General features: G+C 68.9%; 60 protein-coding genes (1 of these 60 running past the window's edge). 29 read left to right on the top strand and 31 right to left on the bottom strand.

Annotated elements, in window-relative coordinates; translation table 11 throughout:
- The 3 genes from E3T22_RS01910 to E3T22_RS01900 all read right to left on the bottom strand — a co-directional run.
- On the bottom strand, window positions 1-211 hold the 5' portion of the coding sequence (locus E3T22_RS01910) for a tautomerase family protein (RefSeq protein ID WP_103460201.1). Its footprint begins 23 nt before the window's first position; only the first 211 of its 234 coding nucleotides appear in the window; it begins with the start codon at window positions 209-211; its stop codon lies off the left edge, out of view.
- A gap of 56 nt (window positions 212-267) precedes the next feature.
- Window positions 268-999: a fumarylacetoacetate hydrolase family protein gene (locus E3T22_RS01905; RefSeq protein WP_088457699.1), complete on the bottom strand. Its 732-nt coding sequence runs from the start codon at window positions 997-999 to the stop codon at window positions 268-270.
- 79 nt (window positions 1000-1078) lie between these two features.
- Window positions 1079-2539 carry a glycoside-pentoside-hexuronide (GPH):cation symporter gene (locus E3T22_RS01900; protein WP_088457700.1) on the bottom strand — a complete coding sequence of 487 codons (1461 nt, stop codon included), beginning with the start codon at window positions 2537-2539 and terminating at the stop codon, window positions 1079-1081.
- A 430-nt stretch (window positions 2540-2969) separates the two neighbouring features.
- Between E3T22_RS01900 and kduI the strand changes: the two genes are divergently transcribed.
- Window positions 2970-3800 carry a 5-dehydro-4-deoxy-D-glucuronate isomerase gene (kduI, locus tag E3T22_RS01895; protein ID WP_088457701.1) on the top strand — a complete coding sequence of 277 codons (831 nt, stop codon included), beginning with the start codon at window positions 2970-2972 and terminating at the stop codon, window positions 3798-3800.
- A gap of 4 nt (window positions 3801-3804) precedes the next feature.
- Here the strand turns inward: kduI and E3T22_RS01890 are convergent, their stop codons facing one another.
- The 3 genes from E3T22_RS01890 to E3T22_RS01880 form a co-directional block, all read right to left on the bottom strand.
- A complete protein-coding gene (locus E3T22_RS01890; protein WP_240632305.1) occupies window positions 3805-5043 on the bottom strand; it encodes an LCP family protein in 1239 nt (412 codons plus the stop codon).
- A gap of 125 nt (window positions 5044-5168) precedes the next feature.
- A complete protein-coding gene (locus E3T22_RS01885) occupies window positions 5169-5624 on the bottom strand; it encodes an SRPBCC family protein (RefSeq protein WP_088458170.1) in 456 nt (151 codons plus the stop codon).
- A 202-nt stretch (window positions 5625-5826) separates the two neighbouring features.
- Window positions 5827-6321, bottom strand: a complete 495-nt coding sequence (locus E3T22_RS01880) for a Dps family protein (RefSeq protein ID WP_088457703.1) — start codon at window positions 6319-6321, stop codon at window positions 5827-5829.
- A 340-nt stretch (window positions 6322-6661) separates the two neighbouring features.
- Here E3T22_RS01880 and E3T22_RS01875 point away from each other — a divergent pair, with 340 nt between their 5' ends.
- Complete coding sequence (locus E3T22_RS01875; RefSeq protein WP_088457704.1) at window positions 6662-7171, top strand: septum formation family protein; 510 nt, start codon at window positions 6662-6664, stop codon at window positions 7169-7171.
- A 223-nt stretch (window positions 7172-7394) separates the two neighbouring features.
- Here the strand turns inward: E3T22_RS01875 and E3T22_RS01870 are convergent, their stop codons facing one another.
- The gene (locus tag E3T22_RS01870; RefSeq protein WP_134480965.1) at window positions 7395-7781 is read right to left on the bottom strand and encodes a hypothetical protein; all 387 of its coding nucleotides are present in this window, start codon (window positions 7779-7781) and stop codon (window positions 7395-7397) included.
- A 300-nt stretch (window positions 7782-8081) separates the two neighbouring features.
- On the opposite strand from E3T22_RS01870, the gene kdpF reads away from it, so the two are divergent.
- The 7 genes from kdpF (at window position 8082) to E3T22_RS01830 (ending at window position 17354) form a co-directional block, all read left to right on the top strand.
- Entirely contained in the window at window positions 8082-8171 is a 90-nt protein-coding gene (kdpF, locus tag E3T22_RS01860; RefSeq protein ID WP_103430925.1) for a K(+)-transporting ATPase subunit F, read from the top strand.
- Entirely contained in the window at window positions 8171-9844 is a 1674-nt protein-coding gene (kdpA, locus tag E3T22_RS01855) for a potassium-transporting ATPase subunit KdpA (protein WP_134480966.1), read from the top strand. The genes kdpF and kdpA overlap by 1 nt, the downstream gene beginning before the upstream one ends.
- 3 nt (window positions 9845-9847) lie before the next feature.
- Entirely contained in the window at window positions 9848-12031 is a 2184-nt protein-coding gene (gene kdpB / locus E3T22_RS01850) for a potassium-transporting ATPase subunit KdpB (protein ID WP_134480967.1), read from the top strand.
- 49 nt (window positions 12032-12080) lie between these two features.
- On the top strand, window positions 12081-12713 hold the full coding sequence (kdpC, locus tag E3T22_RS01845; protein WP_134480968.1) for a potassium-transporting ATPase subunit KdpC: 633 nt from the start codon (window positions 12081-12083) through the stop codon (window positions 12711-12713).
- Between the two features lie 8 nt (window positions 12714-12721).
- Window positions 12722-15259 (top strand): ATP-binding protein, encoded by a 2538-nt coding sequence (locus tag E3T22_RS01840; protein WP_134480969.1) that lies wholly within the window; start codon window positions 12722-12724, stop codon window positions 15257-15259.
- Window positions 15256-15957, top strand: coding sequence for a response regulator (locus E3T22_RS01835; protein ID WP_103460188.1), 702 nt, complete (start codon window positions 15256-15258; stop codon window positions 15955-15957). Before E3T22_RS01840 ends, E3T22_RS01835 begins: the two co-directional genes overlap by 4 nt.
- A gap of 104 nt (window positions 15958-16061) precedes the next feature.
- A complete protein-coding gene (locus tag E3T22_RS01830) occupies window positions 16062-17354 on the top strand; it encodes an EAL domain-containing protein (protein WP_166789249.1) in 1293 nt (430 codons plus the stop codon).
- Here the strand turns inward: E3T22_RS01830 and pepE are convergent.
- A complete protein-coding gene (pepE, locus tag E3T22_RS01825) occupies window positions 17293-18060 on the bottom strand; it encodes a dipeptidase PepE (protein WP_134480971.1) in 768 nt (255 codons plus the stop codon). The two genes, E3T22_RS01830 and pepE, sit on opposite strands and share 62 nt — an antisense overlap.
- Window positions 18061-18219: 159 nt before the next feature.
- Between pepE and E3T22_RS01820 the strand changes: the two genes are divergently transcribed.
- The 3 genes from E3T22_RS01820 (at window position 18220) to E3T22_RS01810 (ending at window position 20989) form a co-directional block, all read left to right on the top strand.
- Window positions 18220-19110: a D-hexose-6-phosphate mutarotase gene (locus tag E3T22_RS01820; RefSeq protein WP_166788990.1), complete on the top strand. Its 891-nt coding sequence runs from the start codon at window positions 18220-18222 to the stop codon at window positions 19108-19110.
- Window positions 19111-19450: 340 nt separating this feature from the next.
- Window positions 19451-20584, top strand: a complete 1134-nt coding sequence (locus E3T22_RS01815) for an SDR family oxidoreductase (protein ID WP_134480973.1) — start codon at window positions 19451-19453, stop codon at window positions 20582-20584.
- 39 nt (window positions 20585-20623) lie between these two features.
- Window positions 20624-20989, top strand: a complete 366-nt coding sequence (locus E3T22_RS01810; RefSeq protein ID WP_134408615.1) for an SdpI family protein — start codon at window positions 20624-20626, stop codon at window positions 20987-20989.
- 4 nt (window positions 20990-20993) lie between these two features.
- Here E3T22_RS01810 and E3T22_RS01805 read toward each other — a convergent pair whose 3' ends face one another.
- Window positions 20994-21290, bottom strand: coding sequence for a helix-turn-helix transcriptional regulator (locus tag E3T22_RS01805; RefSeq protein WP_134480974.1), 297 nt, complete (start codon window positions 21288-21290; stop codon window positions 20994-20996).
- 63 nt (window positions 21291-21353) lie between these two features.
- Between E3T22_RS01805 and map the strand changes: the two genes are divergently transcribed.
- A complete protein-coding gene (gene map, locus E3T22_RS01800) occupies window positions 21354-22154 on the top strand; it encodes a type I methionyl aminopeptidase (protein WP_088457718.1) in 801 nt (266 codons plus the stop codon).
- Window positions 22155-22245: 91 nt separating this feature from the next.
- Window positions 22246-23613 (top strand): Na+/H+ antiporter NhaA, encoded by a 1368-nt coding sequence (gene nhaA / locus E3T22_RS01795; protein WP_103460181.1) that lies wholly within the window; start codon window positions 22246-22248, stop codon window positions 23611-23613.
- A 39-nt stretch (window positions 23614-23652) separates the two neighbouring features.
- Here nhaA and E3T22_RS01790 read toward each other — a convergent pair whose 3' ends face one another.
- From E3T22_RS01790 to E3T22_RS01780, 3 genes are all read right to left on the bottom strand, one after another.
- On the bottom strand, window positions 23653-24003 hold the full coding sequence (locus E3T22_RS01790) for a VOC family protein (protein WP_088457720.1): 351 nt from the start codon (window positions 24001-24003) through the stop codon (window positions 23653-23655).
- Window positions 24004-24092: 89 nt separating this feature from the next.
- Complete coding sequence (locus E3T22_RS01785) at window positions 24093-25391, bottom strand: ABC transporter permease (protein ID WP_134480975.1); 1299 nt, start codon at window positions 25389-25391, stop codon at window positions 24093-24095.
- Window positions 25388-26125 carry an ABC transporter ATP-binding protein gene (locus E3T22_RS01780; RefSeq protein ID WP_134480976.1) on the bottom strand — a complete coding sequence of 246 codons (738 nt, stop codon included), beginning with the start codon at window positions 26123-26125 and terminating at the stop codon, window positions 25388-25390. The genes E3T22_RS01785 and E3T22_RS01780 overlap by 4 nt, the downstream gene beginning before the upstream one ends.
- A gap of 320 nt (window positions 26126-26445) precedes the next feature.
- Here E3T22_RS01780 and E3T22_RS01775 point away from each other — a divergent pair, with 320 nt between their 5' ends.
- Both E3T22_RS01775 and E3T22_RS01770 read left to right on the top strand, forming a co-directional pair.
- Window positions 26446-27783 (top strand): sensor histidine kinase, encoded by a 1338-nt coding sequence (locus E3T22_RS01775; RefSeq protein WP_134480977.1) that lies wholly within the window; start codon window positions 26446-26448, stop codon window positions 27781-27783.
- Complete coding sequence (locus tag E3T22_RS01770; RefSeq protein WP_088457724.1) at window positions 27780-28451, top strand: response regulator transcription factor; 672 nt, start codon at window positions 27780-27782, stop codon at window positions 28449-28451. The genes E3T22_RS01775 and E3T22_RS01770 overlap by 4 nt, the downstream gene beginning before the upstream one ends.
- Window positions 28452-28472: 21 nt before the next feature.
- On the opposite strand, the gene E3T22_RS01765 is transcribed toward E3T22_RS01770, so the two are convergent.
- Window positions 28473-29045, bottom strand: coding sequence for a YdeI family protein (locus tag E3T22_RS01765; protein ID WP_103460177.1), 573 nt, complete (start codon window positions 29043-29045; stop codon window positions 28473-28475).
- Window positions 29046-29184: 139 nt separating this feature from the next.
- On the opposite strand from E3T22_RS01765, the gene E3T22_RS01760 reads away from it, so the two are divergent.
- On the top strand, window positions 29185-29607 hold the full coding sequence (locus E3T22_RS01760) for an aldehyde dehydrogenase (protein ID WP_134480978.1): 423 nt from the start codon (window positions 29185-29187) through the stop codon (window positions 29605-29607).
- 62 nt (window positions 29608-29669) lie between these two features.
- Here the strand turns inward: E3T22_RS01760 and E3T22_RS01755 are convergent, their stop codons facing one another.
- Window positions 29670-30017, bottom strand: a complete 348-nt coding sequence (locus E3T22_RS01755) for a hypothetical protein (protein ID WP_088457726.1) — start codon at window positions 30015-30017, stop codon at window positions 29670-29672.
- A gap of 90 nt (window positions 30018-30107) precedes the next feature.
- On the bottom strand, window positions 30108-31100 hold the full coding sequence (locus E3T22_RS01750) for a bile acid:sodium symporter (RefSeq protein WP_134480979.1): 993 nt from the start codon (window positions 31098-31100) through the stop codon (window positions 30108-30110).
- 96 nt (window positions 31101-31196) lie between these two features.
- On the opposite strand from E3T22_RS01750, the gene E3T22_RS18950 reads away from it, so the two are divergent.
- Together E3T22_RS18950 and E3T22_RS01745 are read left to right on the top strand one after the other, a co-directional pair.
- Window positions 31197-31355, top strand: coding sequence for a hypothetical protein (locus E3T22_RS18950; RefSeq protein WP_165788003.1), 159 nt, complete (start codon window positions 31197-31199; stop codon window positions 31353-31355).
- 101 nt (window positions 31356-31456) lie between these two features.
- Window positions 31457-32878, top strand: coding sequence for a GH1 family beta-glucosidase (locus tag E3T22_RS01745; RefSeq protein ID WP_134480980.1), 1422 nt, complete (start codon window positions 31457-31459; stop codon window positions 32876-32878).
- Here the strand turns inward: E3T22_RS01745 and E3T22_RS01740 are convergent.
- Both E3T22_RS01740 and E3T22_RS01735 read right to left on the bottom strand, forming a co-directional pair.
- Window positions 32875-33480, bottom strand: coding sequence for an Asp23/Gls24 family envelope stress response protein (locus E3T22_RS01740; protein WP_166789248.1), 606 nt, complete (start codon window positions 33478-33480; stop codon window positions 32875-32877). The genes E3T22_RS01745 and E3T22_RS01740 overlap by 4 nt on opposite strands.
- Window positions 33477-34031 carry an RNA polymerase sigma factor gene (locus E3T22_RS01735; RefSeq protein ID WP_088457730.1) on the bottom strand — a complete coding sequence of 185 codons (555 nt, stop codon included), beginning with the start codon at window positions 34029-34031 and terminating at the stop codon, window positions 33477-33479. Before E3T22_RS01735 ends, E3T22_RS01740 begins: the two co-directional genes overlap by 4 nt.
- A 227-nt stretch (window positions 34032-34258) precedes the next feature.
- Here E3T22_RS01735 and E3T22_RS01730 point away from each other — a divergent pair, with 227 nt between their 5' ends.
- Genes E3T22_RS01730 through E3T22_RS01715 form a run of 4 tightly spaced genes read left to right on the top strand, consistent with a single transcriptional unit; the run spans window position 34259 to window position 35774 of the window.
- Complete coding sequence (locus E3T22_RS01730; RefSeq protein ID WP_088457731.1) at window positions 34259-34690, top strand: Asp23/Gls24 family envelope stress response protein; 432 nt, start codon at window positions 34259-34261, stop codon at window positions 34688-34690.
- Window positions 34687-35043, top strand: coding sequence for a hypothetical protein (locus tag E3T22_RS01725; protein ID WP_088457732.1), 357 nt, complete (start codon window positions 34687-34689; stop codon window positions 35041-35043). The genes E3T22_RS01730 and E3T22_RS01725 overlap by 4 nt, the downstream gene beginning before the upstream one ends.
- A gap of 46 nt (window positions 35044-35089) precedes the next feature.
- Entirely contained in the window at window positions 35090-35542 is a 453-nt protein-coding gene (locus E3T22_RS01720) for a hypothetical protein (protein WP_088457733.1), read from the top strand.
- 58 nt (window positions 35543-35600) lie between these two features.
- Complete coding sequence (locus E3T22_RS01715; protein WP_088457734.1) at window positions 35601-35774, top strand: CsbD family protein; 174 nt, start codon at window positions 35601-35603, stop codon at window positions 35772-35774.
- A gap of 11 nt (window positions 35775-35785) precedes the next feature.
- Here E3T22_RS01715 and E3T22_RS01710 read toward each other — a convergent pair whose 3' ends face one another.
- Window positions 35786-37123: a serine hydrolase gene (locus E3T22_RS01710; protein ID WP_134480981.1), complete on the bottom strand. Its 1338-nt coding sequence runs from the start codon at window positions 37121-37123 to the stop codon at window positions 35786-35788.
- A 271-nt stretch (window positions 37124-37394) separates the two neighbouring features.
- Here E3T22_RS01710 and E3T22_RS01705 point away from each other — a divergent pair, with 271 nt between their 5' ends.
- Both E3T22_RS01705 and E3T22_RS01700 read left to right on the top strand, forming a co-directional pair.
- Window positions 37395-38093, top strand: coding sequence for a DUF4232 domain-containing protein (locus E3T22_RS01705; RefSeq protein ID WP_166789247.1), 699 nt, complete (start codon window positions 37395-37397; stop codon window positions 38091-38093).
- A 150-nt stretch (window positions 38094-38243) separates the two neighbouring features.
- The gene (locus E3T22_RS01700) at window positions 38244-39836 is read left to right on the top strand and encodes an HNH endonuclease signature motif containing protein (protein WP_134480983.1); all 1593 of its coding nucleotides are present in this window, start codon (window positions 38244-38246) and stop codon (window positions 39834-39836) included.
- 35 nt (window positions 39837-39871) lie between these two features.
- Here the strand turns inward: E3T22_RS01700 and E3T22_RS01695 are convergent, their stop codons facing one another.
- Window positions 39872-41185 (bottom strand): ATP-dependent RecD-like DNA helicase, encoded by a 1314-nt coding sequence (locus E3T22_RS01695; protein ID WP_240632306.1) that lies wholly within the window; start codon window positions 41183-41185, stop codon window positions 39872-39874.
- 215 nt (window positions 41186-41400) lie between these two features.
- On the opposite strand from E3T22_RS01695, the gene E3T22_RS01690 reads away from it, so the two are divergent.
- Entirely contained in the window at window positions 41401-42471 is a 1071-nt protein-coding gene (locus E3T22_RS01690) for a hypothetical protein (RefSeq protein WP_088457737.1), read from the top strand.
- Between the two features lie 32 nt (window positions 42472-42503).
- Here the strand turns inward: E3T22_RS01690 and E3T22_RS01685 are convergent, their stop codons facing one another.
- From E3T22_RS01685 to E3T22_RS01635, 11 genes are all read right to left on the bottom strand, one after another.
- The gene (locus tag E3T22_RS01685; protein ID WP_174776271.1) at window positions 42504-44480 is read right to left on the bottom strand and encodes a cytochrome c oxidase assembly protein; all 1977 of its coding nucleotides are present in this window, start codon (window positions 44478-44480) and stop codon (window positions 42504-42506) included.
- Between the two features lie 139 nt (window positions 44481-44619).
- Window positions 44620-44907 (bottom strand): HU family DNA-binding protein, encoded by a 288-nt coding sequence (locus E3T22_RS01680; RefSeq protein ID WP_066598601.1) that lies wholly within the window; start codon window positions 44905-44907, stop codon window positions 44620-44622.
- Between the two features lie 314 nt (window positions 44908-45221).
- On the bottom strand, window positions 45222-45527 hold the full coding sequence (gene rpsN / locus E3T22_RS01675) for a 30S ribosomal protein S14 (protein ID WP_035835254.1): 306 nt from the start codon (window positions 45525-45527) through the stop codon (window positions 45222-45224).
- 2 nt (window positions 45528-45529) lie between these two features.
- On the bottom strand, window positions 45530-45697 hold the full coding sequence (gene rpmG, locus E3T22_RS01670) for a 50S ribosomal protein L33 (protein WP_066598602.1): 168 nt from the start codon (window positions 45695-45697) through the stop codon (window positions 45530-45532).
- A complete protein-coding gene (gene rpmB / locus E3T22_RS01665) occupies window positions 45697-45933 on the bottom strand; it encodes a 50S ribosomal protein L28 (protein WP_066598603.1) in 237 nt (78 codons plus the stop codon). The genes rpmG and rpmB overlap by 1 nt, the downstream gene beginning before the upstream one ends.
- A 176-nt stretch (window positions 45934-46109) precedes the next feature.
- The gene (locus tag E3T22_RS01660) at window positions 46110-46520 is read right to left on the bottom strand and encodes a Fur family transcriptional regulator (RefSeq protein ID WP_134408628.1); all 411 of its coding nucleotides are present in this window, start codon (window positions 46518-46520) and stop codon (window positions 46110-46112) included.
- Complete coding sequence (locus tag E3T22_RS01655) at window positions 46514-47350, bottom strand: metal ABC transporter permease (protein WP_134408629.1); 837 nt, start codon at window positions 47348-47350, stop codon at window positions 46514-46516. Before E3T22_RS01655 ends, E3T22_RS01660 begins: the two co-directional genes overlap by 7 nt.
- A complete protein-coding gene (locus E3T22_RS01650; protein ID WP_088457740.1) occupies window positions 47350-48246 on the bottom strand; it encodes a metal ABC transporter permease in 897 nt (298 codons plus the stop codon). The genes E3T22_RS01655 and E3T22_RS01650 overlap by 1 nt, the downstream gene beginning before the upstream one ends.
- The gene (locus E3T22_RS01645) at window positions 48247-49038 is read right to left on the bottom strand and encodes a metal ABC transporter ATP-binding protein (protein ID WP_241983567.1); all 792 of its coding nucleotides are present in this window, start codon (window positions 49036-49038) and stop codon (window positions 48247-48249) included.
- A gap of 7 nt (window positions 49039-49045) precedes the next feature.
- Window positions 49046-50107, bottom strand: a complete 1062-nt coding sequence (locus tag E3T22_RS01640) for a metal ABC transporter substrate-binding protein (RefSeq protein ID WP_241983566.1) — start codon at window positions 50105-50107, stop codon at window positions 49046-49048.
- A 61-nt stretch (window positions 50108-50168) separates the two neighbouring features.
- Entirely contained in the window at window positions 50169-50888 is a 720-nt protein-coding gene (locus tag E3T22_RS01635) for an AAA family ATPase (protein ID WP_088457743.1), read from the bottom strand.
- 222 nt (window positions 50889-51110) lie between these two features.
- On the opposite strand from E3T22_RS01635, the gene E3T22_RS01630 reads away from it, so the two are divergent.
- From E3T22_RS01630 to E3T22_RS01620, 3 genes are read left to right on the top strand one after another with little or no spacing between them, the layout of a single operon-like run.
- Window positions 51111-51764 carry a GNAT family N-acetyltransferase gene (locus tag E3T22_RS01630; protein WP_241980095.1) on the top strand — a complete coding sequence of 218 codons (654 nt, stop codon included), beginning with the start codon at window positions 51111-51113 and terminating at the stop codon, window positions 51762-51764.
- A gap of 9 nt (window positions 51765-51773) precedes the next feature.
- Window positions 51774-52559: a tyrosine-protein phosphatase gene (locus tag E3T22_RS01625; RefSeq protein WP_088457745.1), complete on the top strand. Its 786-nt coding sequence runs from the start codon at window positions 51774-51776 to the stop codon at window positions 52557-52559.
- A gap of 6 nt (window positions 52560-52565) precedes the next feature.
- Window positions 52566-53351, top strand: coding sequence for a putative protein N(5)-glutamine methyltransferase (locus E3T22_RS01620; protein WP_134480985.1), 786 nt, complete (start codon window positions 52566-52568; stop codon window positions 53349-53351).
- A gap of 40 nt (window positions 53352-53391) precedes the next feature.
- On the opposite strand, the gene E3T22_RS01615 is transcribed toward E3T22_RS01620, so the two are convergent.
- The coding region (locus E3T22_RS01615) for a dihydrolipoamide acetyltransferase family protein (RefSeq protein WP_241983565.1) at window positions 53392-54374 on the bottom strand (983 nt) is incomplete at its 5' end.

Here is a 54374-nt window from a genome sequence, read left to right as displayed (position 1 = left end):
AACGACTGACGACCTCTGCGCGGCTTTCGTCTTCGCTGGCGAAGACTCCACCGTTCGCGACGATGTCCGGCGTGATCTCCTCGAAAACGATCCGGACGTCGTCGCGACGTGCGCCCAGGGTCAGAACGGCACTGTTTGTGACGTCTTGAACAAAAGCCCGGCGCTGGTTGATGTCGCGGCCCGCGAGTAGTTGAACGGTGATATTGGGCATGTGTGCTCCTTATTGTTGTCGCCCGCTGAATCGGCAGGCAAGTTGGGTTTTTTGGCTCAGGCGATGGTGTTGCTCAGGGTGCCGATGCCGGCGAGGGTGATGTCGACGGTGTCGCCCGGTTGCACGGGGAGGTCGGTGCCGGGGGCTCCGGTGAGCACCACGTCGCCGGGCTCGAGGGTGAGCCACTTCGTCACGTAGACGAGAGTGGCAGCGACCGAGGAGGGTAGGTTGAACGAGCCCGAGTTGGCCACGACGGCTCCGTTGATGACCACCTCGGTGGCGACGTTCTCCGGGTCGGCCAGTTCGGTTTCGATCCACGGGCCGAGCGGGGTGTAGTTCTTGCCGCTCTTGCCCTGAAAGTTGCGCTGGTCGATCGGGCACTGATCCACGTTGGTGACGTCATTGGCCACCGTGTAGCCGAGTACGGCCTCGAAGGCATTCTCGAGAGTGAGGTTCGTGGCCGAGGTGCCGATCACGACGGCGAGCTCGCCCTCGATGTTCACGGTGCCCACGTCGCGCACCGCGTAGATGTCGTCGCCGGAGCCGGCGACGGAGTGCACCGACTTGTGCCAGGCCTGCATGGGCAGGGGGTGGCCCGGCTGGTTGTGGCCGATGCCGACCACCACGCGCGGGTCGACGGATGCGAGGAGCACAGCTTCGTCGGCCGGGATCGAGTCCCCGGTGTAGACCAGGGGCGCGGCGAATGGGCTGGCGATCACGTGCCAGCGGTCACCCAGGGCGACTGCGTGACGGGGGCCGGTGGGAGTGTCAAGCCTGGCGATGCGCATGAGCTGCTTTCCGAAAGAGGAGTGAAAAGACGAACAGGGCGCCGTGCGTGCACACGGCGCCCCTCCTATGGGTGCTGGGTTACTTCGTGGCGAGCGTGGCGCGGGTGCTCTCGCCGATGATGCCGTGTTCCCAACGACCCTCGTTCAGGTCCTTGGCGATGCGACGGTACTTGTCATCGCTCACGTTGTAGACGAAGTAGACGATGACGGCGGCGATGGTGAGAGCGACCGCCGGGTACAGCGTCATCACGGCCTTGATGCCGAGCAGTGTCTCCTCCGACTGGCTGGTGGCCTGGGCGACATAGCCCGAGACGGCCAGCATGCCGGCTCCCACCAGTGCGGCGAGGGACTGCGAGACCTTGCGCGAGAAGCTGAAGGCGGCGTAGGTCATGCCTTCGCGGCGCACGCCGGTGTGCCACTCGCCGTAGTCGATGGTGTCGGAGACGAAGGCCCAGGTGATGCCGTTCGGGATCGACAGTGCGACGTACCCGATGGTGACGAGGATCATGAACGTCCACAGGTTGGTCGGGAGGATGAAGTTCAAACCGTTGGCGACAACCGCGACGGCGAAGCTCACCATGACGGTGCGCTTCTTGCCGAAGCGCACGACCAGCTTGGGGATGAACATGATGCCCACAATGGAGGCACCGATCATGACGAAGTTGAGCACGGCCATCAGGGCGATGTTGCCCAGGTTGAACTCGGCGAAGAAGATCATCATCATGTTGTTCACGTTCATCGAGGAGATGGTGAACAGGCTCATCAGCACGAGACCGAGCAGCGGGCGGTTGGTGAGCACGGCGCGGCCGTAGTCCTTGAGGCTGGTCTTCTCTTTATTGGCTTCCCGGTTCACGACGACGTGTTCCTTGGTGCCCTTGTAGCAGATCCAGAAGCAGATGATGCCGAGCACGGCCATGACGACGGCGGCCCACATGTAGTTCCGGGAGGTCATGCCACCGAGCATCATCATGATCGGGATGAAGGCGATGCCGCAGATCCACTGGGCGCCGAGCGAACCGGCCTGGCGGGAGGTGGCGAGCTGGGCGCGTTCCTTGATGTTGCGGGTCATCACCGAGGCGAGTGAACCGTACGGTCCGTTGGCGAAGGAGAAAGTAGCGCCCCAGATGGCGTAGGAACCGGCGGCGAAGGCGATCTTCCAGCCCATCGCCACGTCGGGCATGGTGAAAGTGACCACGGTCATCACGGCGAGGATGCAGGCGGAGACCATCATGACCGGGCGGAACTTGCCGCGCTTGCCGACCTTGCGGCCGTCGATGAAGAGCGCCGCGACAGTGTCCATCACGGCGTCGAAGAGCTTGACCAGAACAAAGATCAGCGCCACCACTGCCGGGCCGATGCCGGCCGTGTCGATCCAGAACTTGGTCAGGTAGACCTGGCCGAGGTCGAACATGAACCCGTTACCGAGGTCACCGACGCCGTAGGCGACCTTCTCCTTCCCGGTCAGGGTTCCTTCAGCCTCATCGGCTGTGACGACGGGCGCTGCGTCCGGGACGACGTCAATGTTGTCTTGGATACTCATGGGGCGCTATCACTCTTTCCGTTGCAATCAGTGGGTAGTGCGGGCGACGTTGCCGTGAGCGGCAGGCCGGAAGGGTTCCAGGCGCGGCCGCCGGCGTGGCCGGGGCAGCAGGGAGGACGTGGTCAGCCGAAGCTGGTGCGGGCGCCGAGCGCCGGCGAGGTGGGCGTGGATGCGTGCGCGTTCACTGGTTCCTCCTCGTTGAGCTTCAGTGCCAAGAAGCGGATTCCGCTGGGCGGAACGCATGGCCGTGGTACAGACTTAGAGTAAGTGTGCCACGCCCGATCTAAACGGGACTAAAGTCCTATTTTCGCAAAAAGAGTTCCGCTCCCCGGTTAATTACTGGTAGGTTGTTCCGCGAGACGGAACGTCAGGGTCTGCCGCGGCATCCGCCAGCAGATGACCCACACCTCCAGAGGAAATGAGAAAAACAATGCAGTTGCGTCATTCCACCAATCCCGCCCAAATCCGCAGTTTCGATACCGCGGCCCTGCGCGAGAACTACCTCGTCGACGACCTCTTCGCCGATGACGAGTTCCGCGCCACCTACACCCACGAAGATCGCATCGTGCTCGGCGGCGCCCGCCCGGTGACCGGCCCGATCACGCTCGGAAGATACGACGTGCTCCGCACTGACACGTTCTTCGAAAACCGCGAGGCGGGCATCGTCAACGTCGGCGGCGCCGGCACCATCTCGGTCGACGGCATCGCCTACGACCTCGAGCCGGGAGCGTGCCTCTATATCGGGCGCGGAGTGAGGGATGTGGTCTTCGCCAGCGCCGACGGGGCCGCACCGGCCGCGTTCTACCTGTTCTCCGCCACCGCCCACACCGCGTACCCGACCACGCTGGTCGGCAAGGGCCAGGGCACCGTGCGCGAGCTGGGCGACGCCACCACCTCCAACGAGCGCACCATCAACCAGTACATCCACGCCAATGGCGTGCAGAGCTGCCAGGTTGTGATGGGCGTCACGGTGCTGAGCACCGGCAGCATGTGGAACACCATGCCGGCCCACACCCACGACCGTCGCACCGAGTGCTACCTGTACTTCGACCTCGCTCCGGAGCACCGCGTGATCCACCTGATGGGCGAACCGACCGAAAGCCGTCACCTGGTCGTGGCCAACAACGAGGCGATCATCTCCCCGAGCTGGTCACTGCACAGCGGATTCGGCACCGGCAGTTACTCATTCGTCTGGGCGATGGCAGGCGAGAACAAGGCCTTCGACGACATGGACCACGTGCAGCCGGCCGAACTGAGGTAGTCGCTCAGCCGCCGTTCACCTCTGCGCAGGACTCGTCGTCGGCCGTGCGCCCGGTGAGACCGTCCAACGCCACGGGGGTCGGTGTCGGTGTCGCGGGCGGCGCCGCGGCATCCGTTTCGCCGGGGGCCTCTGGGGTCTCGGCCGGCGGTCCGAGGACGAGCGGTTCGTCGGTGGGCGGGGCCGCACCGAGGGTGAACGGCTCGTCGGCGGCGATCTTGGCGAACATCGTGTCGGCGAGGCCCTGCAGCGGAACCACCTTGCCGGGGAAGGCCGGATCCTCCGTGGTGCCCGGATACTGCACGAAGACCAGCCTGTCCAGGTCGATGTCCGCCAACGCCAGCGCCATCGACACCATGGTGTCGGTGTGGGCGAGGCTCGTGGAGAGACTGATATTGCCGGCCGCCGCATTGGCCAGGGCGTACAGCCTGGGCAGATCGGTCAAGGTGCCGTCGCCCCGCACCGTGCGCATGAGCGAGGCCAGGTACAGCTGCTGCGACGAGATACGGGCCAGGTCGCTGCCGTCGCCGACGCCGTAACGGCTGCGCAGGAAGGCCAGGGCGGTATCGCCGGACACGACACTGGTGCCGGCGGGCAGGGAGAGGCCGGCCTTCGGGTCGTCGACGGGTTCGGACAGGCAGATCGGCACGCCGCCGACGGCATCGCTGAGCCGAACCACACCGGCGAATGAGGTCAGTCCCGCATAGGGGATCTCCAGCCCGGTGAGTTCTTCCACGGTGCTGACCACGCAGGGCAGACCGCCGCGGCCCATCGCCTCGTTCACCGGGGCGGCGGCCAGTTCGCCGACCACCGCGCCGGTGGCGCTATCGATACATTCGGGATGCGCCACCACGAGATCTCTGGGGATGCTCACGACCACGGCGGTGCTGTGGTCCGCTGACACGTGCACCAGGATGTTCACGTCGTTGAGGGTGGTCTCCCGCACGCCGTACGTCGCGCCCTGGGCCGAGTCGTTGTCGACACCGACGATGAGCAGGTTGAAACCGTTCTCGTAGCTGCCGATCCCCGGGGCCGGATCGGCGTCGGCGGCGGGTCCGTCGATGTCGATCGAATTGGCGACCACCGCACTGCGGAACTGCCAGAGCGCGAACGCCGTGACGGCCCCGCCGCTGACGAGGAGCACGGCCAGGCCCAGGGCCACCGCGCTCAGCACCCCCGTCACGGCGTGGGACCTCTTCAGTCGTCCATGCCGGGCAATGCCCGTCGTGTGCTGCAGTTCGGTCACCGGTCGGCCCATCCGTTGCACGGCTCGAGACGGAATCTAGCTTGATGCTAGGCCTCTCGCACGGAGCATAGTCTGGCGGGGGAACCGCGGCCAGAGGGTCGACGATGGAGCGAACCGCGGGTGGGTCAGACGGAAACGTCTCCGCGCCAGCCGCCGGCCTGGTTGGCCGGGTTCTCCACGAAGGTCTTGAACTGCTTGAGGTCCTTGCGGATCACGTGGTCGTCGACGCCGAACACGGCACCGACCTTCTCGAGGAAGCCTGCGGCCTCCCAGTCCAGCTGCACGGTGACCCTGGACGTCGTGTCGCTCAGTCGGTGGAAGGTGACCACGCCGGCGTGCTTCTCGTCACCGGAGATGCTCTTCCAGGCGACGCGCTCGTCGGGGTGCTGCTCGGTGATCTCAGCATCGAACTCACGTTCGGCTCCACCGATCTTCACCTTCCAGTGCGTGTGGGTGTCGTCCTGTTGCGTGATGCTCTCGACGAAGTCGAGGAAGTGCGGGAAAGACTCGAACTGGGTCCACTGGTTGTACGCGGTCCGCACGGGAACGTCTACGTCGATTGTCTCGATTACCTGGGTCACGGGATTCATCCTCTATTCCTTGAGCGGGCGCCCCGTCTTACCGATCACGACTCAGTCTCGCCGATCAGGTCTGGCGGACGGGTCACAGCCGGGTGGGCGGACTGGGTAGTGCGATGTGTTCGTCTTACCTATGACGCATTCACGCGCCCATTCGTCACGGCGGCGGCCGAATTCTTAGCCGAATCCGGCCGCCGGAGGCAATTTACGCCTTGCCGACCGGGCGGGTCGAGTCCTTCGCGGTGGGCTTCCGGGGCTTCCGGTCCTCCGCGCTGACCATCCAGATATACTGCTCGAGCTTCAGAATGAAGCCGTTCAGGATATCGGCGCTGGCCGGGTCTTCTTCATCGACAGCCTCGTGAATTTCACGGATGTTGTCGACGGTAGCGGTGAGCAGCGCCGTGACCAGGCCCACGGTTTCGGTGGTGTCGACCTCGCCGGCGGGGAACTTGGGCAGGTGCGTGGTCTTGGTGACGGTTTCCGTGCGGCCGTCGGGCAGGGCGTCGAGGGCGCGCATCCGCTCGGCCAGCTCATCGGTGAAGATTCGGGCGTCGTCGATGATCTCGTCGAGCTGCAGGTGCAGGTCGCGGAAGTTCTTTCCCACGACGCTCCAGTGCGCCTGCTTGCCCTGGACGTGCAGTTCGATCAGGTCGACCAGGACCGACTGCAGGTTGCTGCCGAGTTCTGCGGATGCCTTCATGGAATTCCCTTCGTCACCGGCGGGAATGGATTTCGGCCGAATGGTCGGCCGATGCCCCGCCTGTTCTGAGAGCACACACTAGCAGCGGTCGCCGACAAAACCGCGACTCAGGACACCCTCGGTTCCGGCCTGGGTTTTCGGGGCTTTTGCGGCTACACCTTCGGCGATTCCTGCGAGTGAGCGACGCGGGTGTGGCTTGCGCTGGTGTTTCGGCGTCGGCCAAGATGGAGGCGCCACCAGTGCCAATTTTCTTGGGGTTCGTGCATCGGGTGGCATTTTCTGACTGTGTGCGCACACCGCCCTGCGCTCTGGACCCCAGCATCGGTTGAAAGGCACCACTATGTCCCGCACCACCGCACGCCTGCGCACCGGTTTGCTCATCGCCGCTTTCTCGGTCGGCGCGCTGACCCTCTCCGGGTGCACCGCGATCAGCGACCTGTTTCCCCAGCAAGCGGCACGGGATGCCGAGACTCAGGAGATCAGCGAGGCCGGTGAGGCCGATGTCTTCTCGCTGGCGGTCGGCGACTGCTTCAATGACCAGGACGCCGACGCGGTCGAGAGCGTCACGGCCATTCCGTGTGCGGATGCCCATGACTACGAGGCCTACTTCGCCTTCGACGTGAGCGAGGATGGCGCCTTCCCCGGTGACGAGGCCCTCGCCCAGATCGCGGAGGAACGCTGTGTCGCCGAGTTCGCCACCTTTATCGGCAAGTCCTACGAAGAATCCACCCTGGACTTCAACTACCTCTCCCCCAGCGAGGGCAGCTGGGACAGCGGAGACCGAGAAATTCTCTGCCTCGCCATGGCTGAGAACAAGACCACCGGCTCACTCGCCGGCACCGGCATTTAGCCCCACCCGACCGGGGAACACCGCCGGAGCAGTGCCGCCCACGGCCGGCACATAGAAAACTCTAAGGCGGCGTGCATCGCACATTCAGCCCACAGGGCGTACGGTTACACCTGGAGTTCCCCCACTCCAACGATTGGCCCCGGTGCCAGCTCCCTTTCCCCCAAAGCGTGAGCGGTGCCGGGGCTTTTTTACGCCCGGGCGCTTCCGCCCGCCAGGCAGGGGCTCAGAGCGCGGGGAGAACCGCGGTTTCCGACTCGCTGCAGCGGATGGTGATCTCCCCGGTCGGGTCCAGCCCGGCCGGTGTCGTGAGCACGTGAGTGCGCAGCTTCAGGTCGGCCGTGCAGGCCGGGCCGTCGCCCTGCCCGATCTCGATGCTCAGGGTGCGATTGTCGTCGACGACCATCGACACCGGGCAGCTGGGGCAGCTCGAGCTGCCACTCAGGACGATCGCGAACTGGTCGCCGCCATCGAGCCAACCCGCGGTGGGGAACGGTTCCAGCAGGTTGGCCTCCTCATCTACCGGCGCGGGCGTCGTGATCGCCTCGTCGGGCAGCATCCCGTCGTACGCGGACGCGGCGATCGAACGGCCTGCACGGCCCGGCCGGGGCAATCCATCAGGAGTTATGCCCGATGCCGGGCCGGCGTCGGGTGAACGGTCAGGACGAGGCCGGGCCGCGCAAACCGGCCGGTGTCGGCCGGATGCAGGCCGGGCGTTAGGGGTTCGTTAGGAAACCGTGGGGCGGCACGGCACGGGTGTTTACTCGGTTCGTGCTCGTGCGGAGCACGGATGCCGACCGGTACACCGGCGGCCTACGGATGGAGAGAATCGCATGCTCGACCTTGTCTACGTGCTCGGCGTGATCGCCGTGTTCGCACTGATCGGCCTTGTGGCCTGGGGGGTGGCGAAACTGTGATCGTGTTCGACATCGTGGCCGCCGTACTCGCTGTGGGCGCCATCGGCTACCTGGTCTTCGCCCTCGTGAAACCGGAGCGGTTCTAATGGCTCTCTGGCTGGGCATCCTGCAGGCCCTCACCCTCGTGGCCGTTCTCGTGGTGCTGCACCGCCCGCTCGGCGACTACATGGCCACCATCTACACCTCACACAAGGATCTCGCCGTCGAGCGCGGTTTCTACCGGCTGATCGGGGTGGATGCGCGCGGCCAGCAGACCTGGTCGGCGTACCTGCGCGGAGTGCTCGCGTTCTCGCTGGTGGGAATGCTGTTCGTCTACGCGCTCCAGCGCGCCCAGGCCGTGCTGCCCTATTCGCTGGGCTTCGACGCGGTGCCGGAAGGCCTCTCGTTCAACACCGCGGTGTCGTTCGTGACCAACACCAACTGGCAGTCCTACTCCCCCGACGTCACCCTGGGCTACACCGTGCAGCTGGCCGGCCTGGCGGTGCAGAACTTCGTCTCCTCCGCCGTGGGCCTGGCCGTGGCGATCGCCCTGGTGCGGGGCCTGATGCTGCGCCGCTCGGGCACCATCGGCAACTTCTGGGTGGACCTCACCCGCGGGGTGCTGCGGCTGCTGCTGCCGCTGGCGGTGATCGGCGCAATCGTGCTGCTTTTCGGCGGCGTCATCCAGAACCTCACCGGATTCACCGATGTCACGACACTGACCGGGGCCACCCAGTCGATCCCCGGCGGCCCGGTGGCCTCCCAGGAGGCGATCAAGGAGCTCGGCACCAACGGCGGTGGCTTCTTCAACGCCAACTCGGCGCATCCGTTCGAGAACCCGAACGGCTTCACCAACCTGTTCGAGATCGTGCTGATGCTCGCCATCCCGTTCAGCCTGCCGCGCACCTTCGGCACCATGGTGGGCGACAAGAAGCAGGGCTACACCATCCTGGCCACCATGGCCACGATCTTCGTGGTCTCGCTCACCGCCCTCACCCTGTTCGAACTGAACGGCGCCGGCACCGCCCCCGGGCTGGCCGGGGGTGCGATGGAGGGCAAGGAGACCCGATTCGGCATTCTCGGTTCCACCCTGTTCGCCACCTCGACGACCCTCACCTCCACGGGTGCGGTCAACTCGATGCACGACTCATACACGGCGCTCGGCGGCATGATGCCGATGCTCAACATGATGCTCGGCGAGGTCGCCCCCGGCGGCACCGGCTCCGGCCTCTACGGCATGCTCATCCTCGCCGTGATCGCGGTGTTCGTGGCCGGCCTGCTCGTGGGGCGCACCCCGGAGTACCTGGGCAAGAAGATCGGCCCGCGGGAGATCAAACTGGCCAGCCTGTACATCCTGATCACGCCGACCCTGGTACTCGCCGGCACCGCGCTGTCCTTTGCGATCCCCGCCGTGCGAGCGGATGTGGAGGCCACGTCGATCTGGAATCCCGGCCTGCACGGGCTCTCCGAGGTGCTCTACGCCTTCACCTCTGCGGCCAATAACAACGGCTCCGCGTTCGCCGGCCTCACCGCGAACACGCCCTGGTTCAACACCGCGCTGGGCGTGGCCATGCTGCTCGGCCGGTTCCTGCCGATGGTGTTCGTGCTGGCCCTGGCCGGCTCGTTCGCCGCGCAGGATCGGGTGCCGGCCACCGCGGGCACCCTGCCCACCAACCGGCCCCTGTTCGTGGGCCTGCTCCTCGGCGTGACGATCATCATCACCGCTCTCACCTATTTCCCCGTACTCGCGCTGGGTCCCCTGGCGGAAGGGCTGCAGTAAGCCATGACCACTCTCATAGACACCCCCACTCAGCCGTCGCACAAGCCGGCACCGAAGAAGGCGATCAGCTCCGGCCAGCTCGTGGCCGCGCTGCCCGGCGCGGTGCGAAAGCTCGATCCGCGCCTGATGTGGCGGAACCCGGTGATGTTCATCGTCGAGATCGGCGCGGTGCTCACCACCGTTCTCGCGGTGGCCGAACCGTTCCTCGGCGGCCCGGGCGACTCCGGCGGCTCCGCCGTGCCCGGTTCGTTCACCGTGGGCATCGCCTTCTGGCTCTGGCTCACCGTGATCTTCGCCAACCTGGCCGAGTCCGTGGCCGAGGGCCGCGGCAAGGCCCAGGCCGACAGTCTGCGGCAGACCCGCACCAGCACAAACGCCACCCAGGTGCTCGACTACCAGCCCGACACCAACCCCGGCGCCGAGGGTGCCAGGGTGCAGACGGTCTCCTCGGCCGACCTCGGCCTCGGCGACACCGTAATCGTCACCGCGGGTGAACTCGTGCCCGGCGACGGCGACATCGTCTGGGGCATCGCCTCCATCGACGAATCCGCGATCACCGGCGAATCCGCCCCCGTGGTGCGGGAATCCGGCGGCGACCGCAGCGCCGTCACCGGCGGCACCCGAGTGCTCTCCGACCGGATCGTGGTGCGCATCACCAGCAAGCCCGGCGAGACCTTCGTCGACCGCATGATCGCCCTCGTCGAGGGTGCGGCCCGGCAGAAGACCCCCAACGAGATGGCGCTGAACATCCTGCTGGCCAGTCTGTCCATCGTGTTCCTGGTCGTGGTGCTCACCCTCAATCCGATCGCGAGCTACTCCGCCGCCACCGTGAGCCTGCCCGTGCTCATCGCCCTGCTGGTCTGCCTGATTCCCACCACCATCGGCGCCCTGCTCTCGGCGATCGGCATCGCCGGCATGGACCGGCTCGTGCAGCGGAACGTCCTGGCCATGTCGGGCCGGGCCGTCGAAGCGGCCGGCGACGTCACCATCCTGCTGCTCGACAAGACCGGCACCATCACCTACGGCAACCGGCAGGCCCGCGAGTTCGCGCCGTTGACCGGCGTGACCGAGGCCGAGCTGGTGCGGGCCGCCGCGCTCTCCTCGCTGAGCGACCCCACCCCGGAGGGCAAGTCGATCGTGGACCTCGCCGCCGAACGGGGCTTCCACCGGCCGGAGAGCCTGGCCGGCGACATCGTGCCGTTCACCGCGCAGACCCGCATGAGCGGCATCGACCTCGCTGTCATCGGCGCCGGCGACGGCGCTGGTGGCGGGCAGATCCGTAAGGGCGCCGGCTCCGCCGTGCTGGCCTGGGTGGGCGAGGCCGGCCCGGTGCCGGAGAACGTGAGAGCCGAGCTGACCCTCGAGGTGGAGCGCATTTCCCGGCTGGGCGGCACCCCGCTCGTGGTCGCCACCGGCGCATCAGAAACCGCCGCAGTGTCCGGCGAGCGCACCGTGCTCGGCGTGATCTACCTCAAGGACATCGTCAAGGAGGGCATCAAGGAGCGCTTCGCGGAGCTTCGCTCGATGGGCATCCGCACCGTCATGGTCACCGGCGACAACGCCCTCACCGCCACCACCATCGCGGCCGAGGCCGGCGTCGACGACTTCCTCGCCGAGGCCACCCCGGAGGACAAGCTCGCCCTGATCCGCCGGGAGCAGGAGGGCGGCAACCTCGTGGCGATGACCGGCGACGGCACCAACGACGCGCCCGCGCTGGCTCAGGCCGACGTGGGGGTGGCGATGAACACCGGCACCTCCGCCGCGAAGGAGGCCGGCAACATGGTCGACCTCGACTCTGACCCCACCAAACTGATCGACATCGTGCGGATCGGCAAGCAGTTGCTGATCACCCGCGGGGCGCTGACCACCTTCTCGATCGCCAACGACCTCGCCAAGTACTTCGCGATCATCCCGGCCATGTTCACCGGGGTGTTCCCGGGCCTGGCTGTGCTCAACATCATGCAGCTGAGTTCACCGGCCTCGGCGATCCTGTCGGCGATCATCTTCAACGCGATCATCATCGTCGTGCTGATCCCGCTGGCGCTCCGCGGCGTGACGTACCGGGCGGCGAGCGCGTCGAGCGTTCTCGGCCGCAACCTGCTGATCTACGGACTCGGCGGTGTGATCGCCCCGTTCGTGGGCATCAAGCTGATCGACCTCGTCGTGTCGCTGCTGCCGGGTTTCTGATCACCATGCTCCTGTTCTCATTGCCATACCAACCGAAACGGATCACCTCATGAGCGCCTCCCGCCCCCGCACCGGCCCCCTGGCCCGGCCCTACTGGGTGGCCCTGCGGGCCATGCTCGTCTTCACGGTCGTGCTCGGCGTGGCCTACCCGCTGAGCATCACCCTGGTCGGCCGGCTGGGCGTGCCCGGGCAGGCCAACGGCTCGCTCGTCTCGGCCGGCGACGGGTCACCCGTGGTCGGCTCCAGCCTGATCGGGCAGTCCTTCACGGATGCCGACGGCGCGGCCCTGCCCGAGTGGTTCCAGTCCCGCCCGTCCGCGGCCGGAGACGGCTACGACGCGAGCGCCTCCAGCGGCAGCAACTGGGGGCCGGAGAACCCCGACCTGATCCAGGCGATCGGCGACCGGCAGGCCGCCATCGAAGACCTCGACGGGGTGCCGGCCGACGAGATCCCCGCGGATGCCGTCACCGCGTCCGCGTCCGGCCTGGACCCGCACATCAGCCCGGCCTACGCCCTGCTGCAGGTGCCCAGGGTCGCGGCGGCCCGCGACCTGCCGGAGGCCGAGGTGCGCGCCCTGGTCGAAGCCGTCGAACAGGGCCGTGACCTCGGCTATCTCGGCGAACCGACCGTGAATGTGCTCAACTTGAACCTCGAGCTCGCAACGCTCGATTCCGGTAGGTGAGGTAACCCATGAAACGCGGTCGATTGCGCGTGCTGCTCGGCGCCGCCCCCGGCGTCGGCAAGACCTACAGCATGCTCGAAGAAGGCCGCCGACTGCAGGGCGAGGGCGGGGACGTGGTCGTGGCGATCGTGGAAACCCACGGCCGCGCGGCCACCGCGCTCCTGGCTGAGGGACTCGAGGTGGTGCCGCGGATGCTCGTGCAGCACCGCGGAATCCAGCTGAGCGAACTCGACCTGGCGGCCGTGCTCGCCCGCCGGCCCGAGATCGCCCTGGTCGACGAGCTCGCGCACACCAACGCGCCCGGCTCGGTCAACCCCAAACGTTACCTGGACGTGGAGGCGATGCTGGCGGCGGGCATCGACGTGATCTCGACCGTCAACATCCAGCACATCGAATCGCTCAACGACGTGGTGCAGCAGATCACCGGGGTGCCGCAGCGCGAAACCCTGCCGGATGCGGTGCTGCGCGCCGCCGACCAGGTGGAGGTCGTCGACCTGGCCCCGCAGGCGCTGCGCGACAGGCTCGCCGAGGGCAATGTGTACCCGGCGGCCCGCATCGACGCGGCCCTGTCGAACTATTTCCGGCTCGGCAACCTCACCGCCCTGCGTGAGCTGGCGCTGCTCTGGCTGGCCGACGAGGTCGACACCGCCCTGCAGAGCTACCGGGCAGAGCACGGTATCTCGACCAAGTGGGAGGCCCGCGAACGCGTGGTCGTTGCGCTCACCGGGGGGCCGGAGGGCGACACCCTCATCCGCCGGGGCGCCCGCATCGCGGCCCGCTCGGCCGGCGGTGAGCTCGTCGCCGCGCACGTGATCAGCCAGGACGGCCTGGCCGCGGCGCATCCGGGCGCGCTCGCGACACAGCGGGCGCTGGTGGAGGAGCTCGGCGGCAGTTACCACCAGGTCGTCGGCGACGACATCCCCCGGGCGCTGGTGGAGTTCGCCCGCGCCGCCAATGCCACCCAGCTCGTGATCGGCGTGAGCCGGCGCAACCGGCTCACCGCGGCGCTGTCCGGGCCGGGCATCGGCAGCACCATCACCCGCGAATCGGGCGATATCGACGTGCACATCGTCACCCACTCCGCGGCCGGCGGGAAGTTCGTGCTGCCCAGGCTCGGCGGGTCGCTCACCGTGCGGCGGCGCCTGGCCGGCTTCGCCCTGGCCCTGATCGGCGGGCCGCTGCTGACCTGGCTGCTGGTCAGTTTCCGCAGCGAGGAGTCGATCACCAGCGACGTGCTCAGCTACCAGCTGCTCGTGGTGGTCGTCGCGCTTGTCGGCGGGCTCTGGCCGGCCCTGTTCGCGGCCCTGCTGTCCGGCCTCACCCTGGACTACTTCCTGGTGCAACCGCTGTACACGGTCACCGTGGCCGAACCGCTGCACCTCTTCGCCCTCTCGCTGTACCTCGTCAACGCCCTGCTGGTGAGTTGCGTCGTCGACCAGGCGGCCCGGCGCACCCGTACGGCCCGACGGGCGGCGGCCGAATCCGAGCTGCTGGCCACCGTGGCCGGCAGTGTGCTGCGCGGGGAGGACGCCCTGCAGGCGTTGGTCACCCGCACCCGGGAGGCGTTCGGCCTCGACAGAGTGCGGCTGCTCGCCGGCGGCGCGGTGCTGGTCGAGGCGAGCGCGGCGGATGCGGCGGCGCCGGGCGCTTCGGACGTTCCGGCACCCCCGGCCACGATGGTGCCCATCGGCAGCCGGGCCACCCTGGAGCTCTCCGGACCCGACCTCGCCGCATCCGAACGCCGGCTGCTCAGCGTGATCGCGAGCCAGATCGATGCAGCCCTCGAGCACCGCGATCTCGCCCAGACGGCCAGCGAACTCGGCCCGCTCGAAGAGGCCGACCGGATGCGCAGCGCCCTGCTCGCCGCCGTCGGTCACGACTTGCGCCGGCCCCTCGCCGCCGCGACCACGGCCATCAGCGGGCTCAGGGCCACCGACATCACCCTCACCGACAGCGACCGCACCGAGCTTCTCGCCACGGCCGGCGAAAGCCTGGACACCCTCGCCTCGCTGGTGACCAACCTGCTCGACGTGAGCCGGTTGCAGGCCGGGGCGCTGGCCGTGTCGCTGGGGCCCGTCGACCTCGCCGACGTGGTGCTGCCGGCCCTCGACGAGCTCGGCCTCGGGCCGGACACCGTGCAGCTGGACCTGCCGGTCGAGACCGCTCCGGTGCTCGCAGACCCCGGCCTGCTGCAACGCGCGGTGGTGAACCTGCTCACCAATGCCATCCGCTTCTCGCCGGCCGGCACACCCGCCAGGGTGTCGGCCAGCCGGTTCGCCGACACCGTGCAGTTGCGCATCATGGACCAGGGACCCGGCATCCCGGCCGACCGGCGGGGCGACGTGTTCGTGCCGTTCCAGCGGCTCGGTGACACCGACAACGCCACCGGCCTGGGTCTCGGCCTGGCCCTGTCTAAGGGATTCGTCGAGGGCATGGGCGGCACCCTCGAAGCCGATGACACCCCCGGCGGCGGGCTCACCATGGTGATCACCCTGCCGGCCGTCACGTCCACCGCAGTCCCGGCCAGCAACGAGGTCAGCCCATGAAGATCCTGATCGCCGACGATGACCCGCAGATCCTGCGGGCCCTGCGCATCACTCTCGGCGCCCGCGGTTACGAGATCGTCACCGCACACGACGGTCGTACCGCGCTGGCCGCGATCGTGGAGCAGCACCCCGATCTGGTGATGCTCGACCTCGGCATGCCCAACCTCGACGGGCTCGCTGTGATCGACTCTGTCCGCGCCTGGAACAGCGTGCCGATCCTGGTGGTGAGCGGCCGCAGCGGTGCCTCCGACAAAGTGGAGGCCCTGGACCGGGGCGCCGACGACTACGTCACCAAGCCGTTCTCGATCGACGAGCTGCTGGCGCGCATCCGGGCCCTCACCCGCCGGATGCCCACCAGCGGCGACGAACCGGTGGTCACCTTCGGTGACATCACGGTGGACCTGCCGGCCAAGACCATCACGAGAGCCACGGCCGCCGGGCCGGAACACGTGCGGCTGACCCCCACCGAGTGGCAGATCCTCGAACTGTTGCTGCGCACACCGGGCAAACTGGTGAGCCGGCAGGCGCTCTACGCCGAGGTCTGGGGCCAGCACAAGATGACCGACACCGGCTACCTGCGGCTCTACCTCGCCCAGCTGCGGAAGAAGCTCGAGCCCGACCCATCCCGGCCCCGCTACCTGCTCACCGAGGCCGGTATGGGCTACCGTTTCGCGCCCGACGCGCCGCCACCCGCCTGAGCCGAGCGGATGCCGGCGGCGGCGATCTGCGGGTCAGGGCGCCTGGGGCTCAGCGCGTCGGTAGACTGCCAGAACGATGCGCCCCGGCGCTGATGGGGGGCGCTGTGGGCACGACGACGAGCGAGCGCGAGTCCGACGCCCTGTTTAGCGAGATTCTCGCCGACAGGCTGATCAGCAGCAGGTTCCAACCCATTGTCGAGCTCGACTCCGGCACCGTCGTCGCCTATGAGGCCCTCAGCCGGGGTCCTGTCGACACCGTGTTCCACAATCCGGCCGCGCTCTTCGACCGCGCCCACGAGCTGGGCCGGGTCGGCGATCTCGACCTGGCCTGCTGGCTGTCGAGCGTGCACACCGCCACCGAACAGGGCTTCACCACTCCGCACACGCTCTTCGTCAATGTGGAGCCGGGATCGCTGCGCCGTGCCGACCTCACCACTGCACCGCATCCGCCGGCGCCCGCTGTGCTCGAGGTCACCGAACGCGCACTGATGAACGACCCGGCCGGACTGTTCTACGCCATCGACCGGGCCCGGGCGATGGGTTACCGCATCGCCGTGGACGACCTCGGCGCCGATCCGGCCTCGCTCGCCCTGCTGCCGCTGCTGGCGCCCGACCTGATCAAGCTCGACATGGCGCTCATCCGTGAGCGCCCCGACCAGGACGCCGCCCGGGTGATGAGCGCCGTCGCCGCGCACGCCGAACGCACCGGGGCCGTGGTGCTTGCCGAGGGCATCGAGACCGAGGAACACCGGGTGACCGCTCGCGCGCTCGGAGCCACCTACGGGCAGGGCTGGCTCTTCGGCCGCCCGGTGGCCGAGGTCCCGAACGCCGCCGCACTCGCCGGGATCAGCTTCCCCGGTGACCCCTCGGCGTCGCTGCCGACCAGCGGCACCCCGTACAGTGTGGTGGCTCCGCTGCGCACCTCCCGGTCGTCCAACCGGGCGTTGCTGGTGCAGATGAGTATCTTCCTGGAATCGCGGGCACTGGCCAGCGGCGACTCGGCCGTGGTGCTCTCGACGTTCCAGCACCACCCCAACCTCACCCCCGCCACCCGGCGACGCTACGAGACACTCGCCGGGACGGCCGGCTTGGTGGCGGTCTACGTCGCCGGGGATGCCGGCCTCGACGGGACCAACGGCATCCGCGTGGCCCAGATCGACCCGACCGACCCGTTGCTCGACGAGTGGGACATCGTGGTGCTCACCGCGGATTTCGCCGCCGTCCTGGCCGCCCGCGAGGTCGATCCCGACAACCACGGCGAGGGCGCGTACGAGTTCGTGCTGACCCACGACCGTGACCTCGCCACCGCCGCCGCCCTCACCCTGATCAGCCGGCTCAGCTCACCGCCGTCGCCAGCGGGCGGTCGTACCGGGGGCGCCGCACCAACAGCGGGCTGACGTCGCCGGCGACGTTGTGCGGCGCGCGTCCTCGTTCGAACACGATGCCCGGCTCGGTGGAGAGCAGGCCGGCCGGGCCGCCGCCGACCACGGCGAGGGCGCAGGCGAGGGTCGACGTCACACTGAGGTGGGTGCCCTCGCGCAGGCCCAGCACCGGCACGTCGTTCTCGTCGAGGAACTCGGTCAGGCGGGTTTCCCGGGAGTCTCCGGCGTGGGCCCCGACCAGGTCGGCGTCCACGTAGTGCGGGTTGATCTGGAACGGCACCAGGCCGAGCGCCTCGAACGACTCCGGCTGCACGATGGGCATGTCGTTGGTGGTGCGGATGCTGGGCGCGGTGATGGTGGCGCCGGCGCTGGATCCCAGGTAGGGCAGACCGTTCTGCACCCGCGCGCGGATGACCGGTATCAGTCCGAGTCGCTGCAGGGCGGCGAGCAGGCGGAAGGTGTTGCCGCCGCCGACGAAGAGCGCCTGCGCTGACGCGACAGCGGCGACAGGGTCGGCGGCCTCGTGCAGGCTGCGCACCCCGATGCCGTGCGGCTCGAATGCGGCCCGCACGGTCGCCGTGTACGCTTCGTGGTCACCGCCGGCGAAGGGCACGAAGGTGATCTCGGTCACCCCGTTCAGGAAGGCGAGGATCTCGGGCAGCGCGTGCTCGAGGTAACCGTGGCCGGGGCTGGTGCAGTTGGCGAGGAGGAGCAGTTGCATGGGATCCTTCCGATCGGGATGATTCTCCGGCGCGCCCGTCGTGAGACCCGATACGGCCCATTCCGTCGCTCGAAAGGTGATCCTACCTTCCTCCGCAAGGGGCCCAAAGAGGTCCAGGTTCCTAGGATGGGATCACGCCCATCGACCACGGAGGTCATCATGTCTGCCATCGACTCGCAACTGCCCGAACTGCCGTCATCCGTCGAACTGGGGATGGGTCAGGGCGGCCTCGCCGTGGCCCGCGTGTTCGCCCGCGCCGGCACCGCCGAGATCTACCTCCGCGGCGCACATGTGAGCGCCTGGGCGCCCACCGGCGGCAGCCCGGTGATCTGGATGAGCGAGCAGAGCGAATACGCGCCGGGGGTGCCGCTACGCGGCGGGGTACCGATCTGCTTCCCCTGGTTCGGTGCGCACCCCACGGATGCCACTGCCCCGTCGCACGGGTTCGCCCGACTGGCCGACTGGCGGCTCGCCGAGGCGCGCGAAGCCGGCGATGACGTGGTGCTGGTCTTTGTGCTCACCGACACGGAGGCCACCCGGGCGTCGGCCTGGCCACACCGGTTCGAGGCGCGTTACACGGTCACCGTCGGTGCCCAGCTGGCGCTCTCGCTGCAGGTCACCAACCTCGACACGGCGCAGCTGAGCTACGAGGAGGCCCTGCACACCTACCTCGCCGTCGCCGACATCCGCCAGACCGAGGTGTCGGGTCTGGAGGGCGCCCCGTTCACCGACCGCCTCACCGGCCCGCGCCCCGCCGAGAGCGAGCCGGTGCGCTTCGATGCCGAAACCGACCGGATCTACCTGGACAGCACGGCCGCCACGACGGTGACGGATACCGCAACCGGCCGGCAGATCACCATCACGAAGCAGGGCTCGGCGAGCACCGTCGTGTGGAACCCGTGGATCGACAAGGCCGCCGCGATGGCCGACTTCGGCGACAACGAGTACACCGGCATGGTGTGCGTGGAGACCTGCAACATCCGCGACAACGCGATCACCCTGGCGCCGGGTGCCGGCCACGAGATGAGCGTGCGGTACTCGGTGGCCTGAGCCGGGCGGCGGATGCGGCGCGACTCGGCCCGGCTCGGCCCGGCCCGGCCCGGCCCGCCTGCAGTATGCGGGGTAGGCGCCGTTATGCGGGTGGCGCGCCGCCCGCATAACGGCGCGTGGCCCGCACAACGAGGAACATCACGCCGCGGCAGGCGCCGCGTGGCGCCCCGGCCGACGTCGCACACGGTAGGCGCGCTCCCCCTCTCCGGCAAGGTGCCGGCCGGAGCTGACCCGCCCGCCGCACCACACCACACGGCACGGCACCGCACCGCACGGCACGGCACCGCACCGCACGGCACCGCACGGAATTCCCCGACCGGTCGGGACGTTGCCTCCTGTGATGCCTATTTCCAGCGAAGCCCTGCCCGTTCCAGATCCCGACACCGCCGGCCCCACCGGCACCCCGAGCCAGCCCGGTCGCACCGCCCTCGTCGCGGGCGCAAGCGGCATCGCCGGATCGGCGCTGGTGGACCTGCTCACAGCCGAGGGCTGGAGCGTCATCGCCCTCTCCCGCACCCCCGTCGCCGCGCGGCCCGGCGTGATCCCGGTCAGCGCCGACCTCCGCAGTGTCGACTCGCTGCGCACCGCCCTGGCCCCACACTCGCCCACCCACGTGTTCTTCACCGCGTGGCTCCGACAGGACACCGAGGCGGAGAACATCGTCGTCAACTCCGCCATGGTGCGCGACCTGCTCAGCGCCCTGGCTGACGCACCGGTGCAGCACGTGGCCCTGATGACCGGGCTCAAGCAGTACCTCGGCCCGTTCGAGGCCTATGGCCAGGGCGAGGTTCCCGACACCCCGTTCCACGAAGACGAACCGCGCCTGTCGGTGGAGAACTTCTACTACGCGCAGGAGGACGAGCTCTGGGCCGCCGCCCGGGCGCGCGGCTTCACCTGGTCGGTGCACCGCGCCCACACCGTGATCGGCCGCGCCGTCGGCAACGCCATGAACATGGGCTCCACGCTGGCCGTCTACGCCGCCATCTGCAAGGAACTGGATCGCCCGTTCATCTTCCCGGGGTCCGAGACCCAGTGGAACGGCGTCACCGACATGACCGACGCCGGCCTGCTCGCCGACCAGATGGTCTGGGCCGCCACCACCCCGGCCGCCGCGGACACCGCCTTCAACATCGTCAACGGCGACACCTTCCGCTGGCGCTGGCTCTGGCCGCGCCTGGCCGCTCACTTCGGCGTCGTGCCGGAGGGCTTCGCCGGCGCCCCGCGGCCGCTCGAGACGCAGATGACGGATGCCCAGCCGGTCTGGGACCGCATCGTGGCCGGCCACGGCCTCGTCGAGTCCGACCTGACCCGGCTGGCGTCCTGGTGGCACACCGACGCCGACCTCGGTCGCACCATGGAGGTGTTCGCCGACATGGGCCGCAGCCGGGCGGCCGGCTTCACCGGTTACCGCAACACCGAGCAGGCGTTCCTGGACCTGTTCGCCAGGTACCGCGCCGAGCGTCTCATTCCCTAGGCGGAGCCGCCGGAGCGAGCCGGCCGATAGTCTCCAGGCATGATCGTTTCGGGAATCGTCCTCATGCTCGGCGGCATCCTGGTGGCGGCGGTCAGCGAGGCCGCCGCTCGCGGGCGACTCGGGGTCAACTCGGTGGCGGGCATCCGCACGCGCGCCCTGATGATGTCCGAGGCGGCCTGGATCGCCGGCCACCGGGCCGCCCGGATCCCGGTGGGCCTGGCCGGACTGGTCATGTTCCTCACCGGCGCCGCCGTCCTCGCGCTGCGTCCGGACGAGGACACGACCGGACCCCTCGTGCTCGCGGCCGCGGCCGTGGCGGTGGTCCTCGTCCTGATCGGTGCGGCCGTGGCAACCCCGGCCGCGCACCGCGCGTTTGAGCTCGTCGACGAGGACGAGCAGCACTAGCGGCTCAGGACGCCAATCGCTCGGAGGCGCCGGCGCCGACTCTGTCAGCGGCACGTCCGGGCTCGCTGATCTCCGCCCACACCGCATCCAGCGAGAGCCCGAGGACCTCGGCGATCGCCGCGATGGTCGGGAACGCCGGAGTCGCGATTCGGCCGGACTCGATCTTCCGAAGGGTCTCCGGCGAGACGCCGGCAGCCAGCGCGGTGTGCAGCATCGAACTCTCCCCCCTGGCCGAACGCAGGAGGGCGCCGAGGCGCGCTCCACGGTCGAGCTCTGCGGGTGTGAGCGGCAATCTGACCATGACACCGATTCTACCGGGATAATATGGCCGGTATAGTTATTGGTTTCCCGCGAAAGGTGCCACATGATCGAGATCCTGACCCCCACCGAACTGACCCGAGCGCGAGAGTCGGGCGCCCTGGTCGCCGACATCCTGCACACGCTCAAGCGCCGCAGCACGGTGGGGACCAACCTCCTGGACCTCGACAGGTGGGCGCAGGCCATGATCGTCGAGGCCGGCGCATCGTCCTGTTACGTCGACTACGCGCCATCCTTCGGCCGCGGGCCGTTCGGCCACTACATCTGCACGTCAGTCAACGACGCGGTGCTGCACGGGCTGCCCCACGACTACGCCCTGGCCGACGGGGACCTGCTCACTCTCGACCTCGCCGTGTCCACCAACGGGATCGCCGCGGACTCGGCCATCAGCTTTCTCGTGGGCGACTCGAAGCCCACTGAGAGCGTCACGATGATCGACGCGACCGAACGAGCCCTGGCCGCCGGGATCGCCGCCGCCGCGCCAGGAGCGCAGATCGGGGATATCTCCGCCGCCATCGGCTCCGTCCTCAGCGCGGCGGGCTACCCGATCAACCTGGAATTCGGCGGTCACGGCATCGGATCGACCATGCACCAGGACCCGCACGTGTCGAACGATGGGCGACCCGGCCGCGGCTACCGACTGCGCCCCGGCCTGCTGCTGGCCCTGGAACCGTGGGTCATGGTGGACACGGCTGCGCTGATCACCGACGCCGACGGCTGGACCCTGCGCAGCGCGACGGGCTGCCGCACGGCACACAGCGAGCATACGATCGCGATCACCGAGGACGGCGCCGAGATCCTCACCCTGCCGACACGGACGAACTCGAGAGGCCCCGCGTTTACATGAGGTGATCAGGAGACTTCGGTAAACTACCCTGAGGTGAGCTGGGAAGTCTGGTCAGCATTCGCATGACCGACCCCAAACCCTCTGGAGTGCCTTGCCACACGACACCCCCATTCCTTCCGCCCCGCAGACGGTTCCCTCGCGCGGCAGCTACCGCGAGAAGCTCCGCATCGGCGCGATCCTGCGCAAGGAGACCGTCGGCGGTTTCCTGCTGGTCTTCGCGGCCGCCGTCGCGTTGATCTGGGCCAACTCGCCCGCCGCAGACAGCTACTTCGCCCTGCGCGATTTCCGCATCGGCTATGAGCCGTGGCACCTGGAGCTGAGCCTGGGCGCCTGGGCGGCCGACGGGCTGCTGGCGATCTTCTTCTTCCTGGTGGGCCTGGAGCTCAAGAAGGAGTTCGTGGCCGGTGACCTGCGCTCCCCGTCCCGGGCGATCGTGCCCGTCGCCGCCGCGATGGGCGGCGTGGCCGTGCCCGCGCTGTTCTATGCCGGCGTCAACCTGGTCAGCCCGGAGACCCTGCAGGGCTGGGCTATCCCCACGGCCACCGACATCGCCTTCGCGGTGGCGGTCCTGGCCATCGTGGGCTCGCACCTGCCCAGCGCCCTGCGCATCTTCCTGCTCACCCTGGCCGTGGTCGACGACCTGCTGGCCATCTCGATCATCGCCGTGTTCTACTCCGACGACGTGCAGGTCGGCCCGCTGCTGCTCGCCCTGATCCCGCTGGCCCTGTACACCTTCCTGGCACAGAAGTACCGGCGCTTCTTCGCCGATCGGGCCTGGGCGGCCTGGTTGATCCTGCTGCCGTTGGGCTTCGCCACCTGGGCACTCGTCCACGCCGGTGGCATCCACGCCACCGTGGCCGGTGTGCTTCTCGGCTTCGCCGTGCCGGTCATCCACCGCCGCACCCGCCCGGGCGTGGCCGCCGAGGAGGGGCCCGGCCTGTCGGAGACCTTCGAACACCGGTTCCGCCCACTCTCGGCCGGTTTCGCCGTGCCGGTTTTCGCGTTCTTCTCCGCCGGCGTCACCGTGGGCGGCTGGGACGGCCTGGTGGGCGCCCTCACCGACCCCGTCGCGATCGGCATCATCGTGGGCCTCGTGCTCGGCAAGCCCGTGGGCATCGTGGGCACCACCTGGCTGATGACCAGGCTCACCCCGGTGAAACTCGATCCGGCGCTCCGCTGGATCGACCTGATCGGCGTGGCGGTTCTGGCGGGCATCGGCTTCACGGTGTCGCTGCTCATCGCCGACCTGAGCTTCGGTGCCGGCTCTCTCACCAACGACCACGCCAAGGTAGGTATCCTCGTGGCGTCGATCACCGCCGCCCTGCTCGCCTCGGTGATCCTGCGTGCCCGCAATCGCCTCTACCGCCGCATCGAACAGGCCGACGCGGTGGATGCCGACGGTGACGGCATCCCGGATGCCTACCAGCAGGGCGAACCCGACCGCACCCCGGCCGACTGACGCCGACGGGCCGGCGCCAACGGGCCGGCGCCGGCCGGGTCAGGCGTTCAGGGAGTACATGCTGAGCGCGTTGCCGTCCGGATCGGTGAAGTCGAAGTAGTCCACGGCCCCCGGCACGTGCTCGAGAGTGCCGAGAATCACGCCCAGCCCGGTGAGGCGTTCGTACTCGGCGGAGGCGTCCGGCACGCCCAGCCGCAGGGTGACCTGGGCGCCCGAGCGCTTCGGCGGCTCCTCGCTGAGTTGCAGGTCGATGGGACCGACCACAAATTCGATCACCCCTGGGGCCGGTTCCACCGACGGAGTGGACACCTCGAACACCCGCCGGTACCAACGCTCGGCGGCCGGCAGATCGCGAACGGGCAGGCCTACGGTTACGCTCGTCACCTTCATACCGGCCATCTCAGCGCGTGGCCGGCGCGCGCGCAAGGGCCCGCACCCGCGTGAGCGGATGCGGGCCCCGAGCGCTGCCGACTCCGCGGCTACTCGTAGCGGAGCGACTCGATGGGGTCCTGACGAGCGGCACGGAGCGCCGGGATGGTGCCGGCCAGGAACGCCAGGCCCATGACCACCAGGACGATCGTGGCGAGCGCCGCCGGGTCGAACGCCACCAGAGTGAGCCCGGGCAGGTCGGCCAGCAGGGTGTCGGCCAGCAGCGCGTTGGCGCCGGTGCCGGCCAGCATGCCCACGGCGACGCCGAGCGCGCTGCCCATCAGGCCGATGAACACGGCCTCCAGGCTGAACAGGCCGAAGATCTTGCCGCCGCCCAGGCCCATGGCCTTCATCAGGCCGATCTCCCGGGTGCGCTCCTGCACGCTCATCAGCAGCGTGTTGACGATGCCGAAGCCGGCGGCCAGCAGGGCGATCACGGCGAAGGCGTTGAGCACCAGCACGATGCCGTCGATGACGGCCTTGAAGGAGCCGATCTGGTCTTCCACCGTGGTGCCGGTGTAGCCCAGGTCGGTCAGGTCGGCCTTGAGCGCGGCCAGGTCGGCCTCGCTACCGGTCGGATCGAACCGGACGACGGCCTGCGCGTAGCTGTCCTTACTGGTCTCGGACAGGCCAACACTCTGGGCGTCGTAGAGCGCCTCGGTGAGCACCTCGTTGGCCGTGAACGCCGTCGAGCCCGTCAGGCCTTCCTCTGAGACGCCGACGATGGTGGCGGTCAGCTCGGACTGGGTTCCCGTGACATCGGTGATGGCCAGGGTGAGCGTGGCGCCCAGGGCGTCGGCGTCATCCGCGAAGCCCAGGGGCGCGACGAACGAGACCGGGATGGCGACCTGGTAGTCGCTGCTTTCCGCGTCGGGTTCTGCGCCCACGGCGAGGTCCAGCGCCATGCCGGGGATGAAGCTCCCCACGTTGGCCTCGTAGGCGGTGCCGTCGGCCACCTGGACGAAGTCGGGCCTCACGCTGAGCTGCGGCTGGACGGAGAGGACGCCGTCAACGGCGCCGATCGTGTCGAGGTCGTCGGAGGTGAGTGCGATCAGGCTGGATCCCGGAGCGCCGGGTGGCGAGTTCGGGGAATCGATGGCGACCGCGGAGGGATCGTACTCGACCGGACCATCCGTGCTGTCTTCGGCCGCCTTGGTGACCGTGATGACGTCGTCGGCGCCGATCGAGGCGACAGTCGTGTCGATGTACTGGTTGATTCCCGTGCCGACCCCGCTGGTGAGGGTGAGGGTGAACGCGCCGATGAAGATCGAGAGCACCGTGAGGGTGGTGCGGGTCTTGCTGCGCAGGCTGTTCCTGACGGCCGAGCGGATCAGGTCGAAGGCGTTCATGCGCACACCTCCCCGGTGCTCGTGGCCGAGGCCGGGGTGGCGGGCACCGCGTGCAGGCTATCGACGATGAGGCCGTCGCGGATGTACACCCGACGGTCGCAACGCGCCGCGAGGTCTTCGTCGTGGGTCACGATGATCAGGGTGATGCCGTTGTCCTTCTGCAGCGAGAACAGGATGTCCTCCACGACCTTGCCGGTGGCGGAGTCGAGGTTGCCGGTGGGTTCGTCGGCGAAGATCACGCTGGGATTGTTCACCAGCGCCCGGGCGATCACCACCCGCTGCTTCTGGCCGCCGGAGAGGTCGGTGGCCTTGTTCTTGGCCTTGTCGGCCAGTTCCAGCTGCTCCAGGGCCGCCATCCCGCGGCGTTTGCGTTCGGCGCCGCCGATGCCGGCGATCTGCAGCGGCAGTGTCACGTTGTCGAGCACGCTGGTGCTGGGGGTGAGGAAGAACTGCTGGAACACAAAACCGAAGGTCTCGTTGCGGGTCTGGTTGACGACCTTGCCGCTCAGCGCGCTGGCATCGCGGCCGCTGAGCTCGACAGCACCGGAGCTGGGGTTGTCGAGCAGCGCCAGCAGGTGCATCAGGGTGGACTTGCCCGACCCGCTCTTACCGACGATGGCGATGGACTCGCCCTGGTGGATGTCGAGCGAGACCCCCTTGAGGGCGTCGAACCGGGTGGCGCCGCGGCCATACGACTTGTGTATGTCGCGGGCGGCGAGAATGGGCACGGTCATGGCTGGGCTCTCCTGTGGATGCGGCGGGTGCCGCTGTGTTGTGCGGGCTGCGCGTCGGCGGGCAGCGGGGGTTGGCGTGCCGTTCAACCGGCCACTTCGCGACCGGCCCAACGACACGACTCCAGTCTTCCGAACGTGTCCAGGCCCCGGCGTCCTCCGGCCGTAGGAACCTGCCGGTACCGCCGCTGACACGGTTTCTGCCGGTGCCGGCCCCGGCGTACCACCAACGCAGTACGCCGGGCACCCGCGCCAGCGGGCTGCCTCCGCCCGGATCGATTGACAGAATGGGTCTGACCCGATCCGCGGGCGGGAGGAACAGTATGCCGAGCCAGCGCACGCGTGCATCCGAGACCGGCCCCGGCCTGCCGCTCCCCCGCCGCGGCAGTGCCGATCCGGCCCCTGGCACCTTTTCGCCGTTGTCGCGGCTGCCGTTCTGGCTGCGCGACCTGCTCGCGGTTCTGCTCGTACTCGGCCCCGGTTTCGCGGGCACCGACTTCAGCGGCACCGTGTTCTCGAGCCCCGCCGCCGCTGTGCTGGTGGCTGCCTCGGCCGGGTCGATGTTGTTGCGCCGGCGAGCACCGCTGGTCGGCGCATCCGTGGCCGTGGTGGCCTGCGTGCTCGGCCTGGCGGTGGATGGGCCGATCGTGTCGTATCTGCTGGCCGTTCTGGTCGGGGTGTTCTCCGTGGCCGCGCGGATGCCCCGGCGCACCTCGCTGCTCTTCTCCGGCTGCACCGTGGTGCTCCTGGCCGCCGCCACCCTCGCCTTCCTCGACTCGTCCTGGCACGACGCCCGCGCGATGCTGCAGCTGGCGGCGTTCGTGGGGTTCGCCACCGCCGCCGGCGATGCAAACCGGTCGCACGCCGCCTATATCCGGGGCATCACCGAGCGGGCCCGCCGTGCCGAGGAGACCAAGGAGTCCGAGGCCCTGCGCCGGGTGGCGGAGGAGCGCCTGCGCATCGCCCGCGACCTGCACGACCTGCTCGCGCACCAGATCGCGGTGATCAACCTGCACTCCAGCGTCGCCTCCCAGGCGCTGCCCGACCGGCCGGACGACGCCGAGACGTCGCTGGCCACCATCCGTGCGGCCGCCCGCACCGTACTCGGCGAGATCGGCAGCCTGCTCAACGTGCTGCGCGCCACGGATGCTGGCGGCACCGGCCTGGCGTCGGCTCCCGTCGCCGGGCTCGCCGACCTGGAACCGCTGTTGATCGACTTCGAACGCAGCGGGCTGCGCGTGGAGCACCGGCTGGCCGGCACCCCGAGACCGCTCCCCGGCGCCGTCGACATGGTGGCGTTCCGGGTGGTGCAGGAGGCGCTGACGAATGCGCACAAACACGGCGCCGACCACACCGCGTTGCTGCACCTGGACTACCGGCCGGCGGGCCTGGAGATCACGGTGACCAATACCGTGGCCGCGCAACCCCGCGTCGGATCGGCGGCGGCGGACACCGCGGCCGGCGCCGGGCACGGTCTGCTCGGCGCCAGGGAACGAGTGGGGTCGGTGGCCGGCCGGCTCACCGCCACCAGGGGCCCCGGCCCGGTCTTCAGGTTCACCGCCTGGCTGCCCACCGATCCCGCCGACATCATGACACCGGCCGGTGCCGACGCACCTGTTCCGAGAGAACCCGCAGACCCCCGACCGAATGGTGCCTCATGATCTCCGTGGTTCTCGCCGACGACCAGTCCCTGATCCGCACAGCCGTGGCCGAGCTCGTGTCGCACGAGCCCGGCTTCAGCGTGGCCGGGCAGGCCGGCAACGGGCGCGAAGCCGTGGATCTGGTGCGGGCGCTGCGCCCGGACATCGTGCTGATGGACATCCGGATGCCCGTGATGGACGGCATCCAGGCGACCGCGGCGATCTGCGCCGACCCGGAGCTGGCCGGCACCCGCATCATCGTGCTCACCACCTTCGAGGAAGACGAGTACGTGCTGCAGGCCCTGCGCGCGGGCGCCAGCGGATTCGTCGGCAAGGGAACCGAGGCGCCCGACCTGATGAACGCCATCCGCACGGTGCACGGCGGCGACGCCCTGCTCTCGCCGCGCGCCACGAAGGCCCTGATCGACAGGTACACGGCGCCCGTCGAGCCGGCCGCGCTCTCGGTTCCGCCGGCACTGGCACTGCTCACCGAGCGGGAGCGGGAGATCCTGCTGCTCGTGGGCCGCGGCCACGCCAACAGCGCGATCGCCGAGGAGCTGGTGATCTCCCCGCACACCGCCAAGACCCACGTGAACCGCATGATGACCAAGCTCGGCGCGCACGACCGTGCCCAGCTGGTGATCGTCGCCTACGAGTCGGGCCTGCTCGTGCCCGGCGGGACGGCGTAGCCACCCGCGGGCAACTCGCCGTCAGCGGTAGTGCTGTTCGCCGCGGGCGGCCTTCTCGACCACGTCCCGGATACGTGCGGCCCGCACCGCGGGGGTTTTGATGTTGGCCAGCCGGAAGTAGATCCGGAACCGGTCCACCTTCGTCAGCGAGGCCAGGTACGCGGCCGCCGCCGGGTCGGCGTCCAGGGCCGCCTGCAGGTCCGGCGGGGCGACGGCATCCCGTTGCCGGTAGGCGGCGTCCCACCGGCCATCCGCCTGGGCCCGCTCGATCTCCGCGATCCCGGCCGGCCGCATCCGCCCCTCGTCGATGAGCCGCGCCACGTGCTCCCGGTTGATCTGCGACCACGGGCTGTTCTTGCGTCGCGGTGAGAAGCCGGTGAGAGTGTAGTCGTCATCGAGCCGGTTGGTCTGACCGTCGATCCAGCCGTAGCAGAGCGCCACGTCCAGGGCCTCCGACCAGGTCATTCCCGAAGCTTTCGAGTTCTTCTTACGCAGCTTCAGGCGCACGCCGCCGTCATCGGGCTCGCCGGCCAGGTAGGCCTCCCATTCCTGAACGGTGACGTCGAGGATGACTCGGTCCTGCATTCCCACCATGCGCTTATTTTACGGATGCTCGCGCAGTGCATTTCTCCTGACTTCGCGGCGCCCGCGGCGTAGCATCGGCCGTGGCGGGCACCGCTGACGGCATCGGGATGGGCCCGGGCCCGGTCTCCCGCGAAGGAATGGTGTGACGATGACGAACACGACCATGCAGATGATGGAAATGCACATGAAGGACATGCCCATGCAGGGGATGGACATGATGCTGATGCAGGAATGCATCGAGGCGTGCTCAGCCTGCGAGCAGGCCTGCACGATGTGCGCGGACTCGATGATGGGTGAGGGTATGGCGACGGGGCGAAGCCTGTGCGCCACCATGGCCGACCTGGCAGGCACCATGATGCGTGCGATGCTGCGCCCGAACGGGATGCACATGGAGGTCATGATGGCCATGCACACGGCCACCATGACGATGGCGACCGCCTGCGCCGAGGAGTGTATGAAGCACGCCGGCATGAGCGAGGACGCTCGGATGTGCGCCGAGGCGTGCCGTCAGTGCGCGATGGCCTGCCAGAAGATGATGGACGCCATGACCGGGATGATGCCCACGAGCTGACCCGTGGCCGAACCGACCGCTGCGAGTGGGCCGCTTGGAGGGCTGAGTGCCGGGAGGGCTGACTAGAGCCGCACGACGCTGACACGGCTGCGGCCGCTCGCGAGCACGTTGTAGACGGAGTGCAACGCCACCGGCGCTCCGGCGCTGAGGTGCGCCGTCAGGTCGGCGTGGTTCCAGACCCACACCGTGGCGGTGTCGCTGTCGGCCGCGGTGTCGTCGGGTCCGAACAGGGCGATCCCGATCCACCCGTCGGACGTCGCACGCAGCACGATGCCGTCGGCCCACTTGCTCGGGGTGGCCTCGGCGACCCGCACGTGGATGGGTTGGGTCGCGTGGCCGGCTCCGTGGTTGACGCAGCCATCGCCACCCGTGCTGTTGCACTGCAGGATGTGCAGCGGTTGCGTGATCATTGAGCCTCCTTCACGATCGGCGTTCGTTGCCTCGAGTGTAGGTTCGCGATTTTGGGCTGTCACGCCGGTGCCGTCACAGAACGACACAGACTACGAGCGGTCAGCACCCGACGGGGAACCCGGAACCAGTCGCGGCACCAACCCCACCAGGATCACCATGCCGACCAGCTCGACCAGAGTCTGCGTCACCACGGCCAGCGGCGCCAGGGCCAGGGAGGCCGGCAGGGCGAGGGCCAACGGCAGTACCACCAGCGAGTTGCGGGTGGCGCCGCTGAAGATCAGGGCGCGGGAGGCCGGCACGTCGAGGCCGGCGAGCCGGGCGGCGACCAGACCGACCCCGACCAGGATGACCAGGAAGGCGACGTAGAGCGGGACGAGGGTGAGCAACGCCGCGGCCTGGGCCCCCACTGCTGCCAGCTGCGACCCGACGACCACCGCGAGGGTGGCCATCATCAGCGGCACCATGAGCGCCTGCAGGAGGGTCACGATGGCGCGGGCCGCCCCGGCCACCCGTCGCCTGCGGGCACCGAACTGCACCGCCGCCGCGGCGGCGAGGGGCAGCACGATCAGGGCCAGGAACGCCTCGACGAACGGGCCCACCTCGATCAGCGCCACCGCGGCAGGCCCGGCGAACAGCGTCAGGTAGACCGGCAACAGCACGATCTGCAGCAGCATCAGCAACGGCGTGGCGGCCAACAGCTTGTCGCGGGCCCCACCGGCCAGCCCGGTGAACACGATCACATAGTCCACGCACGGGGTGAGCAGCACCAGCAGCACCCCCAGGAGCAGGGCCCGGTCGGCGGCGATGAACCGGCTGAGGCCGAAGACCACCACGGGTACGATCACGAAGTTGACCGTGAGGACGGCACCCACAAAGCGGAGGTCCAGGAACGATCGCCCGACGCTCACGTGCGGCACACCCAGGAAGGTGGCGAACAGCAGCAGCCCGAGCAGCGGGGTGATGGCGACCGAGAGCATGGGGGCCGTGCCGGGGGCCAGCCAGCCGACCAGGGCGCCGAGCGCTATCGCGGCCAGGTACAGCGCCACCTGGCGGTGTTCCAGCCGCTGCACGATCCCCGCCATGCTCCCACCCTAGAGGCGGGCGAGAGGTCGGGCGGATACGGCGACGCCGGGTCACCGGCCCGCCCAGGTGTCATCGTCGCTGCCTATAGTGGTGGGATGACTACCGACAACACGAAGAACCCGAAGATCCCCGACGGCTCCACGGAGGTCAGCAGCGAAGAGACCGAACGCACCGAGAAGCTCGCGGACGGATCGCAGAGCGACGACAGTTCCCCGACCGAGGACGACACAGCGTCCGGCGGTCCGGCAGACTGACCTGCCGCCTGACCTGCCGCGCCGTTCCCGGCGCCCCACAGCCGCAACCCGGCACGACCCACGCCATACGTTCCGCCAACAGAATCGGTAACACTCGCACCATGATCGACGGCTCCCCCGACTTCCGCGACAGCGGCCTGCAGTTCCCCGATTCCTTCGTCTTCGGTTCCGCGACGGCCTCGTATCAGATCGAGGGTGCCGTCGACGAAGACGGCCGCGGCCCCTCGATCTGGGACACCTTCTCGCACACTCCGGGCGCGGTGCAGAACGGCGACACCGGCGATGTGGCCGACGATCATTACCACCGGCTCGAAGCCGACCTGGACCTGATCCAGAGCCTGGGCCTGGACGCGTACAGGTTCTCGATCGCCTGGCCGCGCATCCAGCCGACCGGTCGCGGACCCGTGAACGCGGCCGGCCTTCACTTCTACGAACGACTCGTCGACGGACTCATCAAGCGCGGCGTGACCCCGGTGGTCACCCTGTACCACTGGGACCTGCCGCAGGCTCTGGAAGACGAGGGCGGCTGGACCAACCGCGACACCGCATACGCGTTCGCGGACTACGCGCGCCTCGTCGGCGCGGCACTCGGCGACCGGGTGCCGGTGTGGACCACCCTCAACGAACCGTGGTGCTCCGCCTTCCTCGGCCACGGCTCCGGCGAGCACGCACCTGGCCGGCAGGACAACGCCGCCGCCCTGACCGCCGCGCACCACCTCAACCTGGCCCACGGGCTCGGTGTGAGTGCGCTGCGGGAGGTCGTGCCCGCGACCGCGCAGATCTCGGTCACCCACAATCTGCACGTGATCCGCGGGGACGCCGACTCGGTGCGGCGCATCGAGGCCGTGGGCAACCGGATCTTCACTGGTCCGATGCTGCACGGCGCCTATCCCGCCGACCTGATCGAGGACACCGCCGCCATCACCGACTGGGCGTTCGTGCGGCCCGGCGACGAGGAGCTCATCCACCAGCCGCTCGACGTGCTGGGCATCAACTACTACAACACCACCCTGGTGGGGCCGGCCGCGGGAGCGGCCCACGCGGCAGACTCGGCGGCGGGAGCCGCCTCGCGCGCTTCGGCCTTCCCCGGCACCGACGACATTCCCCGGCTCGACCAGCCCGGCCCGTTCACCGAAATGGACTGGAACATCGAACCCAGCGGGCTTCTGCAACTCCTCGAGGCGATGCGGGACGAGTTCCCCGGCCTGCCGCTGATGGTCACCGAGAACGGGGCGGCGTTCGAGGATGTCGTCACGATCGACGACCAGGGCGTGGCAGCGGTGCACGACGACAACCGGGTGGACTACCTGCGTCGGCACTTCACGGCGGCGCATCGTGCCATCCAGAACGGCGTCGACCTGCGCGGCTACTTCGTCTGGTCGCTGATGGATAACTTCGAGTGGGCCTACGGGTTCTCGAAGCGATTCGGTATCGTTCGGGTGGACTACGAGACCCAGGAGCGCACCCTCAAGGACAGCGCCCTCTGGTACCGCACGCTGATCGAAACCCGCCGGCTCCCCTAGCCGTTCGGGGCCGAGCGGTCCTCGTCCTTCGGATTCCGGCGCAGGTGCACGTCGGTGATGGTGACGTTCACCGCGACGATGTTCAGCTCGGTGTGGTGCAGCAGGGACGTCGTGATGGCCTCCCGCAGCTGCTGCGCGGTCTGCGGCATCCGCTCGCCCCAGAACATGCTCGCCTCGACGTTCACCGTGACCGGGCTGCCGGGGGTCGCCACGTCGCCCTCCAGGCGGCAGTGGCCGATGAAGGTGCCGGCGACGGCGTCGCCGGCCGAACGGATCAGGCCCCTGACGGCGCCTTCGGTCAGGCTCAGGTCGGCCTTGGGCGAGGGGTGCGAGACCGGGATCGAGCGTCCCGCCCTGGCCTCCCGGTGGATGTTGCTGAGGATGCCGGTGACCCAGCTGTCGTCGCGTTCGGGCTCGGACGCGACGTCGTCGTCGAGGATGTTCTTTGCCATCGCCCGGAATCGGGTGAGCGCGTCGAAGGCGATCCGATTTTCCGGTGCCCGGTTCAGGAAAGCGTCCGTCGGCGACTCGCCGCGGTCCATGATTTCGCTGAGCTGCTCGAGGAGGTCTTTGTCGGCGTCGTCGTCGTGACGTGATGTCATCGCCATTCCTCCATCTCCTGCATCAGCTTCTGCCTGGCCCTGGCCAGGAGACCGCGAACCGTCGACGGAGGCAAATCAAGTTCCTCGGCGATCTCGGCATAACTGTGCCCGCCAATCTCCCGCAGCGTCCAACACTGCCGCTGCGCTTCGCTCAGAGTACCGAGTGCACGCGTGAGCCGCTCGCGCTGCGATGCCGCTTCGGCCCTCTGGTGGGGAGATTCCGACTCCGGTGCCGGCGCATCCCATTCACCCAGGGGCTGGTCCTGCTTACGCGCACGGATGCGGTCGATCGCCTTGCGGCTGGTGATTCTCATGAGCCAGGCCTTCGTGGCGGCGGGGTCCTGCAACTCGGGCAGACGTTCCCAGGCGGTGATGAAGGTCTCCTGAACCACATCGTCGGAATCGCTGTTGGAGCCCAGAATGCGAGTGGCATAGGCGCGCATCAGCGGCCCGTGGCGGCGGACGAGCACCTCGAAGGCGCGCAGGTCGCCATCCGCGGCACGGGCGGCGAGTATCGAGTCTGCGGCGTCGCCGAGGGGCGCACGCTCCATCGACCCCGTACCTGCCACCGGAGACCTCTCTCTACTCACGACCGATCTCGCCGACGGATTTCGTGACGAACCGGCCGTGAGATGCGTCTGAACAGTATCAATGAGAATCGGCAAGAGAAAAATCGCCCACCGCACTCTTCGTGCAGCATAGTGACTATCTCACCATCCAGCTTTATTGTCACAGCAGTTCCGCGCCAGCGCGGTCGACGAGCACAGGAGCCCGCCTCATGACCAGCCTCACCCCCGATATCGGTTCGGTCCGCACCGATCTGCCCGCCGGCACATCGCGCGGCAGCACCGTCATCAACGATGCCGTTGTCGCCAAGATCGCCGGCCTCGCCGTCCGCGAGGTCACCGGTGTGCACGCCCTCGGCGGCGGCGCCGCTCGCGCCCTCGGTGCCATCCGCGATGCGATCGGCAGCACCGACCGCAGCCAGGGCGTGAGCGTCAAGGTCAACGGGCCGCACGTCGCCGTCGACCTGAGCATCGTGGCGGAGTACCCGCTGCCGCTGCAGCAGGTCGCCGACGATGCCCGGACCGCGATCATCGACGCCATCGAGACTCTCGTGGGCCTGGACGTCACCGAGGTCAACGTCACCATCAACGACGTGCACCTGCCTGACGAAGCCGACGAGCCCGACGAGGTTTCGCAGCCATGAGCGGTTCGAGCGTTACCGTCACCCCGCACGGCGCAAACCGCATCACCGCGCGCGCGATGACCAGACTGGTCTCGGCCGTGGCCGCCGACGCCCTCGCCGTGCAGCCCAGCCAGGTCAAGGTCGACGTGGCCGACGCGGCCGGCCGCCTGGACCTCACCGTGCGCACCCCTCTCCGCCTGCTGCCGCTCGACCGGGGCGAGACGGATACGTCGGTCGACGATGCCCTCGACCGGACCGAACGCGCGCAGCACGACATCCGCGGCACCGTGGCCACCCTCACCGGGGCGGACATCGCCGGGGTGACCGTGCGCCTCACCGGCGCCGGCAGTCGACCGCCCACACCGGTGGACTGACCTCCCCTCCCTCCCTCCGCACGACACCACAAAGGAACACCACGCCATGACCCGCACGATCCCCTCCTCGGCCCCCGGCACGCTCGCAGCGCGCCAGGCCGTTGCGGCACTGCAGCTGCGTCACCCGGCGGGCCGGGCCACCCGGTCCACGTACACTCAGCAGCCGAGCCGGGAGATCCCCTCGTCATGGTCGGTCGTTGCCATCGCGCTGGCTTCGGTCATCATCGCCGGATGCCTCTACTTCGGCGCCGAACTCGTCCTCGCGCTGCTCGACCGGCCCGCGCTGATCGCTGCCCCCGGCGATGTCCTGCGCTACCTGGGCCAGGTCAACCTGAGTACACCGGTCATGGTGATCCTGGTGGCGGGCGTTGGCACTGTGCTCGTGCTGGCGGCGCTGCTGCCCGAGCGTCAGGAACGACCCGAGGTTGAGGCCATCACCTACGACTCGTTGCGCCCGACCCTGCTGCCCACGGTCATGATCCGCCGCATGGACCTGTGACCGACCCAACAACCAATCCGACCATCCCGAACCACCCCCAAGAGAAAGAGAGAACACGATGAGTGCATCAGACAAGGCCGAGAACACCGCCCAGGACCTCAAGGGCAAGGCCAAGGAAACCCTCGGAAAGGTCACCAACGACGACTCCAAGGTCGCGGAGGGCCGGTCAGACCAGGCCGGCGCCAACCTCAAGCAGGCCGGCGAGAACGTCAAGGACGCGTTCAAGAAGTAGGCTCCTACCGGTCACCCGACCGGCGCCGCCGGATTCCCGGTTGTGCCGGTCGGACAGACCGCGTTCACGTGCATCTGGGCCGTCGCCGCCTCCGCCGTCCAGGGCAGCTCAAGCCCCGCATCCGATTGCCCCTCCGATACGGGCATCTCCGCAGCGATAGCCGCCAGGCGCTGCGCCAGGGCCAGGGCGAACTCCGCACCCGCGCTGGAATCGTTCACCATCACCACCACGGTCAGGCCGCTCTCCGGGTCGGAGAGCGTCGCCGACAGGAAACCGGGGATCGCGCCGCCGCCGCCGCGCATCGGGCCCAGCTGCTCCGCCCCCAGCCCGTATCGCCGCCACTGGGGGGCGCCCTCTTCCCGCACGCTCCGCCACTGCTGTTCCGCTGCGTCTGGGGAGAGTAATCCTCCGGTGGCCAGCGCCTGCGACCAGGTCTTGAGATCAGCCAGGGTGGACACGGCCCCGCCGGCCACGCCGCTCATGGAGTTGGACAGCTGCGTCACATCGACCGGACGCGTGCAGGCCGGGGTACCTTCGGTGTCGAGAGCGGCGGCCCATCCCCGCGGGTGGTCGCCCGGCAGGTCGAAGTCCTGCGGATCGGGATACGACGTGTCGCGCAGCCCCAACGGCTCGAACACGTACCGCCGGTAGAGTTCCGGCCAGCTGTCGCCCGTCGCCTCTTCCAGCGCCATCCCGAGAAGTTGCACACCGGCGTCGGAAGGGTTCCACACCCGACCGGGCTGTCCGGTCCTGGTGGATCCGAGCCCGCCGGAGACGAGTTCGAGGGGCGGCCACTGTCGGGTGGGATTGTTGACGAACTGCGGCTCGAGGTTCGGGTCGCCGAGGCCGGCGGTGTGCTGGCACAGCTGACGCAGGGTGATGCCCTGCACCCCGGGCAGGCGGGTCAGGTATGACGACACGAGGTCGTCCAGGCCCACGCGCTTCTCATCCACGAGTCGGAGCAGCACCGTGCAGGTCATCGCGCCCGTCAAGGTGCCGATGCGAAATCGCATGTCGGTGGTGAGCGCCCCGCCGCCGGCCGGACGGCCGGTGATGGGGTCGATGCCGGCGCCCACGGCACCCGGGCTCGCCAGCCACTGCCCCGCCCACGGCGCCCACACGCCGGCGATAGCGCCGGTCGCGCCGGCCAGGTCCATTCCCTCGACCAGTGCGGCGTCGAGCGAAGCGACGGTCTCGGTGGCCAGTGCGCCCGACGCCGTGTCCGGGCCGATGGGAAACAGTGCCGCCGCATCCACGCAACCCGGCAGGGGAAGCACCAGGGTCACCGTCAGGAGTGCCACCGCGGCCACCCCCGGCCGCCGCCGGCCCAGCGCGTTCAGCCGGCTCATTCCACTCAGCCGGCTCAGTCCACTCAGCCGGCTCAGTCCACTCAGCTGGCTCAGCCGGCTCAGCCGGCTCACGGTGCCGGTTCGGCTCCGCGGAAGTCCTCCCCGCTGTCGTGCCTTTTGACCTGTCATGACGACCCGCTGCCCATCCCGTGCCCCCTGCATTCCACCCCCGCGGGGAATGCCGGAAGAGCCCATTGCCGGGAGTGTACCCAGGGCGCGCGCCCGTCGCGCCCGCGGCGCCGAGAAGCCCAGTCGGTGCAATACTGGGCGCATGATCCGCGTAGGGACGGGTCGCTCGCGCGGCTTCACGGCCCGACGACTCGGCACAGTGCTTCTCGTAACGGTCGGCGCCGCGGTGACGCTGACCGCCTGCGGAGTACCGCTGATCCCCACCCTTGACCCGACGGACACCCCCACCGCCCTCCCCTCCGCAGCCCCGGTGCCCACGCCCACGCCCACGCCGTCGAGCGTCCCCTCACCCGAGCCGACCGGCGGTCCCGGTTCGCCGGGGTCACCGGGTGAACCGGGTGCCCCATCCGCGTGCACCACCGACAGGCTGTCTTTCGCCCTGCAGGAACGCCCGGGCGACAGCGGCGCGGGCAGCTTCTTCTGGGACCTCTCCGTGACCAACTCCGGCGCCGTCGCCTGCACCGCCACTGGATATCCCCGCGTGCAGTTGGTGTCCGCAGACACCGGTCAGCCCATTGGTGCCGCTTCGGGCCTGGAACCGCGTACGGCGCCATCCGCCGTGCTGCTACAGCCGGGCGATTCGGCGTTCAGCCTGCTGCACCTCACCCGGGCCGGAGCATACGGCTGCCCACTCATCCCGGTCACCGAGCTCGCCGTGACGCCGCCGAACACCGACCAGAGCAGCCGGGTCGCCACCCCCAACCCCATCGACGGCTGCGCAGACCCCGCCATCCAGCTCGCGCGAACCGGCGCCTTCGCAGCGAGTCCGGTGGTCTTCTAGCCCGCGCTCATTCCGTGCCGGTCCATCCCGAAAAGGAGTTATCCACAAGCCGAGGTTTCATCACACACGGGTTCGATATCGGGATACTCTGCTTGCCCGTCTACCATCGAAGATGTATTCGTCCCGGGTCCCGGCGCTCCGCCCGGCCCGGTGGCCGGTGCTGTGGCCGGTGGTGACGGGTCGGCGGATGCGCTGGCGGTGGCGGTCGAGGCCGTGTTGGGGTTGGGCTGCTGCAGCGCCGATTACGACGCCCTGTCGGATACGCAGGTTCTGACCGGTCGACGTGATCTGGCCCGGTTGCGCAACCTGGTCGAGACCCGGGCGGTGTGGCTGGCGAAGACTCTCGCGTACCGGTCGCGGCCGGAGCTGGGCCAGCAGGGTCTGGCCGCTCAGCAGGGGTTCCTGTCGCCCGACGCGTTGATTCAGAAGGTGACCGGGGCGACGAAGGCCGATGCGCGCAAGCTGGTCGACGTGGGCCGGATGCTCGCGCGCACCGAAGCCGCCGAGGCCGCCGAGGCCGAAGCCGCAGCAGCCGCCGAGGAGGAAGCCGCCCGCCGGCTCGTCGATGGGACCGACGATGGCGGCGAGCCTGGCGAACCCGCCGAGACTGACGAACCCGAGGCGGCCTTCCCCGGCGGCGAGCCGGTCCCGCTGCCCTGGTACACGCCCATCTCGCACGCCATCGCCGACGGCACCCTGTCGGTGGCCGCGGCACACGCGATCCGCACCGGGCTGGGCGACGTCGACACCGTCGTCACCGGGCCGGCCCTCACCGACACCGTGCACACCCTGCTCGGTCAGGCGCGCACGATGACCGTGGACCACCTCCTCAAACGCTCCCGCCGGATGCGCGACAGCCTCGACGAGGCCGGCATCGCGGTCCGAGAACAGAAAGCCTGGGACGACCGCTACCTGCGAGCCTGGAAACTACCCACCGGGCAGGTCTGCATCAACGGGTTGTTCCCGCCCGAGCAGGGCGAATTCATCGTCTCCACCTTCGACAGCCTCACCAGCCCCCGCCGCGGCGGAGTGCACTTCGTCGACCCGGCCCGCGCCACATGGGCCCAATCCGTGCGCGATGACCCCCGCAGCACCGACCAACTCACCGCGGACAACTTCCTCGACCTGCTCACAGCCGGCACCAAGGCCAACCCCCACCACATGCTCGGCGGCCGCAAACCCGCCGTCCGCATCCTGACAACCTTCAGCCCCACCCCCGCGTCGCCGCCCGGGAAACGGGTGCACCTGCAGGACCCGGCCGACATCCTCGCCCCACTGCCGGACGGCACCGGACACGGCTACCTCGAAGGCAACCCCGCACCCGTGTCCCAGCAAACCATCGACCGACTCATCTGCGACTCCGGCACCATCGACATCACCTTCGACCCCACCGGCCAACCCCTCGACGTCGGCCGCGAAGAACGCCTCTTCACCCCCGCACAACGCATCGCCCTAGCCGCCCGAGACGGCGGCTGCCGATGGGGCGACTGCGACAAACCACCCACCCTCACCGAAGCCCACCACATCCGACACTGGGCCCGCGACCACGGCAGCACCGACCTCCGGCTCGGCATCCTGCTCTGCAACCCCCACCACCGACTACTACACAACCAAGGCTGGCAAATCCTCGAACACCAGGGCCAATACTGGCTACGACCACCGGCAACCATCGACCCCGGCCAAACACTCATCGAAATGCCCAGCAAGAACCCAGCCACGGGTGAGCACCCGTGGCCTTCATAGAATGAGGCCGAATCGATGGGTTGTCCGGGAGGGGGTCAGGCGCCCTCGACGGCGGGGGTGACGCGCAGGCCCTCCATGAAACGGAGCACGTTCTCGTCGACGATGATGTCGCTCGGGCGCAACGGCCGGGTGAGGTAGAGGCCGTTCAGGCTGGTCAGCCGGCTCAGCGCCACATAGGTCTGGCCGGGGCTGAACACCCGGGTGCCGAGGTCGACGATCGCCCGCTCGTAGGTGGCGCCCTGCGACTTGTGGATCGTGACCGCCCAGGCCAACCGCAGCGGGAACTGGGTGAACTCGGCCACGACATCCTTGCTGAGCTTCTTCGTCGCCGCGTTGTAGGTGTACTTGAACTTCTCCCACACCGTGGGCTCCACCTCGTGGGTGGTGCCGTCGATGTCGACGTACACGGTGGAGTCGACCCGTGTCACGGTGCCGATGGTGCCGTTCACCCAGCGCGGACCCCCGTCGAGCGGGTTGTCGTTGCGGAGGAACATCACCTGGGCACCGACCTTGAGTTCGAGAACCTCGTCGGCCGGGTAGGTGCGTCCACCGAAGTCGCCGGTGACCTCGGCTTTGGCCGAGAGGGACTTGCCGGACAGCCGCTTGAGCGCGGCAGCGTTGATGCGATTGACCGCGTCATTGCGGGTGGCCAGCGTGATGACTCCCTCGCTCGGAGGGGTGCGGGCACCCGCACCGTTGAGTGCCCCACCGATCTCGGGCGTCACCTGGCCATAGCGCACCGCATTGAGCATCGTCTTGAAGCCGGCGTCGTGCTGGCGGTGGATCTCGGTGAGTTCGAAGATCTTCAGCTCGGCGCTCTGCCACACCTTCGCGTCGAAGAACCACATCGAGCGGTAGGTGTCGGCGAAGTAGGCACGTTCCTCGGGGTCCCCCGGCACCGGAGCGAGCTGGTACGGGTCGCCGAAGAGCACGATCTGCACGCCGCCGAAGGTATCGTGCGGGCGTTGCCTGGCCTGACGGAGGCTGCGGTCGATGGCGTCCATCAGGTCGGCGTTGACCATGGAGACCTCGTCGATGACCACGGTGTCGATCGTGTTGAGCAGCTTGCGCAGTTGATCGTTCTGGTCGATCGCGTGATCGGCGATGACGCCGATCGGCAGCCGGAACAACGAGTGCAGGGTCTGACCGCCCACGTTCAGGGCGGCGACGCCGGTCGGCGCCGCGATGACGATCTGCTTACTGGTATTCCAGGAGAGGTGGTTGAGCAGCGTGGACTTACCGGTTCCGGCCCGACCGGTGACGAAGACGTTCTGCTTGGTGCCCTCAATGGCGGCGAACACCTCGGCCTGCTCGCGCGAAAGCGGAATTTCGGGGGGAAGCGCGGTCACAGGGAACTTTCGGTGGGATGCGGGGCGATGCGGCGCGAAGGCACGAGGAGCATCGCGTTTCCCTTCCACTGTAACCGTCCGGCCGGGCCCACAACCCGCGCCCCGGCCTGCCGGTGGATAACTCACCGAGCTCGGCCCGGTGCACCGGTCAGCCCGGCCCGCATCAGGCGGCGCAGCCGCACCGAGCTTGGAGGTGGTCCCCGTAGGATGTGGAGGTGAGCTACGGGGTCGGTAACGGGGAGCGGCGGGCGCGCTATCTGCGTGCCACGCTTGCGGTCTGCGTTATCTGCGCCCTGCTCGGCGCCGCCCTGGTCGCCACCATCGGCGCTCTCAACCGCGATCTGTACAGCGCCGGCGGGTTCGTGCGGCAGTACCTCGACGCGCTGGCCACGCACAACACCGACACCGCGCTGGCACTTCCCGGCGCCGAACCGACGGATGCCGACCTCGAAGCGGCCGGTCTCCCCCAAGACCTGCCGCGCACTCTGCTACGTCCGTCGGTGCTGGGCTCGATCACCGACATCGAATTCGTCAGCGACACGGCCAGCTCCGCGGACAGCGAGGTGGGCCAGAAGAGCCAGCACACCGTGGTGTTCGACTTCCGCCTGGACGGCACCGAGACCTCGATGGAGTTCACCGTGGAACGCCTCGGCACCGTTGCCGGCCTGTTCAGCACCTGGGGCTTCGCCGCGAGTCCCCTGGCGGTGCTGCAGGTGACGGTGCTGCACGAGGCCGACTTCTCGGTGAACGGACTCACCCTCGATACCCGAGCCCATGCCGCGGCCGACGCACCGATCACGTTCTCGAACCGGGGTGCGTACTTGGCCTTCGCTCCTGCGGTCTACGACATCTCCCACGATTCGACGTTGCTGACCGCGCCCGTGCAGAGTGTGCCCGTCGTGGCCTCCGGTGCCGCCGACGTCACGGTGGACGCGGCGCCCAACACGACCTTCACCGGCCAGGTGCAGACCAAGCTCAATGAGTTCCTCGACGAGTGCGCCACCCAGCAGGTGCTGCAACCGTCGAACTGCCCCTTCGGCATCGAGATCGACAACAGGGTCAAGTCCGCCCCGGCATGGTCGATCGCGCAGTACCCGGAGGTCGTACTCACCGCCGGCGAGACGGCCTTCGACATGCCCAGCACCGGTGGCCAGGCTCACATCGTGGTCGACGTGCAGTCCCTGTACGACGGCGATCTGAGCACCCGCGATGAGGATGTCCCGTTCTCGGTGGCCCTCTCCGTCACGATCCAGCCCGACGGCGCCCTGGCCATCCAGCTGCGCTAGCGGCGGGTGCCGGCTCCGGGCCCGGTCCGGCGCTATCTGTCGTGCGCTGCCAGGCGTGCGAGGCGGTCGTTGTAGTCGTTGAGCTCGGCCTCGCCGGTGCGGTCGGCGTTGCGGTCCCGGCGCTTGGTTTCCTTGTCGTCGCTGCGACCCCACTGGATGGCCACGATGATGGCCAACGCGATGGTGGGGATCTCGCCGACGCTCCAGGCGATCCCCCCGCCGGCCTGCTGGTCGGCCAGGGCGTTCAGCCCCCAGTCGCGGCCCATGGCGCCGTACCAGTCCGCGAGGAGCAGGCCGGTGCCGGTCATCAGGGCCAGGCCGAAGAAGGCGTGGAACGCCATGGTGCCCAGCAGCAGCAGCAGCCTGAACGTGTACGGCAGGCGGAACGGCACCGGGTCGATGCCGATCAGTGACTGCACGAACAGGTACCCGGTGATCAGGAAGTGCACGATCATCCACTGGTGGCCGATGTGGTCTGTCGTCGCCCAGCTGAACAGCGACGTGTAGTAGAAGACCCACAGCGACCCGGCGAAGAGCACCGCGGCCACGATCGGGTTCGAGATGATGCCGGCGAAGCGCGAGTGAACGGCCAGCAGGATCCACTCACGGGGGCCCCGGCTGCCGTCGCGGCGCATCCGGATGGCGCGGGCCGCCAGGGTGACCGGAGCGCCGGGAACCAGCAGTACCGGCACCAGCATCGTCAGGGCCATGTGCGCGAGCATGTGGGTGGAGAAGAGGTACTTCTCGTACACGTTCACGCCGCCGTTGGTGATGTAGAACAGGGTGACCATGCCCAGCGTCCAGAAAATGGTGCGGTGCAGCGGCCAGCTGTCGCCGCGGCGGCGCAGCCGCCGCACCCCGGCGAGGTAGAAGAAGATGCCGAACGCGCAGAACAGCACCCAGGCGAGGTCGAAGTTCCACTCGGTGAAGTACCTGGCGAAGGTGAGCTCGGGCGGCAGGGGCTCGCCGGTGAGGATCTGCGCCGGGGTGGCGGTGGGGATCGCCGTGGTGACCACTTGGGCGACCGGGGTGGCCGTTCGGGCGAGGGCAGCGGCCACGCCGCTGGCCAGGCCCATGAACGCGATCTCGCCCACCACGAGCCACCAGAAGAAGGTGTCGGTGCGGCCGGCGCCGGTGCGCATCCGACCGATCAGGTACCGGCGCTGCAGCACGCCGAAGCCGCCGAGCACGAGCAGCAGCGCCACCTTGGCGAGCACCAGGATGCCGTAGCCGGTGAGGAGGCGGTCCCAGCTGCCCACGCGCAGCTCGGCGCTGACGTAGCCGGAGGCGGCGACGACCACGAAGCTGACCAGCGCGAGGGTGGAATACCGGCCGACGACCTCACGCAGGCGCGTGGACGACAGCCGCTTGTGCAGCAGGATGATGGTGAGAATTCCGCCCAGCCATACGGCTGCGAAGACCAGGTGCAGGCCCAGCGCCGTGATGGCCGCGTCATGGCCCTCTGCGCCGGCGGAGTGGCCCTGCTGGGCCATCGGCAGCAGCGCGAGCAGGGCGAGCACGGTGACGAAGACCAGCGCGGTCTGGTTGCGCACGGCGAAGCAGAGCACGGTGACGGCGGCGGCGATCAGGGTGGTGGACAGCCAGGCCTGACCGAGCTCGATCTGGCTGAAGAACTGACCGACCGTGGCGCTGAAGGTGTCGTTGAAGCTGATCGTCGCGTTGGTGACCTGGAGGAAGGTGAGGAAGCCGGTGACAGCCGACGCGATGGTGAGGAACGCGGCGGAGCCGGCGGCCAGGTCGATGGCGGTGCCGTACTCCCGTTCCTTCGGGCTCAGGGCGAAACAGGTCAGGACCAGGGCGCCGATGGTGCCGGCCGCGCCGAGGTTGACGAGCAGCTTGGCCACCGGAAGGCCCCATCGCACCACAGCGCCGGGATCGGCGAGCAGCTGGGCCTCGGCACCGCCGCCGTAGACCAGGCCCGCCACCGTCGCCACAATCGCGGCCAACAGCAGGGCTGCCGGCCCGATGATTCGCACATAACGGGGCACCACTCCAGCTTAACCGGCGGGGGAAGCCGAACCCGCCGTGGCCGGCCACCGCGCAGCCGGGCGCCTTCGGGCGCCGCCGGTTAACGAGCGGTGGGCGCCGACCGAAGTCGACGCCCACCGGCACTACAAAAGCTGAAACCTACTTGGCGGCAGCCTTGAGCTTGCTACCAGCGGTCAGCTTGACGCGGTGGCCGGCAGCAATGGCGATTTCTTCGCCGGTCTGCGGGTTGCGGCCCGTGCGAGCGGCGGTTGCGGTGCGCTCGACGCCGAGCCATCCCGGGATGGTGACCTTGCCGTCGTTCGCAACGGTGTCGGCGAGGGTTGCAAAGAAAGCGTTCAGAACGCCGTCGACAGCAGCCTGGCTCTGGCCAGAATCTGCGGCAACCTTGGCAACGAGCTCGGTCTTGTTCAGCGACTTGTCAGCCATTGAGTGTCCTCCTCGGACCTTCGTCTGTAAAAAAACAGGTATTCACGTGAAGCGGGCGACGTTGAGACAACGCCTCCGTTGGTCGGTTCGACCGCGTTGAATCTAGCATTGATCCGCGAGATTCCGCGGATTTACGGCGTTTCGGGACGCTTTGCCCGGCGGATTGGGGTGTGTTTGTGCTGTGCGCGAACTGTGCGCCCCCGTACGGGGACGACGGTGCCGTTCGGCGCAGACACAGAACAGGGGATGACCGACCGAAGTCGGGCATCCCCTGTTGATACTGCGCTGTTCGCGGTTACGCGATCAGTAGCTGGTTACCAGCTGGACTTGGTGATGCCGGGCAGCTCGCCGCGGTGCGCCATGTCGCGGAAACGTACGCGCGAGATGCCGAACTTGGAGAGGTGGCCACGGGGACGTCCGTCAACCGCGTCGCGGTTGCGCAGGCGAACCGGCGAGGCGTTGCGGGGCAGCTTCTGGAGGCCCTTGCGAGCCTCTTCACGGGACTCGTCGGTGCCGGCCGGGTCGACAAGAGCCTTCTTCAGCTCGAGGCGCTTCGCGGCGTAACGCTCAACGATGACCTTGCGCTGGTTGTTCTTGGCAATCATGCTCTTCTTCGCCATTTTTAGCGCTCCTCACGGAAGTCAACGTGCTTGCGCACTACGGGGTCGTACTTCTTGAGTACGAGACGGTCGGGGTTGTTGCGACGGTTCTTCTTGGTCACGTAGGTGTAACCGGTTCCTGCCGTCGAACGCAGCTTGATGATCGGACGTACGTCCTGAGCCTTAGCCATTAGATTTTCTCCCCACGTGCGAGCAGGTCCTTGACGACCGACTCAATGCCGCGAGCATCAATAACCTTGATGCCCTTTGCCGAGAGGGTCAACGTGACGTTGCGGCGAAGCGACGGCACGAAGTACTTCTTGGTCTGCACGTTCGGGTCGAAACGACGCTTGGTGCGCCGGTGCGAGTGCGAAATGTTGTGTCCAAAGCCGGGAACGGCTCCGGTCACCTGGCAGGTTGCTGCCATGGTTTTCCTCCAATACCGAAGGGCGAATGCCCTTCCCAAGATCTCTTGTCGGCCGGTTCGCGTTGGATTCCACCCTGAAGCGGCCTGCCGAAAGGTGAGTTTCAGCGGCTGATTCGGTGGGAGGAAAAGTCACGAACAAGCAATGCACGCACAGATATGCGCAGCAGCTACCCAGCCTACGGGGTGGGGCGTTCCGATGCAAGCGCGGTGCACGCCGCGCACAGGCCGAAGATGTCGATCACGTGGGCGGCTTCGGTGAAACCGTGCTTGGCCGCCTCCTCGGTGGCCCAGTTCTCGATGGCGTCCACCTCGATCTCCACGGTGAGTCCGCAGTTGCGGCAGATCAGGTGGTGGTGGTGATCCGTGGTGCTGCACGCCCGGTACAGGCTCTCGCCGTCGGGCGACTGCAGCGAATCGGCGTCGCCCTCCAGCGCCAGGTCGGCGAGCGCACGGTAGACCGTGGCCAGGCCGATCGGGGAACCGCTGGTGTGCAGGGCCGAGTGCAGGCCCTGGGCGCTGACGAACCCCTCGACGCGGCCGAGCTCGGTCCGCACGGCCTCTCGCTGCCAGGTGTTTCGCTTCATGATTTCAACCGTAGCCCGGCGCGGACGGGAGTGGGAACGCCTCCGACGCGCGCACGCAGTGAGCGTGCCCCCAGTGCGAGAAGGAAGCAGGCGGCGGCGGTGAGCGCGATGGCGGGCCCCGCCGCCACATCGAGAATGCGGGACAGCAACACGCCGACAACCCCGGATCCGGCGCCGATGAGAGGCGCGAGCAGGACGATGCCCGGCGCGGTCCGCATCAGCAGTCGGGCGGCCGCGGCGGGGGCGGCGATCAGGGCGATGGCGAGGATGGCGCCCACCGCGGGCATCGCCGTCACGACAGTGGCGGCGATGAGCACCAGCGTGAGAAGTTCAATCGGCCACTCCCGGTACCCGGCCGCCCGGAAGCCGGTGCGGTCGAAGGTGGAGAACAGGATCTCCTTGCCGAAGAGAATGGCCGCGAGCACCGCCGCGGTCAGAACCGAGGCGGCAAGAAGCACGTCGCCGTCGGTGACGGTGAGGATGGAGCCGACCAGGTAGGACTCCACGTGCACGGGCAACGACGGGTTGAGCGCCTGAAGCAGCACACCGAGCGCGAACCCTGCGGTGAGCATGATGCCCGACGCCACCTGGCTGCCCTGGCGGCGCACCCGGCCGAGGAGGGTCATCACCGCCACGATCACGGCGCTGGCGACGGCGGCGCCCAGCGGGATGCTCACTCCCAGCAACGCCGCCGCGACGGCGCCGGGAAACGTGGCATGGGTGAGCGCCTGGGCGAAGAAGGTGCGCCGGCGCAGCAGCACCAGGGTGCCGACCAGGCCGCTCAGCGCGCCGATGACGGCTGCGGCCAACAGGGCCTTCTCGAAGTAACCCATCAGGCGGTCACCGGTTCCGGATCGACGGCCGGCTGGGCGGGGCGGCGCATCCGGTCAACCGCGAGGCGGCAAAGGAGCACCAGCAGGTAGCCGGCCACGAGTACCAGCACCACGGTGGCGCCGCTGGGCAGGTCGATGCCGGCCGAGACGGAGGCTTCGAAGCCGAGCGTCAAGCCCAGCCAGGCGCACAGGGCGGCGAAGCCGGCCGCGAGAGGGAAGAGAGCCCACAGCCGCACCGTGACCAGCCGGGCGACGGCGCCGGGCACGATGAGTACGGCCAGGACGAGCAGATTGCCGACGGCGCTCGATGCGGCGACCACCACGAGGGCGATGGCGACGTTCAGCACCAGGTCGAGCAGCAGCGGCCGGTAGCCGGCCGCGGCGAACGCGGTGCGGTCGAACGCCCGGAACACCTGCTGCTTGAGGGTGAGGCCCACTAGGAGCAGGGCGATCGCGCAGATGACCAGCGTCTGGGTCACCTCGGCGGCCGTGACCGTGAGCAGCCGGCCGAACAGCAGCTGTTCGAGCTGGCCGGCATAGTTGGTCTGCCGGGAGACCACCAGGATGCCGATGCTGAACATGGCCGTGAAGACGATCGCGATCGCCGCATCCCCCGACACGGCGCGCCGGGTGATCACGGTGAGCACGACCGCGGCCAGGATGGCGGCGATCATGGCGCCGACGAAGAGTCCCTCGCGGCCGCCCCAGACGAAGCCGATGGCGATGCCCGGGAAGACCGAGTGGGTGAGGCCGTCACTGATGAATTCGAGGCTGCGCAGGTTGACGAGCACGCCGACGATGCCGGCGACCAGGCTGAGGGCGAGCAGCACCACCAGCGCCCGCGCCATGAACGGCAGGGCGAACGCGGTGAAGAGGGGTCCGAGCAGGTCGGCCATTCAGTGGCCTTCGTGGCCGGGAACGACGAGCGTGTGCTGGTCCATCTCGACGCCGACCTCGTGGAAGGTGCGCTGCACGTTGTCGAGGGTCAGCACACTCTCGCGTGGTCCGAAGGCGACCTGGTTGCCGTTGAGCAGCAGCACTCGCTCGCAGACCGCGCGGGCCAGTTCGAGGTCGTGGGTGGACACGAGCACGGCGACGCCCTCGGCCTTGAGCCGTTCGACGGTGCCGACGAGGGCCTCCCGGTTGGACTGGTCGAGCCCGTTGAAGGGTTCGTCGAGCAGAAGCAGCCGGGGGCCGGCCGCCACGGCGCGGGCGAGCAGGCCGCGCTGCTGTTGGCCGCCGGAAAGTTCGCCGAACCGGGTTTTGGCGAGGTGGTCGAGGCCGACAGTCTCCAGCGCCGCGGCCACGGCCTTGCGGTCCTTCCTGCCGGGCAGGCGCAGCCAGCCGAGCTCGCGGTAGCGGCCCATCATGACAACCTGTTCGAGACTGACCGGGAACTCGGGGTCGAGCTCGTCGGTCTGCGGCACGTAGCCGACGGTGCCGGCCGGGGCGGTGGCGTGGCCGAGCACCTCGACGGTGCCCTCGGTGCGGTGGAGCAGGCCCAGGATGCCCTTGAGCAGGGTGGACTTGCCCGAGCCGTTCGGCCCGATCAGCGCGACGGCCTCACCGGGATGCAGATCGAAGTCGATGCCGGTCAGAGCCGGGGTCTGGGCGTAGGCGAACGAGGCCCCGGAGACGCGGAGGGCAAGCGGTGCGGGCATCCGCTGCTGAGAAGGGTTCTCGTTCACTGTTCAACTATTGCAGGTCGGCGGGTACGGCGCTGGGCGTCACACCCCAGGACTCGAGGATGAGGCGCACATTGTGCAGCTGGCTGGCGATGTAGGTGGCGCCGGCGCTGTCGGCCGGGCCCAGCGAATCGCCGTAGAGGGCGTCGTCGCCGGAGTACACCGCGACGCCGGCCTCTGCGGCGATGGTGTCGGCCGCCTTCGGGTTGATGGACGCCTCCGAGAAGACGGCCTTGACCCCGGTGGTCTTGACGGCGGCCACGAGGGCGTCGATCTCGGCGGCGCTCGGCTCGGCGTTGTCGTCGAAGCTGGGGATGACGCTGCCGACATAGGTGATGCCGTAGGCGGCGGTGAAGTAGCCGAAGGCGTCGTGGTTGCTCACCAGTAGGCGCTCGCTGGACGGGACGGCGTCGACGTTCTCGCGGATCCAGCCATCCAGCTCGGCGAGCTGGGCGCTGTAGACGGCCTCGTTGGCCTCAAAGTCGGTGGCGTGGCTGGTGCTGGCACCGGCCAGGCCATCGGCGATGGTGGCGACCATGGCCTCGGCATTTTTCACGTCGGTCCAGATGTGCGGGTTGCCGCCGGCGTGGTCGTGCTCGGCCTCATCTTCGTGGCCGGCCTCCTCCTCCTGCGCGGCCTCATCCTCGTGAGCGGCCTCCTCCTCGTGGCCGGCCTCCTCCTCGTGGCCGGCCTCGACACCCTGAATGGTGATGCCCTCATCGGAGTCGATGGTGACCCCGTCGAAGCCGGAAGCCTCGATGGCGTCGTCGAGCCACTCTTCGAGCCCGACGCCGTTGATCACGAGCACATCCGCCGCGCCCAGGGCGGTGAGGTCGGCGACCGACGGGTCGTAGCTGTGCGCGCTCTGGTTGGGCTGGATCAGCTGGGTGATCGTGACGCCGTCGGCGTCGCCGACGACGTTGCGGGTGAGGTCGGCGATCTGGGTGGTCGTGGCGACGACCTTGAGGTCACCGTCCGATCCCGCGGCGTTGGTGGCGGTCGTCGAGCATCCGGCCAGCACGAGGGCGGCGGAGGCGGCCAGGGCGGGGAGGAGGAGTCTGGGGGTCTTCACGATCGAAACGCTACGCCTATTGATAATGATTGTCAAAACCATTAGAGCCGATGGTGGCGGGTCAGAGGTGCCGCAGGTACCGCTCCGGGGCGTCGAGGAAGCCGGCCCAGTTGGTGACCAGGTCGAGATCGCGCCAAGCCATCTCGCGCAGCCCCCACTCGCCCACCTCGAGGATCCGGGCACCGGGCAGCGCGGCGAGCAACGGCGAGTGCGTCGACATGATCACCTGCGAACCGCCCGCGGCCAGCAGCTCCTTGAGGTGGCCGAGCAGCGCCAGGCAGCCCGAGAACGAGAGCGCGGATTCCGGCTCGTCGAGCACCCACAGGCCCCGGCCGCGGAACTTGTCGATGGCCAGCTCGAGGAACGATTCCCCGTGCGAGATCTCGTGGAAGCGCGGCTCAGGCCCGCTGCCCGGGTTCTCCTCCAGGTAGGTGAAGAAGCCGTGCATGGTCTCGGCGCGCAGAAAGTAGCCGCGGCGGGTGCTGCCGCCGCTGCGCACCAGGCGCAGGTGGTCGTGGAGCGAGGATTCGCTGGGCCGGGTGGAGTTGCGTGCGCCGGTGGAGCCACCCTCCGGGGAGAGACCCCAGGCCAGGGCGATGGCCTCTACGAGCGTGGACTTACCGGCGCCGTTCTCTCCGACGAAGACCGTGGCCGGCCCCAGGTCGATTCCGGTCTCGAGTAGCTGGGCCACCGGCGGCAGGGTGGCTGGCCAGGCGTTCCTGGGCAGCGGATGCTGCGGGTCTTCCTCGATCCGACGCAAAGGTGTGCTCTCGAAGGCCATGCCCCATCCTCCCCCGCCGGCCGCGATTCGCGCATCCGGTTCGCCGCCGTGCGGCGGCCCCGACTTGCGGCAAACACCCCCGTCAGCGGTGTCGAAGGGGGATAGTGCGGCAACTCGGCGCTGCGCCCGACGGTGACATCGGGCACACTCCCGCTTCAGAGCCCGCACAGGGGGATAGTGCGGCAAGTCGCGGTGGCGACGCCCGCCGTCTACTCTGTTGCCATGAGAGCACGCGCCGGAAAGGGCACCGTCCCGCCCGCCGGGAGCCTGCCCCCACGCACTCGCCTCGGTCGGACCAGTCAGGCCAGCCGTGACAGGTCGGTGCCGCCCGCCCCGGTGGCGATGCTGCGCCCGTGGCGGCTCGACGACGCGGCCAGTCTGCAGACCGCCTTCACCGTGAGCGGCGACCTGGCCGCCCAGGTCGGTGCGATCGAGCTGTCGACGGTCGCGCGCTGCGAGAGTTTCATCACCGAGAACCTCGCCCCCGCGACGGTCTCGCGGCAGAACTTCGCGATCAGCCTCGACGGCGTCGCGGTGGGCAACGTGGGTGTGGGCAGCATGGAACACCGGCACGGAACCGGCTGGGTCTACTACTGGGTTTCGGCCGAGGCCAGGGGCCAGGGCCTGGCGACGCTCGCCCTCGCCTCGATCGCCGACTGGGCCTTCACCGAGCAGGGCCTGCACAGGCTGGAGCTCGGACACCGCACCAACAATCCGGCCTCCTGCCGGGTCGCCACCACAGCGGGTTTCGCGGCCGAAGGCATCGAGCGGCAGAAACTGAAGTACGGCACCGAGCGCTTCGATGTGGAGACCCACGCCCGGCTCCGCACCGATCCGCGTCCCCCGGTCCGCCTCCTGTCCACCGTCACCTTCTAGGCCGAGTCGATGGACGAGCCGTCGTCAACACCGCCGTCAGCACCGCCGTCAGCACCGGCACCTGCCCGCGCGGCCGACCGGCTCCTGGCGGTGGCTGGGTTGGCGAACGCCCGCGACCTGGGCGGCATCCCGTACCGCACCGGCGGTACGACCGCGGCGGGCGTGTTCTTCAGGTCGGAGAACCTGGACCAGACCACCCGCGCCGGCTGGGATCAGCTCTACGCGGCGGGCATCCGTACCGTCGTCGATCTGCGCCAACCCGGCGAGCGCGCCCAAGACAGCCAACCGCGACCGGACTGGCTCACCACGGTGCCCATCGACCTCGACGGGCTGGAGAACACCGCATTCTGGGCGGACTACTGGGACAACGGCCTGGTCGGCACCGCGCTGTACTACCTGCCGCACCTGGCCGCGATGCCGGAACGGTCGGGGGCCGCGCTGGCGGCGCTGGCCCGGGCGGCACCGGGCGGCGTGCTCTTCCACTGCGCGGCGGGCCGGGACCGCACCGGGCAGATCGCCCTCCTGCTGCTCACCATCGCCGGCGCCGAGCCCGAGGCCATCGTGGACGACTACCTGGAGACCGTGCGCCGCGGCGACCAACGGGCCGTCGCATCCGGTCGGGCACACGAGGAGGCCGAAAGCGAGGCGCTCTGCCGATCCTTCGGCACCACAACGGAGGGCGCCTTTCGCACGGCCCTGGCAGGCCTCGACCTGCCAGCAGTGCTCGCAGCGGCGGGCATCACCGACACCGAGCTGGCCACCCTGCGCAGCTGGCGACAGAGCCGCACGGTCTGAGCCGCGATGTCGCCGCGCCGAGCCGCCCCGCTTGAAGTGATCGAACGCCTGCGCGCGGCCGGCTGCGTCTTCGCCGAAGACGAGGCCCGGTTGCTGACGGCGGCCGCCGGAACACCGGCCGAACTGGAGCAGCTGCTCGGCCTGCGCGAATCCGGTCTGCCGCTCGAACAGGTGCTCGGCTGGGTGGAGTTCTGCGGGCTGCGGATCATCGTCCGGCCGGGCGTTTTCGTGCCGCGTCGACGCACCGGCCTGCTGGTGCGGCGGGCGGCCCGGCTCCTCCGGCCCGGCTCTGTGGCGGTCGACATGTGCTGCGGCACAGGAGCCGTGGGGGCCGCACTGCTCGCTGGCGAGCCGGGGCTGACGCTTTACGCCGTAGACATCGACCCGGCGGCGACGAACTGTGCCCGGGAGAACATCGAGCCGCTGGGCGGTATCGCCCTCACCGGCGACCTGTTTTCCCCAGTGCCGCGCACCCTGCTCGGCCGGGTCGACGTCATTGTGGCCAACGCCCCTTACGTGCCCACGGATTCGATAACTCGGATGCCGCCCGAGGCTCGGCTGCACGAGGCCAGGGTCGCTCTCGACGGCGGCCACGACGGCCTCGACGTTCAGCGCCGGCTCGTGGCGGCGGCCCCGGAGTGGCTGTCCCCCGGGGGCCGGCTGCTCGTGGAGACCAGCGCCGGGCAGGCGCCGGAGACCCTGGCGATCTTCGCCCGGCACGGTCTCAGCCCGCACGTCACACACTCCCGGGCGCTGGATGCCACCGTCGTGATCGGTATCCGTTCGGCGTGATCGGTATCCGTCGCCGGCCTCAGCGATCTCGCCAGGTGAACTACTCCAGGAGCAGCGCCGGCTCCTCGATGATGCTGGCCACGTCGGCCAGGAACCGGCTGGCCACGTCGCCGTCGACCACCCGGTGATCGAAGCTCGCGCCGATGGTGGTGACGAAGCGCGGGCGCACCTCGCCGTCGACGACCCAGGGCTTGAGCTTGATCGTGCCCAGCGCCACGATGCCGGCCTCGCCGGAGTTGAGGATCGGGGTGCCGGTGTCCATGCCGAAGACGCCGATGTTGGTGATCGTGATGGTGCCGTTGGCCATCTCGGCCGGGCTGGTCTTCCCGTCCCTGGCCGTGAGGGTGAGCTTCTCGAGGGCGCCGGCCAGCTCCAGCAGGCTCATGTCCTGGGCTTCCTTGATGTTGGGCACGATCAGTCCACGCGGGGTGGCCGCGGCGATGCCGAGGTTGACGTAGTGCTTGATCACGATCTCCTCGTCGGTGAAGACCGAGTTGACGGTGGGGTTGCGCCGCACGGCCCAGATCATGGCCTTGGCCATGATCAACAGCGGCGACACCTTGACGCCGGCGAAATCGGTGGAGACCTTGAGCCGCTTGACGAACTCCATGGTGCGGGTGGCGTCCACGTCCACGAACAGGCTCACGTGCGGGGCGGTGAAGGCGCTGCGCACCATGGTCTGCGCGATCACCTTGCGCACGCCCTTCACGGGGATGTGCTCCTCGCGGTCGGTCGGCCACTCCGGCGTCTGGATGTTGCGGAACACGCTGGCCTGGGTGGCCTCGCGCAGCACGTCCTCGCGGGTGACGTCGCCGAACCGGCCGGTGGGCTCCACCTGGCTGAGGTCGACGCCGAGGTCCTTGGCCAGCTTGCGGATCGGCGGCTTGGTGATCACCGGGCCGGCGGGGCGTGCGGGGGCGCCGGCCGGCTTGGCGGATACGGCGGGCGCGGGCGCCGGTCGAGCCGGCGGCGTGGCACGAGCCGGTCCCGTCGCGGCGGTGGCCGAGCGCGGCCCCGAGGCAG

It is taken from the genome of Cryobacterium sp. TMB3-10 (assembly GCF_004402305.1).
GTDB lineage: Bacteria > Actinomycetota > Actinomycetes > Actinomycetales > Microbacteriaceae > Cryobacterium > Cryobacterium zongtaii.
The sequence above is the reverse complement of the archived record's forward strand: the minus strand, read 5'-3'. Positions and strand labels throughout refer to the sequence as shown.

Excerpts from the sequence above, each read along its gene's own strand:
- E3T22_RS01810 (WP_134408615.1), top strand. The coding sequence starts at position 20,624 with ATGATCGTTTCGGGAATCGTCCTCATGCTCGGCGGCATCCTGGTGGCG.
- E3T22_RS01655 (WP_134408629.1), bottom strand. The coding sequence starts at position 47,350 with ATGGGTTACTTCGAGAAGGCCCTGTTGGCCGCAGCCGTCATCGGCGCG.
- rpsN (WP_035835254.1), bottom strand. The coding sequence starts at position 45,527 with ATGGCGAAGAAGAGCATGATTGCCAAGAACAACCAGCGCAAGGTCATC.
- E3T22_RS01775 (WP_134480977.1), top strand. The coding sequence starts at position 26,446 with ATGCCGAGCCAGCGCACGCGTGCATCCGAGACCGGCCCCGGCCTGCCG.
- E3T22_RS01720 (WP_088457733.1), top strand. The coding sequence starts at position 35,090 with ATGACCCGCACGATCCCCTCCTCGGCCCCCGGCACGCTCGCAGCGCGC.
- E3T22_RS01680 (WP_066598601.1), bottom strand. The coding sequence starts at position 44,907 with ATGGCTGACAAGTCGCTGAACAAGACCGAGCTCGTTGCCAAGGTTGCC.
- E3T22_RS01635 (WP_088457743.1), bottom strand. The coding sequence starts at position 50,888 with ATGGCCTTCGAGAGCACACCTTTGCGTCGGATCGAGGAAGACCCGCAG.
- map (WP_088457718.1), top strand. The coding sequence starts at position 21,354 with ATGATCGAGATCCTGACCCCCACCGAACTGACCCGAGCGCGAGAGTCG.
- E3T22_RS01705 (WP_166789247.1), top strand. The coding sequence starts at position 37,395 with ATGATCCGCGTAGGGACGGGTCGCTCGCGCGGCTTCACGGCCCGACGA.
- E3T22_RS01715 (WP_088457734.1), top strand. The coding sequence starts at position 35,601 with ATGAGTGCATCAGACAAGGCCGAGAACACCGCCCAGGACCTCAAGGGC.
- E3T22_RS01900 (WP_088457700.1), bottom strand. The coding sequence starts at position 2,539 with ATGAGTATCCAAGACAACATTGACGTCGTCCCGGACGCAGCGCCCGTC.
- rpmG (WP_066598602.1), bottom strand. The coding sequence starts at position 45,697 with ATGGCTAAGGCTCAGGACGTACGTCCGATCATCAAGCTGCGTTCGACG.
- rpmB (WP_066598603.1), bottom strand. The coding sequence starts at position 45,933 with ATGGCAGCAACCTGCCAGGTGACCGGAGCCGTTCCCGGCTTTGGACAC.
- E3T22_RS01740 (WP_166789248.1), bottom strand. The coding sequence starts at position 33,480 with ATGACATCACGTCACGACGACGACGCCGACAAAGACCTCCTCGAGCAG.
- E3T22_RS01790 (WP_088457720.1), bottom strand. The coding sequence starts at position 24,003 with ATGAAGGTGACGAGCGTAACCGTAGGCCTGCCCGTTCGCGATCTGCCG.
- E3T22_RS01840 (WP_134480969.1), top strand. The coding sequence starts at position 12,722 with ATGAAACGCGGTCGATTGCGCGTGCTGCTCGGCGCCGCCCCCGGCGTC.
- E3T22_RS01875 (WP_088457704.1), top strand. The coding sequence starts at position 6,662 with ATGTCCCGCACCACCGCACGCCTGCGCACCGGTTTGCTCATCGCCGCT.
- E3T22_RS01745 (WP_134480980.1), top strand. The coding sequence starts at position 31,457 with ATGATCGACGGCTCCCCCGACTTCCGCGACAGCGGCCTGCAGTTCCCC.
- kdpC (WP_134480968.1), top strand. The coding sequence starts at position 12,081 with ATGAGCGCCTCCCGCCCCCGCACCGGCCCCCTGGCCCGGCCCTACTGG.
- E3T22_RS01755 (WP_088457726.1), bottom strand. The coding sequence starts at position 30,017 with ATGATCACGCAACCGCTGCACATCCTGCAGTGCAACAGCACGGGTGGC.
- kdpA (WP_134480966.1), top strand. The coding sequence starts at position 8,171 with ATGGCTCTCTGGCTGGGCATCCTGCAGGCCCTCACCCTCGTGGCCGTT.
- E3T22_RS01725 (WP_088457732.1), top strand. The coding sequence starts at position 34,687 with ATGAGCGGTTCGAGCGTTACCGTCACCCCGCACGGCGCAAACCGCATC.
- E3T22_RS01730 (WP_088457731.1), top strand. The coding sequence starts at position 34,259 with ATGACCAGCCTCACCCCCGATATCGGTTCGGTCCGCACCGATCTGCCC.
- E3T22_RS01630 (WP_241980095.1), top strand. The coding sequence starts at position 51,111 with ATGAGAGCACGCGCCGGAAAGGGCACCGTCCCGCCCGCCGGGAGCCTG.
- E3T22_RS01620 (WP_134480985.1), top strand. The coding sequence starts at position 52,566 with ATGTCGCCGCGCCGAGCCGCCCCGCTTGAAGTGATCGAACGCCTGCGC.
- kdpB (WP_134480967.1), top strand. The coding sequence starts at position 9,848 with ATGACCACTCTCATAGACACCCCCACTCAGCCGTCGCACAAGCCGGCA.
- E3T22_RS01735 (WP_088457730.1), bottom strand. The coding sequence starts at position 34,031 with ATGGAGCGTGCGCCCCTCGGCGACGCCGCAGACTCGATACTCGCCGCC.
- E3T22_RS01815 (WP_134480973.1), top strand. The coding sequence starts at position 19,451 with ATGCCTATTTCCAGCGAAGCCCTGCCCGTTCCAGATCCCGACACCGCC.
- E3T22_RS01650 (WP_088457740.1), bottom strand. The coding sequence starts at position 48,246 with ATGGCCGACCTGCTCGGACCCCTCTTCACCGCGTTCGCCCTGCCGTTC.
- E3T22_RS01625 (WP_088457745.1), top strand. The coding sequence starts at position 51,774 with ATGGACGAGCCGTCGTCAACACCGCCGTCAGCACCGCCGTCAGCACCG.
- E3T22_RS01750 (WP_134480979.1), bottom strand. The coding sequence starts at position 31,100 with ATGGCGGGGATCGTGCAGCGGCTGGAACACCGCCAGGTGGCGCTGTAC.
- E3T22_RS01820 (WP_166788990.1), top strand. The coding sequence starts at position 18,220 with ATGTCTGCCATCGACTCGCAACTGCCCGAACTGCCGTCATCCGTCGAA.
- E3T22_RS01880 (WP_088457703.1), bottom strand. The coding sequence starts at position 6,321 with ATGAAGGCATCCGCAGAACTCGGCAGCAACCTGCAGTCGGTCCTGGTC.
- E3T22_RS01760 (WP_134480978.1), top strand. The coding sequence starts at position 29,185 with ATGACGAACACGACCATGCAGATGATGGAAATGCACATGAAGGACATG.
- E3T22_RS01785 (WP_134480975.1), bottom strand. The coding sequence starts at position 25,391 with ATGAACGCCTTCGACCTGATCCGCTCGGCCGTCAGGAACAGCCTGCGC.
- E3T22_RS01765 (WP_103460177.1), bottom strand. The coding sequence starts at position 29,045 with ATGGTGGGAATGCAGGACCGAGTCATCCTCGACGTCACCGTTCAGGAA.
- E3T22_RS01710 (WP_134480981.1), bottom strand. The coding sequence starts at position 37,123 with ATGAGCCGGCTGAACGCGCTGGGCCGGCGGCGGCCGGGGGTGGCCGCG.
- E3T22_RS01805 (WP_134480974.1), bottom strand. The coding sequence starts at position 21,290 with ATGGTCAGATTGCCGCTCACACCCGCAGAGCTCGACCGTGGAGCGCGC.
- E3T22_RS01770 (WP_088457724.1), top strand. The coding sequence starts at position 27,780 with ATGATCTCCGTGGTTCTCGCCGACGACCAGTCCCTGATCCGCACAGCC.
- kduI (WP_088457701.1), top strand. The coding sequence starts at position 2,970 with ATGCAGTTGCGTCATTCCACCAATCCCGCCCAAATCCGCAGTTTCGAT.
- E3T22_RS18950 (WP_165788003.1), top strand. The coding sequence starts at position 31,197 with ATGACTACCGACAACACGAAGAACCCGAAGATCCCCGACGGCTCCACG.
- E3T22_RS01780 (WP_134480976.1), bottom strand. The coding sequence starts at position 26,125 with ATGACCGTGCCCATTCTCGCCGCCCGCGACATACACAAGTCGTATGGC.
- pepE (WP_134480971.1), bottom strand. The coding sequence starts at position 18,060 with ATGCAACTGCTCCTCCTCGCCAACTGCACCAGCCCCGGCCACGGTTAC.
- E3T22_RS01835 (WP_103460188.1), top strand. The coding sequence starts at position 15,256 with ATGAAGATCCTGATCGCCGACGATGACCCGCAGATCCTGCGGGCCCTG.
- E3T22_RS01905 (WP_088457699.1), bottom strand. The coding sequence starts at position 999 with ATGCGCATCGCCAGGCTTGACACTCCCACCGGCCCCCGTCACGCAGTC.